The sequence below is a fragment of the Cupriavidus oxalaticus genome (genome assembly GCF_038900635.1).
Classification (GTDB): domain Bacteria; phylum Pseudomonadota; class Gammaproteobacteria; order Burkholderiales; family Burkholderiaceae; genus Cupriavidus; species Cupriavidus oxalaticus_B.
The window spans coordinates 57,672-112,216 of the sequence record NZ_JAYMRX010000012.1; the positions used below are offsets into that span (position 1 = coordinate 57,672).

At 68.5% G+C, this 54,545-nt stretch carries 57 protein-coding genes (2 of these 57 cut by a window edge); 30 read left to right on the forward strand and 27 right to left on the reverse strand.

From position 1 onward, the window contains the following. On the reverse strand, positions 1-201 hold the start of the coding sequence (locus VSR71_RS19405) for an MFS transporter (protein WP_342915478.1). The gene continues 1,098 nt to the left of window position 1, outside the view; only the first 201 of its 1,299 coding nucleotides appear in the window; it begins with the start codon at positions 199-201; its stop codon lies off the left edge, out of view. A 187-nt stretch (positions 202-388) separates the two neighbouring features. On the opposite strand from VSR71_RS19405, the gene VSR71_RS19410 reads away from it, so the two are divergent. The 3 genes from VSR71_RS19410 (at position 389) to VSR71_RS19420 (ending at position 3,512) form a co-directional block, all read left to right on the forward strand. Then, positions 389-1,108 (forward strand): GntR family transcriptional regulator, encoded by a 720-nt coding sequence (locus VSR71_RS19410; RefSeq protein ID WP_342915479.1) that lies wholly within the window; start codon positions 389-391, stop codon positions 1,106-1,108. Between the two features lie 37 nt (positions 1,109-1,145). After that, positions 1,146-1,994, forward strand: a complete 849-nt coding sequence (locus tag VSR71_RS19415; RefSeq protein ID WP_342915480.1) for a fumarylacetoacetate hydrolase family protein — start codon at positions 1,146-1,148, stop codon at positions 1,992-1,994. 294 nt (positions 1,995-2,288) lie between these two features. Further along, a complete protein-coding gene (locus VSR71_RS19420; protein ID WP_342915481.1) occupies positions 2,289-3,512 on the forward strand; it encodes a M20 aminoacylase family protein in 1,224 nt (407 codons plus the stop codon). 66 nt (positions 3,513-3,578) lie between these two features. On the opposite strand, the gene VSR71_RS19425 is transcribed toward VSR71_RS19420, so the two are convergent. After that, positions 3,579-4,304, reverse strand: coding sequence for an AraC family transcriptional regulator (locus VSR71_RS19425; protein WP_428979436.1), 726 nt, complete (start codon positions 4,302-4,304; stop codon positions 3,579-3,581). 278 nt (positions 4,305-4,582) lie between these two features. On the opposite strand from VSR71_RS19425, the gene VSR71_RS19430 reads away from it, so the two are divergent. Beyond that, positions 4,583-5,824: an MFS transporter gene (locus VSR71_RS19430; protein WP_342915483.1), complete on the forward strand. Its 1,242-nt coding sequence runs from the start codon at positions 4,583-4,585 to the stop codon at positions 5,822-5,824. 36 nt (positions 5,825-5,860) lie between these two features. On the opposite strand, the gene VSR71_RS19435 is transcribed toward VSR71_RS19430, so the two are convergent. Continuing rightward, positions 5,861-6,421: a MarR family winged helix-turn-helix transcriptional regulator gene (locus VSR71_RS19435; protein WP_342915484.1), complete on the reverse strand. Its 561-nt coding sequence runs from the start codon at positions 6,419-6,421 to the stop codon at positions 5,861-5,863. An 87-nt stretch (positions 6,422-6,508) separates the two neighbouring features. On the opposite strand from VSR71_RS19435, the gene VSR71_RS19440 reads away from it, so the two are divergent. From VSR71_RS19440 to VSR71_RS19450, 3 genes are all read left to right on the forward strand, one after another. After that, positions 6,509-7,450, forward strand: coding sequence for an EamA family transporter (locus tag VSR71_RS19440; protein ID WP_342915485.1), 942 nt, complete (start codon positions 6,509-6,511; stop codon positions 7,448-7,450). 58 nt (positions 7,451-7,508) lie between these two features. Further along, positions 7,509-7,832: a hypothetical protein gene (locus tag VSR71_RS19445; protein ID WP_342915596.1), complete on the forward strand. Its 324-nt coding sequence runs from the start codon at positions 7,509-7,511 to the stop codon at positions 7,830-7,832. Between the two features lie 109 nt (positions 7,833-7,941). Beyond that, a complete protein-coding gene (locus VSR71_RS19450; protein ID WP_342915486.1) occupies positions 7,942-8,928 on the forward strand; it encodes a tripartite tricarboxylate transporter substrate binding protein in 987 nt (328 codons plus the stop codon). A 16-nt stretch (positions 8,929-8,944) separates the two neighbouring features. Here the strand turns inward: VSR71_RS19450 and VSR71_RS19455 are convergent, their stop codons facing one another. Continuing rightward, the gene (locus VSR71_RS19455; RefSeq protein ID WP_342915597.1) at positions 8,945-9,625 is read right to left on the reverse strand and encodes a response regulator transcription factor; all 681 of its coding nucleotides are present in this window, start codon (positions 9,623-9,625) and stop codon (positions 8,945-8,947) included. A gap of 286 nt (positions 9,626-9,911) precedes the next feature. On the opposite strand from VSR71_RS19455, the gene VSR71_RS19460 reads away from it, so the two are divergent. Continuing rightward, positions 9,912-10,619, forward strand: coding sequence for a response regulator transcription factor (locus tag VSR71_RS19460; protein WP_342915487.1), 708 nt, complete (start codon positions 9,912-9,914; stop codon positions 10,617-10,619). A gap of 70 nt (positions 10,620-10,689) precedes the next feature. Here the strand turns inward: VSR71_RS19460 and VSR71_RS19465 are convergent, their stop codons facing one another. The 4 genes from VSR71_RS19465 to minC all read right to left on the reverse strand — a co-directional run bounded on the left by VSR71_RS19465 (position 10,690) and on the right by minC (position 14,132). Beyond that, positions 10,690-11,769 carry a porin gene (locus VSR71_RS19465; RefSeq protein ID WP_342915488.1) on the reverse strand — a complete coding sequence of 360 codons (1,080 nt, stop codon included), beginning with the start codon at positions 11,767-11,769 and terminating at the stop codon, positions 10,690-10,692. A 355-nt stretch (positions 11,770-12,124) separates the two neighbouring features. Further along, positions 12,125-12,379 carry a cell division topological specificity factor MinE gene (gene minE, locus VSR71_RS19470; RefSeq protein WP_006164360.1) on the reverse strand — a complete coding sequence of 85 codons (255 nt, stop codon included), beginning with the start codon at positions 12,377-12,379 and terminating at the stop codon, positions 12,125-12,127. A gap of 21 nt (positions 12,380-12,400) precedes the next feature. Further along, complete coding sequence (minD, locus tag VSR71_RS19475) at positions 12,401-13,216, reverse strand: septum site-determining protein MinD (protein ID WP_342915489.1); 816 nt, start codon at positions 13,214-13,216, stop codon at positions 12,401-12,403. A gap of 67 nt (positions 13,217-13,283) precedes the next feature. Continuing rightward, positions 13,284-14,132, reverse strand: coding sequence for a septum site-determining protein MinC (gene minC, locus VSR71_RS19480; protein WP_342915490.1), 849 nt, complete (start codon positions 14,130-14,132; stop codon positions 13,284-13,286). A 242-nt stretch (positions 14,133-14,374) separates the two neighbouring features. On the opposite strand from minC, the gene VSR71_RS19485 reads away from it, so the two are divergent. Continuing rightward, positions 14,375-15,346, forward strand: coding sequence for a magnesium and cobalt transport protein CorA (locus VSR71_RS19485; protein ID WP_342915491.1), 972 nt, complete (start codon positions 14,375-14,377; stop codon positions 15,344-15,346). 145 nt (positions 15,347-15,491) lie between these two features. Continuing rightward, positions 15,492-16,193, forward strand: a complete 702-nt coding sequence (locus VSR71_RS19490; protein ID WP_342915492.1) for a tetratricopeptide repeat protein — start codon at positions 15,492-15,494, stop codon at positions 16,191-16,193. 263 nt (positions 16,194-16,456) lie between these two features. Here VSR71_RS19490 and gatB read toward each other — a convergent pair whose 3' ends face one another. From gatB to gatC, 5 genes are all read right to left on the reverse strand, one after another. Then, complete coding sequence (gene gatB / locus VSR71_RS19495) at positions 16,457-17,914, reverse strand: Asp-tRNA(Asn)/Glu-tRNA(Gln) amidotransferase subunit GatB (RefSeq protein ID WP_342915493.1); 1,458 nt, start codon at positions 17,912-17,914, stop codon at positions 16,457-16,459. A gap of 107 nt (positions 17,915-18,021) precedes the next feature. Continuing rightward, positions 18,022-19,140, reverse strand: coding sequence for a dienelactone hydrolase family protein (locus tag VSR71_RS19500; protein WP_342915494.1), 1,119 nt, complete (start codon positions 19,138-19,140; stop codon positions 18,022-18,024). 13 nt (positions 19,141-19,153) lie between these two features. After that, the gene (locus tag VSR71_RS19505) at positions 19,154-19,612 is read right to left on the reverse strand and encodes a hypothetical protein (protein ID WP_342915495.1); all 459 of its coding nucleotides are present in this window, start codon (positions 19,610-19,612) and stop codon (positions 19,154-19,156) included. Between the two features lie 2 nt (positions 19,613-19,614). Next, positions 19,615-21,120: an Asp-tRNA(Asn)/Glu-tRNA(Gln) amidotransferase subunit GatA gene (gene gatA / locus VSR71_RS19510; protein WP_342915496.1), complete on the reverse strand. Its 1,506-nt coding sequence runs from the start codon at positions 21,118-21,120 to the stop codon at positions 19,615-19,617. 99 nt (positions 21,121-21,219) lie between these two features. Beyond that, entirely contained in the window at positions 21,220-21,519 is a 300-nt protein-coding gene (gatC, locus tag VSR71_RS19515; protein ID WP_029047793.1) for an Asp-tRNA(Asn)/Glu-tRNA(Gln) amidotransferase subunit GatC, read from the reverse strand. 624 nt (positions 21,520-22,143) lie between these two features. Here gatC and VSR71_RS19520 point away from each other — a divergent pair. The 7 genes from VSR71_RS19520 (at position 22,144) to VSR71_RS19550 (ending at position 30,243) form a co-directional block, all read left to right on the forward strand. Then, positions 22,144-23,187: a rod shape-determining protein gene (locus VSR71_RS19520; protein WP_008648066.1), complete on the forward strand. Its 1,044-nt coding sequence runs from the start codon at positions 22,144-22,146 to the stop codon at positions 23,185-23,187. Between the two features lie 196 nt (positions 23,188-23,383). Continuing rightward, positions 23,384-24,367, forward strand: coding sequence for a rod shape-determining protein MreC (mreC, locus tag VSR71_RS19525; RefSeq protein WP_342915497.1), 984 nt, complete (start codon positions 23,384-23,386; stop codon positions 24,365-24,367). Then, entirely contained in the window at positions 24,364-24,876 is a 513-nt protein-coding gene (gene mreD / locus VSR71_RS19530) for a rod shape-determining protein MreD (protein WP_342915498.1), read from the forward strand. The genes mreC and mreD overlap by 4 nt, the downstream gene beginning before the upstream one ends. A 46-nt stretch (positions 24,877-24,922) precedes the next feature. Further along, positions 24,923-27,229, forward strand: coding sequence for a penicillin-binding protein 2 (mrdA, locus tag VSR71_RS19535; protein ID WP_342915499.1), 2,307 nt, complete (start codon positions 24,923-24,925; stop codon positions 27,227-27,229). An 11-nt stretch (positions 27,230-27,240) separates the two neighbouring features. Further along, positions 27,241-28,383 carry a rod shape-determining protein RodA gene (gene rodA, locus VSR71_RS19540; protein ID WP_342915500.1) on the forward strand — a complete coding sequence of 381 codons (1,143 nt, stop codon included), beginning with the start codon at positions 27,241-27,243 and terminating at the stop codon, positions 28,381-28,383. A gap of 80 nt (positions 28,384-28,463) precedes the next feature. Next, the gene (locus tag VSR71_RS19545) at positions 28,464-29,144 is read left to right on the forward strand and encodes a DUF484 family protein (protein WP_342915501.1); all 681 of its coding nucleotides are present in this window, start codon (positions 28,464-28,466) and stop codon (positions 29,142-29,144) included. A gap of 10 nt (positions 29,145-29,154) precedes the next feature. Continuing rightward, complete coding sequence (locus tag VSR71_RS19550) at positions 29,155-30,243, forward strand: tyrosine recombinase XerC (protein ID WP_428979432.1); 1,089 nt, start codon at positions 29,155-29,157, stop codon at positions 30,241-30,243. A 1-nt stretch (position 30,244) separates the two neighbouring features. On the opposite strand, the gene VSR71_RS19555 is transcribed toward VSR71_RS19550, so the two are convergent. Beyond that, a complete protein-coding gene (locus VSR71_RS19555) occupies positions 30,245-31,201 on the reverse strand; it encodes a transcriptional regulator GcvA (RefSeq protein ID WP_342915502.1) in 957 nt (318 codons plus the stop codon). Positions 31,202-31,451: 250 nt separating this feature from the next. Between VSR71_RS19555 and VSR71_RS19560 the strand changes: the two genes are divergently transcribed. The 6 genes from VSR71_RS19560 (at position 31,452) to pxpA (ending at position 36,392) form a co-directional block, all read left to right on the forward strand. Continuing rightward, complete coding sequence (locus VSR71_RS19560) at positions 31,452-31,820, forward strand: DUF2917 domain-containing protein (protein WP_342915503.1); 369 nt, start codon at positions 31,452-31,454, stop codon at positions 31,818-31,820. A gap of 165 nt (positions 31,821-31,985) precedes the next feature. Beyond that, positions 31,986-32,723 (forward strand): lipoyl(octanoyl) transferase LipB, encoded by a 738-nt coding sequence (lipB, locus tag VSR71_RS19565; RefSeq protein WP_342915504.1) that lies wholly within the window; start codon positions 31,986-31,988, stop codon positions 32,721-32,723. Positions 32,724-32,763: 40 nt separating this feature from the next. Further along, positions 32,764-33,768: a lipoyl synthase gene (lipA, locus tag VSR71_RS19570; RefSeq protein WP_342915505.1), complete on the forward strand. Its 1,005-nt coding sequence runs from the start codon at positions 32,764-32,766 to the stop codon at positions 33,766-33,768. 132 nt (positions 33,769-33,900) lie between these two features. After that, the gene (pxpB, locus tag VSR71_RS19575) at positions 33,901-34,551 is read left to right on the forward strand and encodes a 5-oxoprolinase subunit PxpB (protein WP_342915506.1); all 651 of its coding nucleotides are present in this window, start codon (positions 33,901-33,903) and stop codon (positions 34,549-34,551) included. After that, positions 34,548-35,567: a biotin-dependent carboxyltransferase family protein gene (locus tag VSR71_RS19580; protein WP_342915507.1), complete on the forward strand. Its 1,020-nt coding sequence runs from the start codon at positions 34,548-34,550 to the stop codon at positions 35,565-35,567. Before pxpB ends, VSR71_RS19580 begins: the two co-directional genes overlap by 4 nt. Positions 35,568-35,651: 84 nt before the next feature. Beyond that, positions 35,652-36,392: a 5-oxoprolinase subunit PxpA gene (pxpA, locus tag VSR71_RS19585; protein WP_342915508.1), complete on the forward strand. Its 741-nt coding sequence runs from the start codon at positions 35,652-35,654 to the stop codon at positions 36,390-36,392. Between the two features lie 15 nt (positions 36,393-36,407). Here the strand turns inward: pxpA and VSR71_RS19590 are convergent, their stop codons facing one another. The 5 genes from VSR71_RS19590 to VSR71_RS19610 are packed head-to-tail and all read right to left on the reverse strand — an operon-like array spanning position 36,408 to position 41,383. Continuing rightward, complete coding sequence (locus VSR71_RS19590; RefSeq protein ID WP_342915509.1) at positions 36,408-37,706, reverse strand: VanZ family protein; 1,299 nt, start codon at positions 37,704-37,706, stop codon at positions 36,408-36,410. 20 nt (positions 37,707-37,726) lie between these two features. Continuing rightward, positions 37,727-38,419 carry an ABC-type transport auxiliary lipoprotein family protein gene (locus tag VSR71_RS19595; RefSeq protein ID WP_342915510.1) on the reverse strand — a complete coding sequence of 231 codons (693 nt, stop codon included), beginning with the start codon at positions 38,417-38,419 and terminating at the stop codon, positions 37,727-37,729. A gap of 53 nt (positions 38,420-38,472) precedes the next feature. Next, the gene (locus VSR71_RS19600; RefSeq protein WP_342915511.1) at positions 38,473-39,414 is read right to left on the reverse strand and encodes an MlaD family protein; all 942 of its coding nucleotides are present in this window, start codon (positions 39,412-39,414) and stop codon (positions 38,473-38,475) included. Then, complete coding sequence (locus VSR71_RS19605; RefSeq protein WP_342915512.1) at positions 39,411-40,256, reverse strand: ABC transporter ATP-binding protein; 846 nt, start codon at positions 40,254-40,256, stop codon at positions 39,411-39,413. The genes VSR71_RS19600 and VSR71_RS19605 overlap by 4 nt, the downstream gene beginning before the upstream one ends. Further along, entirely contained in the window at positions 40,253-41,383 is a 1,131-nt protein-coding gene (locus VSR71_RS19610) for an ABC transporter permease (protein ID WP_342915513.1), read from the reverse strand. The genes VSR71_RS19605 and VSR71_RS19610 overlap by 4 nt, the downstream gene beginning before the upstream one ends. A 248-nt stretch (positions 41,384-41,631) precedes the next feature. On the opposite strand from VSR71_RS19610, the gene VSR71_RS19615 reads away from it, so the two are divergent. From VSR71_RS19615 to VSR71_RS19625, 3 genes are read left to right on the forward strand one after another with little or no spacing between them, the layout of a single operon-like run. Next, a complete protein-coding gene (locus VSR71_RS19615) occupies positions 41,632-42,513 on the forward strand; it encodes a biotin--[acetyl-CoA-carboxylase] ligase (protein WP_342915514.1) in 882 nt (293 codons plus the stop codon). Continuing rightward, complete coding sequence (locus tag VSR71_RS19620) at positions 42,510-43,349, forward strand: type III pantothenate kinase (protein ID WP_342915515.1); 840 nt, start codon at positions 42,510-42,512, stop codon at positions 43,347-43,349. The genes VSR71_RS19615 and VSR71_RS19620 overlap by 4 nt, the downstream gene beginning before the upstream one ends. Positions 43,350-43,408: 59 nt before the next feature. Further along, the gene (locus VSR71_RS19625) at positions 43,409-43,651 is read left to right on the forward strand and encodes a hypothetical protein (RefSeq protein ID WP_342915516.1); all 243 of its coding nucleotides are present in this window, start codon (positions 43,409-43,411) and stop codon (positions 43,649-43,651) included. 2 nt (positions 43,652-43,653) lie between these two features. On the opposite strand, the gene rfaE2 is transcribed toward VSR71_RS19625, so the two are convergent. Together rfaE2 and VSR71_RS19635 are read right to left on the reverse strand one after the other, a co-directional pair. Then, positions 43,654-44,148: a D-glycero-beta-D-manno-heptose 1-phosphate adenylyltransferase gene (gene rfaE2 / locus VSR71_RS19630; protein ID WP_342915517.1), complete on the reverse strand. Its 495-nt coding sequence runs from the start codon at positions 44,146-44,148 to the stop codon at positions 43,654-43,656. Positions 44,149-44,247: 99 nt separating this feature from the next. Next, positions 44,248-45,216, reverse strand: a complete 969-nt coding sequence (locus VSR71_RS19635; protein WP_342915518.1) for a LysR family transcriptional regulator — start codon at positions 45,214-45,216, stop codon at positions 44,248-44,250. A 177-nt stretch (positions 45,217-45,393) separates the two neighbouring features. Between VSR71_RS19635 and VSR71_RS19640 the strand changes: the two genes are divergently transcribed. Further along, complete coding sequence (locus VSR71_RS19640; protein WP_342915519.1) at positions 45,394-45,666, forward strand: hypothetical protein; 273 nt, start codon at positions 45,394-45,396, stop codon at positions 45,664-45,666. A 71-nt stretch (positions 45,667-45,737) separates the two neighbouring features. On the opposite strand, the gene VSR71_RS19645 is transcribed toward VSR71_RS19640, so the two are convergent. The 6 genes from VSR71_RS19645 to VSR71_RS19670 form a co-directional block, all read right to left on the reverse strand. Continuing rightward, entirely contained in the window at positions 45,738-46,601 is an 864-nt protein-coding gene (locus tag VSR71_RS19645; RefSeq protein ID WP_342915520.1) for a ferritin-like domain-containing protein, read from the reverse strand. Between the two features lie 186 nt (positions 46,602-46,787). Then, positions 46,788-47,972, reverse strand: coding sequence for a patatin-like phospholipase family protein (locus VSR71_RS19650; protein WP_342915599.1), 1,185 nt, complete (start codon positions 47,970-47,972; stop codon positions 46,788-46,790). A 144-nt stretch (positions 47,973-48,116) separates the two neighbouring features. Beyond that, positions 48,117-48,980 (reverse strand): PhaM family polyhydroxyalkanoate granule multifunctional regulatory protein, encoded by an 864-nt coding sequence (locus VSR71_RS19655; protein ID WP_342915521.1) that lies wholly within the window; start codon positions 48,978-48,980, stop codon positions 48,117-48,119. A gap of 65 nt (positions 48,981-49,045) precedes the next feature. Beyond that, positions 49,046-49,882: an enoyl-CoA hydratase/isomerase family protein gene (locus tag VSR71_RS19660; protein ID WP_063239898.1), complete on the reverse strand. Its 837-nt coding sequence runs from the start codon at positions 49,880-49,882 to the stop codon at positions 49,046-49,048. Positions 49,883-50,000: 118 nt separating this feature from the next. Further along, on the reverse strand, positions 50,001-50,981 hold the full coding sequence (locus VSR71_RS19665; RefSeq protein WP_342915522.1) for a fumarylacetoacetate hydrolase family protein: 981 nt from the start codon (positions 50,979-50,981) through the stop codon (positions 50,001-50,003). Between the two features lie 93 nt (positions 50,982-51,074). Beyond that, positions 51,075-52,082: a Bug family tripartite tricarboxylate transporter substrate binding protein gene (locus tag VSR71_RS19670; RefSeq protein WP_428979433.1), complete on the reverse strand. Its 1,008-nt coding sequence runs from the start codon at positions 52,080-52,082 to the stop codon at positions 51,075-51,077. A gap of 185 nt (positions 52,083-52,267) precedes the next feature. Between VSR71_RS19670 and VSR71_RS19675 the strand changes: the two genes are divergently transcribed. The 3 genes from VSR71_RS19675 to VSR71_RS19685 all read left to right on the forward strand — a co-directional run. Beyond that, a complete protein-coding gene (locus VSR71_RS19675; protein WP_342915601.1) occupies positions 52,268-53,101 on the forward strand; it encodes an IclR family transcriptional regulator in 834 nt (277 codons plus the stop codon). A 58-nt stretch (positions 53,102-53,159) separates the two neighbouring features. Then, the gene (locus VSR71_RS19680; RefSeq protein WP_342915602.1) at positions 53,160-54,155 is read left to right on the forward strand and encodes a DUF3108 domain-containing protein; all 996 of its coding nucleotides are present in this window, start codon (positions 53,160-53,162) and stop codon (positions 54,153-54,155) included. Positions 54,156-54,282: 127 nt separating this feature from the next. Further along, a protein-coding gene (locus VSR71_RS19685; RefSeq protein ID WP_342915523.1) for an alpha/beta fold hydrolase crosses the window boundary here: on the forward strand, positions 54,283-54,545 show its start. Its footprint extends 580 nt past the window's final position; the window shows 263 of its 843 coding nt (coding positions 1-263); it begins with the start codon at positions 54,283-54,285; the stop codon falls past the right edge of the window.

The window sequence follows — 54,545 nt, forward strand, 5'->3', positions numbered from 1 at the left end:
GGTCCAGAAGAACGAACTGAGGATCAGGCCCTGCATGGTGGGACTGAGGTCGAACTCCTTCGCGATCAGTGGCATGGCCACCGAAAGCGAGGCGCGATCGATGTAGTTGATCGCGATGAGGAACAGCATCATCAAAAAAATCTTCCAGCGCACGGAGGTCTTGGCCTCCGTCAACACCGTCGCCTGGCTTGTCGTTTGCATGGCGGCGTCTCCTTGTCTCGGTCCTTGGGTGGGCGGTTTTAATGGGTGTCGCGCAACAGGCCGGAGTATAAGATACGTAATCTGTAATTACAACGCTCGTAAGTTATTGATTTTACGATGTTGCGCATGCACAATTTTGGGATGTGATAGCCTTCTCGTGGTGCATTTCCCCATTCTGGTGACGTCCTTGACACAAACGCTTCCCCAAACCACGCGCCTGCGCACGCTCGGCATGTCGGCCGAGATTGCCGTCCGGCTGCGCACCATGATCGAAGAGGGCGAGTTGCCGCCCGGCGCGCGCATCGACGAACGCGCCTTCTGCGAAACCTTCGACGTCTCCAAGACGCCGCTGCGCGAGGCGCTCAAGGTGCTGGTCTCCGAGGGACTGGTGCTGCACCGGCAGTACATCGGCTACCGCGTCGCGCCGCTGGACCTGGAGGAGTTGCGCGCCACCTTCGAGACCCTGCACGGGCTCGAGGCGCTGGCCGGCGAACTGGCGGCGCAGCGGCTGGGCGACGCCGTCATGGCGAAGCTGGAGCGGCGCCACCAGGCCATGATCGACGCGCATGCCGCGGGGCGACGCACCGACTATTTCCGCATCAACCAGGAAATCCACCAGCTCATTATCGATGGCGCCGCCAACCCGGTGCTGGCCGGCGTCTACGCCACGCTGATGAGCAAGGTCCACCGCGCGCGCGGCGCCGCCAATGCCGACATCCTGCGCTGGCAGGAGTCGCATGAGGAACATGAAGAAATCATGGCCGCGCTGCGCGAGCCCGGCAGGCCGCGCCTGGCGCAGGTGCTGCGCCGGCATTCCGAAAACACCGCGACCGAGGTACTCGCCGTGGTGGCGGCTTCGCTGGCCGAAGCCGGGGCGCGCGACGCCGGCCTGAAGCAGAGCGCATGAATCATCCCTGACCCAATCCCTGACGAAAGCAACGACGATGAAACTGGTTCGAGTAGGCAATCCCGGCGCCGAGCGCCCGGGCGTGATCGATGCGGAAGGCCGCGTGCGCGACCTGAGCGGCGTGGTGGCCGAGATCGGCCCGGGCGAACTGGCGCCCGCGGCGCTGGCGCGGCTGGCGCAGGTGGACGTGGCGACGCTGCCCGTGGTCGAGGGCGCGCGCTTCGGCGTGCCCTGGACGGGTATCGGCAAGATCGTCGCGATTGGCCTGAACTATGCCGATCACGCCGCCGAGGCCGGCATGCCGCTGCCGGCCGAGCCGATCGTGTTCCTGAAGGCCAACAGCTCGCTGAATGGCCCGCACGACGACGTGATGCTGCCGTTCGGCTCGGAGAAGTCCGACTGGGAAGTCGAGCTCGGCGTGGTCATCGGCACGGTCGCGCGCAATGTTTCGCGCGAGGAGGCGCTGAACCACGTGGCCGGCTACTGCGTGGTCAACGACGTGTCCGAGCGCGAGTTCCAGATCGAGCGCGGCGGCACCTGGGACAAGGGCAAGGGCTGCGACACCTTCTGCCCGGCCGGCCCGTGGCTGGTGACGCGCGATGAAGTGGCCGACCCGCAGGCGCTGGGCCTGTGGCTGGAGGTCAACGGCGAGCGCGTGCAGCGGGGCAGCACCGCGACCATGGTCTTCGACGTGGCGACGGTGGTCAGCTATGTCAGCCGCTTCATGACACTGCTGCCAGGCGACCTGATCGCGACCGGCACGCCGCCGGGCGTGGGCATGGGCTTCAAGCCGCCGCGCTTCCTGAAGGCAGGCGACACCATGCGCCTGGGCGTGGAAGGGCTCGGTGTGCAGAGTCAGCGCGTGGTCGCATACGGCGAGCGCTGATCAAAAAATCCCGGCGCAATCCGGGGCAGGGCGCGGCGTCACCCGGCAAGGTGACGCCGCCGCGCGTTGCGCAATGCTGCAACGCAGGTAAAAAGCGCCCGTTTCAATGGTTCCCCGTCGAAACGCTTTCACACAAAGCGTTGGGTTTCCATACAAAGCGTGCCGTGCGCGCAACGGTTCCGGTGGCGAAAACGCCCGGATCGCCTCGATTTACACGAATTCACACACTTGGCATTTCGCTTGCGTTTTCTGCGTGAAATACTGGTTATACAGTTTCGCCAGAGAGCAAACGTCATGTCAGAGCACGCCCCCGAGATCGAGTCCTACCTCGGCACCACACTCAAGCGCCGCTACTGCGGGCTGGCCGATACCCTGGACAGCCGCGCCGAACTCGAAGCGATCCGGCGCAACATCCACCAGAATCCCGAACTTGCCTTTGACGAGGTCCGCACTTCCGGCCTGGTCGCCAGCCTGCTGGAGGCATGGGGCTTCACGGTCACGCGTGGCGTGGGCGGGACCGGCTTGGTCGGGACGCTGCAATGTGGCGAAGGCACGCGCAGCATCGGCATTCGCGCCGACATGGACGCGCTGCCGATCCACGAGCGCACGGGGCTGCCTTACGCGAGCGTCAATGAGGGGCGCATGCATGCCTGCGGCCACGACGGCCACACCGCGATCCTGCTCGGCGCGGCACGGCAGCTGGCGCGTACGCGCAACTTCGACGGCACTGTCCACCTGATCTTCCAGCCGGCCGAGGAAATCGGCGCGGGCGGCGGCGCAGAGCGCATGCTGGCCGACGGGCTGTTCGAGCGCTTCCCGTGCGACGCAATCTTCGGCCTGCACAACCATCCGGGCGTGGAGCAGGGCACCTTCCTGTTCCGCTCGGGCCCGTTCATGGCGGCGTGCGACACCGTCACCATCACCATTCGCGGCAAGGGCGGCCACGCGGCGCGTCCGCACCAGTCGGTCGATCCGATCCTGGTGGCCGGCAGCCTGGTGATGGCGCTGCAATCCGTGGTGTCGCGCTTCGTTGACCCGAACGAGGCCGCAGTGGTGAGCATCGGCACGCTGCACGCCGGCCACGCACCCAATGTGATCCCCGACAGCGCGCGCATGGAGATCAGCGTGCGTTCCTTCAGCCCCGATGTGCGCGCGTCGCTGGAAAACCGCATCCGCCAGCTGGCGATCTCGCAGGCCGAGGGCTATGGCGCCGTGGCGGAAGTCGACTACGTGCGCGGCTATCCGGTGCTGGTGAACAGCGAGCGAGAGACTGAGTTCGCGCGGCAGGTGGCCGAGGAACTGGTCGGCGCCGACAAGGTGGTAGCGCAGGCCGCGCGCATTACCGGCAGCGAGGACTTTGCGTATTACCTGCAGCAGCGTCCGGGCTGCTTTGTGCGGATGGGCAACGGGGCCAACCAGCCACTGCTGCACAACGCGGGCTACGACTTCAACGACGAGAACCTGACGGTGGGGGCGGCGTACTGGACGCGGCTGGTGGAGCGGTACCTGGGGCGTTGAGAGGGGATTTTCCCCCCTCTCCCCCAACCCCTTTCCCGCGCGCGGGAGAGGGGAGAAAGCAAACGCCTACCGGAAGAACGCGCTCGGCGGCACGCCGAATTGCCGCCTGAACATCGTCGCAAACGCGCTGGGGCTGTCGTAGCCCAGGTCCAGCGCTACGTCGACCACCTTGCTGCCCGCGGCCAGCTTTTCCAGTGCCGCCAGCAGCCGCGCCTGCTGGCGCCATTGCCCGAAGGTCATGCCGGTCTCGCGCGCAAAGCGGCGCTGGATGGTCTTGGGATCCACACCCAGCTTTTCGCCCCAGTCCGCCAGTGTCAGCCCGGTATCGGGCGTTTGCACGATCGCGTCGCAGATCTGCCGCAGGCCCGCGTCCGCCGGGCGCGGCAGGTGCAGCGGCAGCGATGGCACCAGCAGGACTTCATCGAGCAGCAGCCGCATCAGCCGCGCATCGCGCGTATCCGGTTCATAGGGCAGGGGGATGTCGATCGCGGCCAGGATCAGCTCGCGCAGCAGCGGCGAGATGCCGAGCACGGTGCAGCGCTGCGGCAGGCCCGGCGCGGCATCCGGGCGGATATAAGCGGTGCGCATCTGCACGTGGCCGACCATGCGGATCCAGTGCATGGTGCCGCCCGGCATCCACATGCCTCGCGTGGGCGGCACGATCCACTGGCCTTCGTCGGTGGCCACCACCATGACGCCGTGCACCGCGTGGATCAGCTGCGCATGCGGGTGCTGGTGCGGCCTGGTCGTTTCGCCGGGCAGGTAGTCGGCGGCCATCGCGGCGACCGGCATCGGGCTGCGGTCGTAGCGGACGTAGCGCGGGGGATTGCTGTAGGTGTCGCCAGGCGTGGCGACGGGAGGTACCGGCAGATCGCGGACCCGCCGCCGGGAGGTGGCTCCGGGCGAGGCGGTGTCGACGGGAGCACGGGGCGCGCGCGGCATGTCCTTTTCTCCAAGGTTGCGGACCCATTCTCGCAGGACAGGCGCGTGTGCGCCAGCTAGCATCCAGGCTCACAGTCCTGACTGGCCAGCGCCCCCGCTGGCCGCGTTCCGTTTGTCGAGAGCCGCCAATGAGCACAACCATCGACTCCGCGCCGTCCGGCGCCTCCGCTTCCAGCACCTCCACCACGCCGGCGCAGGCCGAACGCACCGGTTTCCGCGTGCTGTCGGCGATCAGCTTCGCCCACTTCCTCAACGACATGATCCAGTCGTTGATCCTGGCGATCTACCCGATGCTCAAGGGCGGCTTCAACCTGAGCTTCACCCAGATCGGATTGTTGACCATGACCTACCAGGTCACCGCCTCGCTGCTGCAGCCAGTGGTGGGCCTGTACACCGACAAGCATCCCAAGCCGCATTCGCTGGCGGTCGCGATGGCCTTTACGCTGGGCGGCCTGCTGCTGCTGTCGGTGGCGCCGACCTACGGCGTGCTGCTGGTGGCGGCGGCGCTGGTCGGCACCGGCTCGTCGATTTTCCATCCCGAGTCGTCGCGCGTGGCGCGCATGGCGTCGGGCGGCCAGCACGGGCTGGCGCAATCGATCTTCCAGGTCGGCGGCAACGGCGGCAGCGCCATGGGACCGCTGCTGGCGGCGCTGATCGTGCACCAGCAGGCCAGCCTGGCGTGGTTCTCGCTGGCGGCGCTGGTGGGCATCGTGGTGCTGTGGCGCATCGGCGGCTGGTATGCGCGCCAGCTGGCGCAGGGCGCGCGCAAGCGCAAGGCCGCGGGCGCCGCGGCCAGCCCGGTGCCGACGCGCGTGGTGATGCGGGCGATGCTGGTGCTGATGGTGCTGGTGTTCTCGAAGTACTTCTACATGGCCAGCCTGACCTCGTACTACACCTTCTACCTGATGGAGCGCTTCGGGCTGGCGCAGCAGAACGCCCAGCTGCACCTGTTCCTGTTCCTGTTCGCGGTGGCGGCCGGCACCATCCTCGGCGGCCCGATCGGCGACCGCATCGGGCGCAAGCGCGTGATCTGGGCATCGATCCTGGGCGTGGCGCCGTTCACGCTGCTGTTGCCGCACGTGGGCCTGGCCTGGACCACGGTGCTGACCTTCATCATCGGCTTTATCCTGGCGTCGGCGTTCTCGGCGATCCTGGTGTTCGCGCAGGAGCTGATCCCCGGCAAGGTCGGCATGGTGTCGGGGCTGTTCTTCGGCTTTGCCTTCGGCATGGGCGGCATCGGCGCCGCGGTGCTGGGCGGGATGGCGGATACCCACGGCATCCGCGCGGTGTACGAGTATTGCGCCTACCTGCCGCTGCTGGGGCTGCTGACGGTGTTCCTGCCGGACCTGCGCGAGCGCGCGCACGCCTGACGCGGCTGGCTTCCCGGGCGCCGGGGCGGGCAAACCTCAGGCGTCGCTGGTCTCGCCGTCGCCAGGCGGCGGTTCGAACTGGCGCAGCCAGCGCCGCAGCAGCGTGGCCAGCTGGGCCCGCTCCGTGGCGCTGAGCGCCTCCACCAGGCGGTGCTCGTTGTCGACGTGCACTGCCACGGCATGGTCGATGCGCTCGCGCCCGGCGTCGGTCAGCTCCACCAGCAGGCCGCGCCGGTCGTCCGGGTTGGGGCGGCGCCGCACCAGGCCCGCGCGCTCCAGGTGATCGAGCCGGTTGGTCATGGTGCCGGACGTGATCATCAGCGAGCCGATCAGCGCGCCCGGCGACAGCGCAAACGGCGGGCCGGAGCGCCGCAGGGTCGCCAGGACATCGAATTCCCACGGCTGCAGCCCCGTTTCCGCCAGCGCGGACTCGATCGACTTGCCGGTATGCCGGTTTAGCCGGGCCACGCGGCCGATCAGGCCCATCGGCGAGGCATCCAGGTCAGGACGTTCGCGCGCCCATTGGGCGAGGATGGTGTCGACGTGGTCTGGGGCGTCATCGGGGATGGCGGGCTGGGGTTTGCGGCGGGCGGGCATCGGCACATTCTGGCAGGGAGGGAAGTATCTTGACATCAAACGATCTGCTTCGTAAAGTGGATTTATCTTGATATCAAGAAACTTGAAATGAAGACGAATAGTTCGGCCACAGTTTCTGCTCCCGCATCTGCTCCCGCTGCTGCCCGCGTAACGTCTGCGGCTCCGGCGTCCTCCCCACCCCGCCGGCTGCCGCTGCGGGACATCCTGCTCACCGGCCTGGCCCCCGCGATCTGGGGCAGCACTTACCTCGTCACCAGCCAATGGTTGCCTCCGGGCCAGCCGTTGCTGTCCGGCGTGATCCGCGCGCTGCCGGCCGGGCTGCTGATGCTGGCCTGGGGCCGCACCTTGCCCAAGGGCGGTTGGTGGTGGCGCGCGGCAGTGCTGGGCGTGCTCAATATCGGCTTCTTCCAGGCGATGCTGTTTATCGCCGCGTACCGGTTGCCCGGCGGCGTGGCCGCCACGGTCGGCGCGATCCAGCCGCTGATCGTGGTGGTGCTGGCGTGGGCCTGGCTGGGCGCGCGCCCGCGCACCGCGGCCTGGCTGGCCGGCGTGGGCGGCCTGCTGGGAGTGGCGCTGCTGGTGCTGGGGCCGGCGGCGCGGCTCGACGCCATCGGCGTGGCCGCGGCGGCCGCAGGCGCGGCATCGATGGCGGTGGGCACGGTGCTGACGCGGCGCTGGCAGCCGCCGGTGTCGCCGCTGGTGCTGACCGCGTGGCAGCTGTGCGCGGGCGGCCTGTTCCTGCTGCCGATCGCGCTGGCGCTGGAGCCGCTGCCCGGCCATTTCACGCTGGCCAACTGGCTGGGCTACGCCTGGCTGAGCATCGTCGGCGCGGGCGTGACCTATGCGCTGTGGTTCCGCGGGGTAGGGCGCATGCCGTCGTCGGCGGTGTCGGCGCTGGGCCTGCTGAGCCCGGTCAGCGCCACCGTGCTTGGCTTTCTGGTGCTGGGGCAGGCGCTGACCGCGGTGCAGGCGGTCGGGGCGTTGCTGGTGCTGGCGAGTGTCTGGCTGGGGCAGCGCACCGCAAACTGACTGCATGGGCAGCGCCGCGGCCGCGGCGGACTGCTGCCGGCCGCCGTTTTGCGGCATCATGGCGGGCATGAAGTCCGCCGTGCCCACGATGCCCCCGCAGCCCCCGCTTACTCCGGTCGCCTCCCAGCCTGTCCCGACGCCGTCCAACGCCGCGCCGGCCTGCGAGCGCTGCCTGGAACTGGCCGCCGACCCGCGCCGGCGCGAGCCGCCTGCCTGCCTGGCGCTGCGCAATACCGCGCCGCTCGTCAGCCAGAGCGCCGCGGGCGTCCCGTTCAGCATGCTGACCTTTGCCTGCCGCGACTGCGGCACGGTCTGGCGCCTCTATGACCGCGCCAACGAGCTTTTTGTCTCCTGGGTACCGGAGCGCCCGCTGGTGCGCTGAGCACTGTTGAGCGCGCAACCGATCGGCTAAGATTGCGGCTGTCGCGCGCCGGCTGGCAGATCTGCCCGGCGAAGGCGCGCTCCAGACTCTCTCCCGTATTCCCGACACCATGGCCTTCCCGTTCCGCCCGACCCTGCTGGCAGCCACCGTTGCTGCCGGCCTGCTGGCCGCCGCGCTGCCTGCCGCCGCCGCAGACAACTACCCCAGCCGCCCGATCCGGCTGATCGTCGCCTATCCCACCGGCGGTATCAGCGACACCGTGGCGCGCGCGCTCGGCGAGCGCCTGTCGGCGCAGATGGGCACCTCGGTGGTGGTCGAGAACAAGGCCGGCGCCGGCGGCAGCATCGGCATCGACGCGGTCGCCAAGGCGGCGCCGGACGGCTATACGCTCGGCTTCGCCTCAACCAGTCCGCTGACGCTGAACCCGCACGTCGGCCACGTCAACTACGATCCGCAGAAGGACGTGGCGCCGGTGATGAGCGTGATGTACTCGCCGGTGCTGGTGATCGCCACCAATGGCTTCAGCGGCAAGGGCTTCGCCGACGTGGTCGGCCAGGCCCGTGCCAGGCCGGGTTCGGTGCGCTGGGCGACTTCGGGCCTGGGCACGGTCGGCCATGTGGTGCTGGAACAGATCAGGCAGAAGTCGAAGGCCGACATCACGCTGATCCCGTACAAGGGCGCTGGCCAGCAGATGAACGATGCGCTCGGTGGCCAGTTCGAGGTGATGAGCACCAATGCCAGCCCGGCGCTGACCCAGCATATGCAGGCCGGCCGCCTGCGCGCGCTGGCGGTCGGCGCGCCCAGGCGCCTGGAAAGCCTGCCGCAGGTGCCGACGCTGGCGGAGCTTGGCTATCCCAAGGCCAACCTGACTTCGACCTTCGGCGTCTTCGCGCCGGGCAAGACTCCCACGGCGATCATCGAGCGCCTGAATGCCGAACTGAACAAGGCATTGGCCGAACCGGAAGTCCACGAACGCCTGCTCAAGGGCGGCGAGGTGCCGACCGGCGGCACTGCGGCCCAATTCGCCAAGGCGATCCGCGAGGAGTACGCGGAGAACGCGCGCATCGTCAGGGAAGCCGGCATCAAGGCGGACTGATCCGGCGACCGCCGGCTCAGGCGGTATCGAGCCGGCACCCCAGCCCATAGACCGACGACAGCCGCACGCCGTTGTGCGGCCACAGCGACAGCTTGGTGCGCACGCGCGACAGATGGCTGTCCACCGTGCGCGAGGCCGGCTCGACGTGGTAGCGCCACACCTGGTCGACCATGGTCTGGCGCGGCACCACGCTGCCGAGATTCCGGAACAGCAACACGGCCAGGTCGAACTCCTTCGGCGCCAGCGGCACCGGCCTGCCATGCACCCAGGCACGCCGCTCGGCCGGGGCGAAGCGGAACGCGCCATGCGCCACGTCGCAGGCTTGCGTGGACGGCCGCGCGCGCCGCAGCAGCGCCTGCACGCGCGCAGCCAGCTCGCCCGGCCGCAGCGGCCCCGGCAGGTAGCTGTCGGCGCCCTGCGCAAAGCAGGCCGCGACAAAGTCCTCGTCATTCGAGCCGCCGGTCAGCATCACCGGCAGGTCATGGCCCAGCGAACGCCGTACCCACGCCAGCACATCCAGCGCCGGAATCCCGGGCGTTTCGCTATCGAGGATCAGCAGGTCGAACGGCTCGGCGTGCAGCGCGCCCAGCAGCGTGCGGCCGCTGAGGTAGCGCCGGCACTGGTGGCCGTCCAGGCGCAGCGTCTGTTCGATGCGGATCGCGAGGGTCGGATCGGCCTGCAGCGAGGCAATCTTCACGGTCATGGCTCCTGTCCGGGGCGGTGCCACCGGCAAAGAATGCGGGCAGGGAACGGGAATGCGGAAACGCTGATGCAGAACATGGCTGTTCCCCACGGCACCGGCTGCCCGGCACCGCGGCGAAGCCATGTTATGGGCACGGTGCTGAGGCAAGAAGTAAAAGATTGTTGAAAGCCTGAATTGAGGTCTTTCCTATTCGCCCCGCCGGTCGCGCGGTCTTAAATGACCCGCTACGGCCGGCAGCCACGGTGCGCTGCATGGCCGGCAACGTCGCCGGAGACCACACATGGGAAAGAAGATTGCATCGCTAGAGGACGCGCCCGCCGATGCGGCACTGATCCGCCGGATCATCGCCGGCGGCGGGCATGAATGCGTGACCTTCACCGAAAGCCGCAAGCTGCTGCTGGCGCTGCGCAACGCGTGCTTCGACCTGCTGCTGCTCGACTGGTCGATGCCGGACCTGTCCGGGCGCGAGGTGCTGGCGTGGGTACGCACGCATCTCGACCGGCGCGTGCCGGTGATGTTTCTCAGCGGGCGCGATGCCGAGCAGGACATCATCAGCGCGCTCGCCGCCGGCGCCGACGACTACATGGTCAAGCCGGTGCGTCCCGCCGAACTGTCAGCCCGCGTGGAATGCCTGCTGCGGCGCGCCTACCCCCCGGTGCATTCGCCGCATGCCCCGCTGCGGCTGGGCGAATACGCCTTCGACTGCGCCATGCGCAGGGCCACCTGCAACGGGCATCCCGTCTGCCTGACGCCCAAGGAGTTCGACCTCGCCGTGCTGTTGTTCCGCAACGAGGGCCGCATCGTCACGCGCGACCATATCACCGCCGCGGTCTGGGGGCGCGAGATCTCTTCGCTATCGCGCACCATCGATACCCATGTGTCGCGCGTGCGCAGCAAGCTCGGCCTGCAGGCGTCGCAGGCGCTGCGCCTGACGCCGGTCTACACGCATGGCTACCGGCTGGAACGGATCGAGCGCGCTGCCGCATGAGGGCAGCGCGCGCCCATGAAAAAAGGCACCCGAAGGTGCCTTTCGCCAGGGACTGCTGATCGGGTAACGATCAGAAGATGTGGCGGATACCGACGGCAGCGCCGGTCTGGTTGTTGCGGCCCGGCATTTCGGTGATGGTGCCGCCCGAGACCTTGTTGAAGTCCACGGTGCCATAGACCTGGGTGCGCTTGGACAGCGAGTACTCGGCCAGCAGCACGCCGGTGTAGCGGCGGCCGTTGTTGTCGTTCACGCCGTTGACGTTCTCGACGTAGTCGCCGTAGAACACGCCGGTCAGGGCCAGGGCCGGGGTGGCCTGGTAGGTCATGCCGATGTAGCCGATGGTGTCCTTGCGCGGGTTAGCCGCGAAGTTGCCGCCAGCCGGGATCGGGTTCTGCGTCGCGCCGCCGGTGAAGTTCAGCGAAGCGTCGACCGAACCGGTGCGGTCCTGGCCGCCGATGTAGCCCAGGAAGATCTTTGCCGGGCCGATCGAGTACTTACCGGCAGCGCCCCACATCTGCTGCTTCTGGCCGGTGGTGTTGCGGACTTCCTGGTACACGCCGCCGACGCCGAACGGACCGTACGTGTAAGCAGCGCGCGCGCCCCAGTACTGGTTCTGGCTCATGCTGCCCGGCTGCTCGCCGAAGCCGTAGCTGGCGCCAACGTCCAGGCCGCCGAACTTGCCGCCGTAGCTGACGACGTTGTCGTTACGGAAGTTGGTCAGGAAGAACGGCCAGGCGTTGTTGGTGTAGTTGCCGATGGTCAGCGGATCGTAGTCGCCGAAGAAAGTAAAGCCTTCGGTGTACTGGCGGCCCAGCTTGATCGTGCCGAAGTCGCCCGACAGGCCCACATAGGCTTGACGGCCGAACAGGCGGCCACCCTGGTTGGCACGGCCGGTGTCCGGATCGAAGCCGTTTTCCAGCTGGAAGATCGCCTTCAGGTTGTTGCCCAGGGCTTCGCTGCCCTTGATGCCCCAGCGGCTGTTGGTCACTGCGCCGTTGGTCAGTTCCCACAGGTTGTCGTTGTTGGCGCTCGAGTTCGTCTGGAAGCGAATGCTCTGGTCAACAATACCGTACAGGGTGACGGACGACTGGGCGAATGCCGAACCTGCCAACAGGCTGCCGGCTGCGAGGACGATGGCCGATTTCTTCATGGTGCTCCTTTTCTGTCTTGTACTGTTCTCTGCCGGATCACAGCAGGGACGAGGTCTACGTTTCGTGTAAACGCCGGCGAAAATTTAACAAAACGTAAGCAGTAAGGACACAAATGTCCGGCAGGCCCGGCTTTCAAGCAGGATTTTGGTGCGAATCCGTTGTCGCGCCGCTACAAATTCCAGTTTTGGTGCGATGCGCAATTGGCGCCACGCGGCTTGGGCTCTGGGCTGGCGCATTTCGGCGGGGCGCAAAAAGACGACAGGCCAGGGCGCAGACACTGCGCCCTGGCCTGTAGCGGGACGGATGGAGACCGGGCGATGGCGACCGGCGCGACCGGTCGCGGGCCGGCCGCGATCAGCCTTGCGGGATCTCGATCTTGACTTCGAGCACTTCCAGGTTGTCCTGGCGCTCGAGACTGACGCGCAGGTCCTGGTCGCTGATCTTGACGTACTTGGAAATCACCGCCACCAGCTCGCGCTGCAGCGCGGGCAGGTAGTCAGCGGGGGCGGAATGGCCGGTGCGCTCGTGGGCGAGGATGATCTGCAGCCGCTCCTTGGCGACCGACGCGGACTTTTTCTTCTCCCCCAGCAGGAAGGAAAGGATCGACATTGGGATGTGCCTCCGGACCGTTTATTTGTTGCCGAAGATGCGGGAGAGCAGCCCCGGCTTCTGGTAGTCGGTGAAGCGCATCGGCTTGTCCTTGCCGAGGAAGCGGTCCACCACGTCGCCATAGGCGTCGGCCACGTCGCTGCCTTCCAGATGGATGGCGGGCGTGCCCTGGTTGGATGCATGCAGCACGGCTTCCGATTCCGGCACCACGCCGATCAGCTTGATGCGCAGGATTTCCTGGATGTCGGTCAGCGACAGCATCTCGCCGCCGTGCACGCGCTTGGGGTTGTAGCGGGTGATCAGCAGGTGTTCCTTGATCGGGTCGCCGCCCTCGCTGGCGCGCTTGGTCTTGGACGAGAGGATGCCGAGGATGCGGTCCGAATCTCGCACCGAAGACACTTCTGGGTTGGTGACGATCAGTGCCTCATCGGCAAAGTACATCGCCATCAGCGCACCCGACTCGATGCCCGCGGGCGAATCGCACACGATGTACTCGAAGTCCATCTCGATCAGGCCGTTGATGACCTTCTCCACGCCTTCCTTGGTCAGCGCGTCCTTGTCGCGCGTCTGCGAGGCCGGCAGGATGAACAGGTTCTCGCACTTCTTGTCCTTGATCAGCGCCTGACGCAGGTTGGCTTCGCCCTGCACCACGTTGATCAGGTCGTACACCACGCGGCGCTCGCAACCCATGATCAGGTCGAGGTTGCGCAGGCCGACGTCGAAGTCGATCACGGCAGTCTTGTGGCCGCGCAGGGCCAGGCCGGTGGCAAAGCTGGCGCTGGTGGTGGTCTTGCCGACGCCTCCCTTGCCGGAGGTCACAACGATGATTTTTGCCATGGCTCTTTGGTCCAGTAATTAGGTTGAAGCTTGCGCTGCTTGATTGGGGTCCCCGATGCCGGTGCGGTTACTTGAGCCGCAGCGCCTCGAGGATCAGTTTTTCTTCGGCCAGGCGCACCTGGGCCGTCTTGCCGAGCACATCGGCCGGGAGCGTCTGCTCCGCGGTGCGGTAGATGCCGGCGATGGAAATGAGTTCGGGCTCCATGCACGTGCTGAAGATGCGCGCGCCGGTGTTGCCCTTGACGCCCGCCAGCGCGCGGCCGCGCAGCGGGGCATAGATATGGATGTTGCCTTCGGCGATGACCTCGGCGCCATAGCTGACCACGTCGAGGATCACCACGTCGCCGTGCGCGTAGACCTGCTGGCCCGAGCGCAGCGGCTTGTCGATCAGCAGGGTCTGGTGCTGGCGCACCGCGGCGGCGACCGCGGCGTCGGTGGCGGCCTGCGCGGCGGCGCGGATGGCGTCCTCGCGCGCGGCCTGCTCGGCAGCGGCTTGCGCGGCGGCTTGTTCCGCGGCTTGTGCGGCTGCCTGCTCCGCCTCGGCGGCGGCCCTGGCCTCGGCCGCACGATCGGCCCCGCTGCCGGCCCCGCTACCGCGGCGGCTCTGGCTGTCGAGCAGCGGCAGGCCGAAGCGCTCGGCCCAATCACGCTGGCCCGCACGGGCCACCACGCCGATGGCGCGTGCCTTGAGCGTGGCCAGGGTCTCGATCACCGTGCCGAGCGCGACTTCGCTATCGTCCTTGAGCGCGCGCAGGTCCAGTGCGATCACGTCGTTGGAGAAGAAATCGGGAGTGGCTTCGAAGCGGGTGAGGAGGTCATCCCGCAGCGCTGCCATGTCGGCGGTCTGGAGGGCGAGAAGGAGGGCGTCGACGTTGCCACTGCGCAGCTCGAAGCGTGGCGATTTCTTCTGGGACATAGCCGGGTGACCGTGGAAATGCCACATTCTAACGTTCTCTTACTCAGTAACTGTAACAATTGGCGCGATCCGTGAGATCGAGCCGCAATAGGTGTCCTGCGCGTTCCATCTGCAGCGGCGTTGTGCATCACGCGGCTCGCGATGCAGGCGCCGAGTGACGGGCGACGCGCAGCGCCGGCACGCGCCGCGGTAGCAATTGGCAAAGCCTTGTTACGATTGCGCCATCTGACAGCGGAGGTTCCATGGGCGCCATCGTCAATTGCGTGGCCTACCGGCAGGGCAAGCGGCTCGGCACGGTCGGCATGGAAGAGATCCCCTCGGTGCTGGGCGTACCCGGCACCTTTGTCTGGCTCGGGCTGCATGAGCCAGACCTGACACTGCTGCGCCAGGTGCAACTGGCCTTCGGCCTGCACGACCTTGCGGTGGAAGACGCGCTCGATGCGCACCAGCGGCCCAAGCTCGAGGCCTACGGCGATTCCGTCTTCGTCGTGCTCAACACGGCGCAGCTGGCCGAAGACGAAGTGGTGGTCGGAGAGACGCACCTGTTCGTCGGTCCCAACTACGTGGTCTCGGTGCGCCACGGCGCGAGCAGCGCCTACACCCCGGTGCGCGAGCGCTGCGAAAGCGATCCGCAAGGCCTGTCCAACGGACCCGGCTACGTGCTGTACGCGCTGATGGACTTCGTGGTCGACCACTACATGCCGATCGTCACGCGGCTGGAAGACACGCTGGAGGATTTGGAGCAGGGCATCTTCCGCGACGAGTTCGACCGCGGGGCGATCGAGAACCTGTACCGGGTCAAGCGCCAGGTGCTGCGCCTGCGCAATGCGGTCAGCCCGGTGGAGGACATGTGCAGCCAGCTGATCAGGCTGCACGAGCAACTGGTGCCAAAGGAACTGCGCGCCTACTTCCGCGACATCGAGGACCACGCCAGCCGGCTGGTGCGCACGCTCGACGTGGTCCGCGAAATGCTGACCACTGCGGTGCAGGTCAACCTGGCGCTGGTGACGGTGGGCCAGAACGAGGTGGTCAAGCGGCTTGCCGGGTGGGGCGCAATCCTGGCGATCCCGACGGTGGTGTTCAGCCTCTACGGGATGAATTTCAATTTCATGCCGGAGCTGAAATTCCACTATGCCTATCCGGCGGTGATCGGCGTGACGGCGGTGGCATGCGGACTGCTATGGCGGCGGCTGCACCGCGCGGGATGGATATGACCTTCCGTTGATTTATCGATGCGACGAATGATTGCTAATTATTTTGTCTGCTGTTGATTATTCGCGCCGATAAATTTGCCGCCTACCGGGCGCCCTCGCTGACTCCTACACTGGAACGAAGAAGGCGCCGCGCCCGGAGTCCGCCATGTCGAAAGCCCGTTCCCCGCATGCCGCCGTGCTGGCCGGCATCCTCTGCGCATGGCTGTGCCTGCCGCCCGCTGCCGCCGCACCCCAGCCGCCCGCTCCAGCGCAGGCGCAGACCCGCGACGCGGTTGCCGCCTATGAGTCGGGCCGCTTCGACCAGGCCTTGCAGGGTTTCTCCAGCGCCGCGCGCCAGGGCAACCGCCTCGCGCAATTCAATTACGCCATGATGCTGCTGCGCGGCGAAGGCACCGCCGCGCGGCCGCAAGAGGCCCTGGTGTGGCTGCGCAAGGCGGCCGACAACGGCATGACGCATGCGCAGTACACCTGGGGCGATCTCTACGAGCGCGGCCAGCTGGTGCCGAAATCGCTGGAAGAGGCGAACCGCTGGTATGAGCGCGCCGCGCAAGGCGGCCACGTGCAGGCGCAGATGGAGCTGGCGACGAATTACTTCACGGGGCGTGGCGTGCCGCGCGACTATGCGCAGGCGTTCGCGTGGTACCGCCGTGCGGCGAGTGCGGGGGATGGCGGCGCGCAGTACATCGTCGGCAGCTTCTATGAGCACGGCGAGCCGGGCGTGGTCGACAGGGATATCGAGCAGGCGAAGATCTGGTACGCGCGCTCGGCGGCACGCGGAGATCCGGGAGCGCTGGCGAAGCTGAGGTCGCTGCTGGAGGAGACGGTGAAGGGAAGGGCGGGGATGTAGGCAAAAACGGCCAAATCCTCACAAAGAGGAGGGCGGTTTTGGGTGCTCCGGAGTTGCCCGGGCTAGCCTAAGCAAGGTGTTCTCCCTCTCTCCTCATGGGGAGAGGGTTGGGGTGAGGGGTGGGCCAGCTAGGTACCACAACAAGCGGGGCCTACGGTTTTAACCCGCGGGCATCAGCCTTTGACACGCCGGCCCTCACCCCCGGCCCCTCTCCCGCAAGCGGGAGAGGGGAGCAAACCGGGAGCGCTTGCAAGCGTCTGGCCTCAGCCCAGCTTCTTCCTCAGCAGCTCGTTGACCTGTGCCGGATTGGCCTTGCCCTTGGTCGCCTTCATCGCCTGGCCGACCAGCGCGTTGAACGCCTTTTCCTTGCCCGAGCGGAATTCCTCCACCGACTTGGCATTGGCCGCCAGCACGTCGTCGATGATCTTTTCCAGTTCGCCGCTGTCCGACATCTGCTTCAGGCCCTTGGCGGCGATGATGGCGTCGGCATCGCCGTCGTGCTCGCCCGCCCACATGGCCGGGAACACGTCCTTCTTGGCAGTGTTGTTCGATACCGTGCCGTCGGCGATGCGCGCCAGCAGCCTGGCCAGCTGCGCCGGCTTGACCGGTGCGTCGTCGATGGCGATGCCTTCGCGGTTCAGCTGCGACGACACGTCGCCCATCAGCCAGTTGGCGGCGGGCTTGGCGTTGGCGGCGCCGGCATCGGTGACCACGGCCTCGTAGTAGGCGGCAAATGCCTTGGTCGCGGTCAGCGTGGTCGCGTCGTACGCGGACAGGCCGTATTGCGACACGAAGCGCGCCTGCATCGCGGCCGGCAGCTCGGGCAGGCCATTGCGCACGCGCTCGATCCAGGCCGGCTCGATCTCCAGCGGCATCAGGTCCGGATCGGGGAAGTAGCGGTAGTCGTGTGCGTCTTCCTTGGTGCGCATCGCGCGGGTTTCGCCGGTGTCCGGATCGAACAGCACGGTGGCCTGCTGGATCTTGCGGCCGTCCTCGATCTCGGCGATCTGCCACTGCACTTCGTATTCGATGGCCTGCTGCAGGAAGCGGAACGAGTTCAGGTTCTTGATCTCGCGGCGCGTGCCGAATTCCTTCTGTCCGACCGGGCGCACCGACACGTTGGCGTCGCAGCGGAAGCTGCCTTCCTGCATGTTGCCGTCGCAGATGCCCAGCCACACCACCAGTGAATGCAGCGCCTTGGCGTAGGCCACCGCTTCGGCGGCGCTGCGCATATCGGGCTCGGTGACGATCTCGAGCAGCGGCGTGCCGGCGCGATTCAGGTCGATGCCGGTCATGCCGGCAAAGTCCTCGTGCAGCGACTTGCCCGCGTCTTCTTCCAGGTGCGCGCGCGTCAGGTTGACGGTCTTCTCGTAGACCTCGCCCTTCTTGCCTTCGACCTGGATGGTGATGGTGCCGCCCTGGACCACCGGGATCTCATACTGGCTGATCTGGTAGCCCTTGGGCAGGTCGGGGTAGAAGTAGTTCTTGCGCGCGAAGATGCTGCGCGGCGCAATGGTGGCGCCGATCGCCAGGCCGAACTGGATGGCGCGCTCGACCGCGCCCTTGTTGAGCACCGGCAGCACGCCGGGCAGCGCCAGGTCCACAGGCGAGGCCTGCGTGTTGGCCTCGGCCCCGAAGGCGGTCGAGGTGCCGGAAAAAATCTTGGAGGCCGTCGAAAGCTGCGCGTGCGTTTCGAGGCCGATCACCACTTCCCATTGCATGGCGGTATTCCTGTTCGGTTCTTTCGTTCTGTCTGTTGCGGCGGGGCGGCGGGCCGCCCCGGGTTCGGTCTGTCTGGCTGCGGGCCCCGGTGCGCCTCAGTGCGGTTTCAAGGGTCGGGGCTGGCAAGCCAGGAATCGAGTTGCGCGAGCGCCGCGGCGCGCGCCACCGCGTCGCCGCCGACGGTGACCGCGCGTGCCTTGCGCACGCCGCCGCCGCTGCCGGCAGCGGGCACGTCGTGGCGGACGTGCAGCTCGCTGGTGCCGTCAAAGCCGTGATGGGCGCCGGGGTAGATCTCGAGCCGGAAGCGCGCGTTGGGCTGGCGCGCCAGCACGGCGGACTGCAGCATGGCGCAGCGCGTCGCGGGCGTCCAGTCGTCGGCGCCGCCGATCATCAGCAGCATGGGCGTGCGCAGCCGGTAATCGTGCTGGCGCACCGCGCGCTTGCAGCCGGGATAGAACGCAACGGCGCGCTCCACCTGCGGCGTGCCGGCCGGCCACGGGCGGCTGGCGTCGACGGTGGCCAGCACCGCCTGCGCGCCGTTGGACCAGCCCAGCAGCACGATGCGGGCGGGGTCGACGCCCGGCTGGCTGCCGAGCCAGCGCAAGGCGGCCAGCGCATCGGCGCGGCGCGTGCGGTCGTCGATGCCGCGGTTGTCGATCGGCTCGGTGCAGATGCCATGCGGCTTGCCGCGAGCGCTGAAGCTGTCCGGCATCAGCACCGCGTAGCCGCGCGCGGTCAGCCACTGGGCGTATTCGCGGTAGCGCTGCTGCAGCAGCGCCGAGGCGTCGACGCCGTAATCCGCGGCCCCGGTGGCCATGGGGTCGTGCGGGGACAGCAGGCCGCCGCAGCCATGCAGCGCCACCACCACCGGCAGCGCGCGCGGCGTGGCGCCTTCGCGCGGCACGAACCAGTAGGCGGTCAGCGCCGGCGTGGCGGCGTCGCCGCGCAGCAGCACGCGCTGCGCGGGCATCGGAGCCGAACTGGGGGCTGCCGTTGCCGGCGCGGCTCCCTGGCGCGTCACCGTGCCGGGTGCGAGCGCGCCGGCCGGCGACAGCAGCGGCGGCTGCACCAGCGCCGGCGCCGGCAGCTCGGGTGTATGCGCCGCGGCGCCGCCCGACCATGCAACCAGGCCGAACGCCAGCACCGCTGCCGCAGCGCGGCGCGCGGCGCGGATGGCGCTGTCGGTGCTATGGGGTTGAGGCCGGAAGGCGGGCGTGCGCGGCATGGCGGTCGCGGTATCAGCGCGTGGCGGCGCAGCCGCCGCTGCCGGGCTCGAACATCACGGGCCAGGCCTGTTCATAGATGCCGGCCGTGCAGCGCTGCTGGCAGTTGGCATGCGCCAGCGTGACGCGGCGCGGGTCCTGCCAGACCATCAGCTTGCAGCCGCTGCCGTCGTTGGCGCGCAGTTCGATATGCGGTTTCTTCTGGACCTGGCGGAAGTCGGCCAGGTTGAAGGTGCACGAGCCGCGCCGGCCTACCCACAGCTTCCACGACAGCTGCTGCACGGTGTTGTCGGAGACGCGCAGCTGGGCATCCTCGCGGAACCCGTCTTCCTCGGTGCGGCGGCAGTCGCCGGCCAGGTCGATGTCGCGGCTGGCGATAGGCGTGGGCTTGCCGATGATCGGCAGCTGGATACAGCCCGCCACCAGCGTGGCGAATACCAGTGCGGCAAGCAGCCGGAGGAAGGTCGGGTTCATGGTCAGGCCTTGGCGGGGCGGCGCAGGTGCCAGTCGGTCGCCTGCTGGAACGCGTGCGCGGCCTGCAGCAGGCGCGCTTCGTCGAAGTAGTTGCCGATCAGCTGCAGGCCTACCGGCATATTGCCATCGCCGAAGCCGCACGGCACGCTCATGCCGGGCAGGCCGGCCAGGCTGGTCGACAGCGTGAAGATATCGGCCAGGTACATCTGTACCGGGTCCGAGGTCTTCTCGCCCAGCTTCCAGGCCACCGTCGGCGCCACCGGGCCCATGATCACGTCGCACTGGGCGAAGGCGCGCTGGAAGTCGTCGGCGATGATGCGGCGGATCTTCTGCGCTTGCAGGTAGTAGGCGTCGTAGTAGCCATGCGACAGCACGTAGGTGCCGACCATGATGCGGCGCTTGACCTCGGCGCCGAAGCCTTCGGCGCGGGACTTCTTGTACATGTCGAGCAGGTCGCGGTACTCGGCGGCGCGGTGGCCGTAGCGCACGCCGTCGAAGCGCGACAGGTTCGACGAAGCCTCGGCCGGCGCGATCACGTAGTACACCGGGATCGACAGCTCGGTCTTGGGCAGCGTCACCTCGACCAGCGTGGCGCCCAGCTTTTCATATTCGGCGAGCGCGGCGCGCACGGCCTGCTCGACGTCGGCCGACAGGCCCTTGCCGAAGTACTCCTTCGGCAGGCCGATGCGCAGGCCCGCCAGCGGGCGCTCGGCACTGGCGCCGGCGCGCGGCTGGCCCAGCAGGCGGGTGTAGTCCTCGTCCACGCCGCCTTGCTCCGGCGGGATGCTGGTCGAGTCCTTCGGGTCGAAGCCGGCCATGGCGTTGAGCAGCAGCGCGCAGTCCTCGGCCGAGTGCGCCATCGGGCCGCCCTGGTCCAGCGACGAGGCGAACGCGATCATGCCGTAGCGCGACACGCGGCCGTAGGTCGGCTTGATGCCGGTGATGCCGGAGAACGACGCCGGCTGGCGGATCGAGCCGCCGGTGTCGGTGCCGGTGGCGGCGGGCGCCAGGCCGGCGGCGACGGCAGCGGCCGAGCCGCCCGACGAGCCGCCGGGCACGCGGCTGGTGTCCCACGGGTTCTGCACCGGGCCGAAATGCGAGTTCTCGTTGGACGAGCCCATCGCGAATTCGTCCATGTTGGTCTTGCCCAGCGTGACCATGCCGGCGGCGGCCATGCGCTCGACCACGGTGGCGTCGAACGGGCTTTCATAGTTGCCCAGCATCTTCGAGCCGGCGGTGGCGCGCCAGCCGCGGGTGACGAACACGTCCTTGTGCGCGACCGGTACGCCGGTCAGCGGCGCGGCCTCGCCGCGCGCGCGGCGCTCGTCGGCGGCGCGCGCCTGCGCCAGGGTGCGCTCGGGGTCGACGTGGATAAAGGCGTTGAGCGCGGCGGCCTGCTCGATGCGGGACAGGTACTCGCGCGCGAGTTCCTCGGCAGAGACGGTGCGCGCGGCCAGGGCGTCGGCGAGCTGGCGCAGGGAGGTCACGGAATCAGCGGAAAAGGGCATGACAGTCGGGTTGGCATTCGGGGTGGCGTACTGGCTGGGGCGGCCGGCGCGGCGAGGTCCTGCAAGATTCGCTATGGCATCGCACGCGGCCGGCGCAGGTCACTCGATGACCTTGGGCACCAGGTACAGCCCGTTCTCGGTGGCCGGGGCGGGACGCTGGTAATCGTCGCGGCGGTCGTTCTCGGTGACCGCGTCGTCGCGCAGGCGCTGCACCATGTCGCGTACGGCCGACAGCGGGTGCGCCAGCGGTTCGATGCCGGTGGTGTCGACCGCCTGCATCTGCTCGACCAGCGAGAAAAAGTTGTTCAGCTGCGCAAGCGTCTGTTCGGCCTCGGCATCGCTGGTTTCGATGCGGGCCAGGTGGGCGATGCGCTTGACGTCGGATAGGTCGAGGGCCATGGCGTGGTGGTTCGGATGCTCGGATGCGGAAGGTGCCGGCAGCGGCCGGCGGCCGGCCGTGCGGCGGTGACGTCGCGCGGTCGGACAGGGCGTCTCCGGAGCGCTGCAACGGCGCAACGGAGTCGTCGGAATTACAGGGTTTTTCAGGCCGTAAACGCCCGAAGCAGCAGGAATTATAAGGTATCATTGCGTGCTCCCGACCTTTGGCAACGCCTTCGTCACTTTGCCGCAAGCCGGTCCCCGGCTGGCCCGCCGTGCCTGGCGGCCGAAGGTGCCCGAAGGGCAAACCTGGGTCCTCTGATTAGGCCTTTGCCGCCGGCCACGACATGCCCGAATTCCACGGGTTCTGACGCGCCGGTGCCTGCACTTTTCGTGCGCATTCTCGCGAACTTTTTTGCGAGGCCTAATCAAAGGTTCCCGTAGGGCTGGCCCGCGCGGCATGCCGGCGGCGGTGCCGACCCCGACTCCAATCCAGCACCCCGGCCGGGCACCCCGCGCCGGAGCGTGGGCGGGCCGGGAAGCCGAGAACCGTTCCGTATTCAACACCCAAGTACTTCGTGGCCGGGCCCCCGCGGCGCCGGCCGCTTCGCCTACCCGCGAACACCATCACAGACAGGATTCCTGATGTTCGGATTTCTCCGCAGCTACTTCTCCAACGACCTGGCGATCGACCTCGGCACCGCCAACACGCTGATCTACATGCGCGACAAGGGCATCGTGCTGGACGAGCCCTCGGTCGTCGCGATCCGCCAGGAAGGCGGTCCCAACGCCAAGAAGACGATCACGGCGGTGGGCAAGGAAGCCAAGCAGATGCTGGGCAAGGTGCCGGGCAACATCGAAGCGATCCGCCCGATGAAGGACGGCGTGATCGCCGACTTCACCGTCACCGAGCAGATGCTCAAGCAGTTCATCAAAATGGTGCACGACAGCAAGCTGCTGCGTCCGAGCCCGCGCATCATCATCTGCGTGCCGTGCGGCTCGACCCAGGTCGAGCGCCGCGCCATCCGTGAATCCGCCCTGGGCGCCGGCGCCAGCCAGGTGTACCTGATCGAGGAGCCGATGTCGGCCGCGATCGGCGCCGGCCTGCCGGTGTCGGAGCCGTCGGGCTCGATGGTGGTGGACATCGGCGGCGGCACCACCGAGGTGGGCATCATCTCGCTGGGCGGCATGGTCTACAAGGGTTCGGTGCGCGTCGGCGGCGACAAGTTCGACGAGGCCATCGTCAACTACATCCGCCGCAACTACGGCATGCTGATCGGCGAGCAGACCGCCGAAGCGATCAAGAAGGAAATCGGCTCGGCCTTCCCGGGCTCCGAAGTCCGCGAGATGGAAGTCAAGGGCCGCAACCTGTCCGAGGGCATCCCGCGCGCCTTTACCGTTTCGTCCAACGAAATCCTGGAAGCCCTGACCGATCCGCTGAACCAGATCGTGTCGGCGGTGAAGATCGCGCTGGAACAGACCCCGCCGGAACTGGGCGCCGACATCGCCGAGCGCGGCATGATGCTGACCGGCGGCGGCGCGCTGCTGCGCGACCTGGACCGCCTGCTGGCCGAGGAAACCGGCCTGCCGGTGCTGGTCGCCGAAGACCCGCTGACCTGCGTGGTGCGCGGCTCCGGCATGGCGCTGGAACGCATGGACAAGCTGGGCAGCATCTTCTCCTACGAGTAAGCACCAGGAACTGCACGTGGCGATGCGTGGCCTGCCGGATCGTTGGATCAGGGCGGTGTCGCGGCGCCGCATCGGCCGGGGGATTGCCCCGGCAACGCCCGCCGCCCTGCGGCGCCGTGCCCCCGCCGGGCGCGGCACCGCGGGCGGCGCGGTGTTTGCGGCATTCGCATGCGTGCACCGGCCTGCGTTCGGGTAAATGGATTACTCTCCTCCGCCGCTCTTCAAGCAAGGTTCCTCGGCTGTCGCCAGGCTGGTGCTCTACGTGGGCATCGCGCTGGCGCTGCTGGTGGTCGACGCCCGTTTCAACGCGCTCAGCGTGGGCCGGCAGGTGGCCGCCACCGTGCTGATGCCGGTCGAGCGCCTGGTGCTGGTGCCGCGCGACGCGCTGCGCACCGTGTTCGACTACGCGCAGTCTTCGGCCATCCTCGCCTCCGAGAACCGCGAGCTGCGCCAGAACGCCGTGCAGCAGGCCGAGGCCTCGGTGCGGCAGGCGCAGCTCGAGGCCGAGAACAACCAGTTGCGCAAGCTGCTGGGGCTGGCCCATCAATCGGCCACGCCGGTAACGGCGGCCGAGATCCTCTATGACGCGCGCGACCCCTACAGCCAGCGCATCGTGATCGACAAGGGCAGCCAGCAAGGCCTGCGCGCCGGCTACCCGGTGATCGACGAACGCGGCGTGGTGGGCCAGGTCACGCGCGTGTCGCCGTTCCAGTCCGAGGTGACGCTGCTGACCGACAAGGACCAGGCGATCCCCGTGCAGGTGGTGCGCAACGGCCTGCGCAGCGTGGCCTTCGGTGGCGCGCGCGCGGGCCAGCTGGACCTGCGCTTCATGGCCGCCGCCGCCGACCTGCAGCAGGGCGACCTGCTGGTGACGTCGGGGCTGGACGGCACCTACCCGCCGGGGTTGCCGGTGGCGAAGATCGTCCATATCGAGCGCAAGGCCGACACCGCCTTCTCGCGCATCTACTGTGAGCCGGTGGCCGGCGTGCGCGCGCACCGACAGCTGCTGGTGGTGCGTTACGACTCCGCCATCCCGGCGCGCGAGACCGTCGAGTCCAAGCCCGAGGCGCCGGTCAAGGGCGCCAAGTCCGCCGCCGCGCGCGCGGCCGCGGCCAGCGCCGCGGCGGCCAAGGCGCCTTCCGCCAAAGAGGCCAGGGACGCCAAGGAGGGCCAACGGTGACCAACTCCCAATACCTGCTGCGACCGGTCAATCCCGCGTTCATCGCGCTCAGCTTCGTGCTGGCGTTCCTGTTCAACCTGATGCCGTGGGGCGACACGCTGTGGATCCCCGACATGGTGGCGCTGGTGCTGGTGTTCTGGAACATCCACCAGCCGCGCAAGGTGGGCATGGGCGTGGCTTTTGCGCTCGGCCTGCTGATGGACGTGCATGACGCGCGCCTGCTGGGCGAGCATGCGCTGGCCTATACGCTGCTGGCCTACTTTGCCATCACCATCCACCGCCGCGTGCTGTGGTTCACGGTCTACACCCAGGCGCTGCACGTGCTGCCGCTGCTGTTCATCGTGCACGCGGTGCCGGTGCTGATCCGCCTGGCGATGGGCGCGCCGCTGCCCGGCTGGCCGCTGCTGCTGGCGCCGGCGATCGAGGCGCTACTGTGGCCGCTGGCGACCAGCCTGCTGCTGGCGCCGCAGCGCCGTTCGAGCGATGTCGACGAGACGCGTCCGATCTGACGACCGATCTGACGCCACTCATCCCTAACAGGCCCCGCGCAGTACCATGACCGAAATCCGCAACGTCGAACTGGAAATCGGCCGCTTCCGCATCCGCGTGGCGGCCGCGGCCCTGTTCACGGTGATCTGCTTTGGCCTGCTGTTCGCGCGCTTTTTGTGGCTGCAGTGGTACAAGCATGACCAGTACTCGGCCAAGGCCGAGGACAACCGCATCTCGGTGGCGCCGATCGAGCCCAACCGCGGCATCATCATGGACCGCAACGGGATCGTGCTGGCGCGCAACTATTCGGCGTACACGCTGGAGATCACGCCGTCCAAGCTGACCGATACGCTGGACAACACCATCGAGGGCCTGTCGGGGCTGGTCGAGATCCAGCCGCGCGACCGGCGCCGCTTCAAGCGGCTGATGGAAGAGTCGCGCAGCTTTGAAAGCCTGCCGATCCGCAGCCAGCTGACCGATGCGGAAGTGGCGCGCTTCTCCGCGCAGCGCTTCCGTTTCCCCGGCGTGGACGTGCGCGCGCGGCTGTTCCGCCAGTACCCGCTGGGCGAGTCGGCCTCGCATGTGGTCGGATACCTGGGGCGCATCTCGCAGCGCGACCAGGAGCGGATCGAGGCGATGGACGAGGCCAATGATGCCGACAGCGCCAAGTACGATCCGCGCAAGGATGCCGACAACTACAAGGGCACCAACTACATCGGCAAGATCGGCCTGGAGCAGAGCTACGAGACCGAGCTGCACGGCCTGACCGGCTTCGAGGAAGTGGAAGTCAGCGCCGGCGGGCGCCCGATCCGCACGCTGTCGACCTCGCCCGCCACGCCGGGCAACAACCTGATCCTGTCGCTCGATATCCGCCTGCAGCAGCTGGCCGAGGCGCTCTACGGCGACCGCCGCGGCGCGCTGGTGGCGATCGAGCCGACCACCGGCGACATCCTGGCGTTCGTTTCCAAGCCGACCTTCGATCCCAACCTGTTCGTCGAGGGCATCGATACCAATACCTGGAACGAGCTCAACGGCTCGCCCGACAAGCCGCTGCTGAACCGCCCGCTGCGCGGCACGTATCCGCCGGGCTCGACCTACAAGCCGTTCATGGCACTGGCGGCGCTCACCACCGGCAAGCGCACCGCGGCCTGGGGCATGTCGGACCCGGGCTTCTTCACGCTGGGCAACCACACCTTCCGCGACGACAAGCCGGGCGGGCACGGCTGGGTCGACATGCAGGCGTCGATCGTGCACTCGTGCGACACCTACTACTACGCGCTGGCGCGCGACATGGGCGTCAACGGCATCCATGACTTCATGAAGCCGCTGGGCTTCGGCCAGATCACCGGCATCGACATCGAGGGCGAAAGCCGCGGCATCCTGCCGTCGACCGACTGGAAGCGCAAGGCCTACCGCAAGCCCGAGCAGCAGAAGTGGTATGACGGCGAGACCATCTCGCTGGGCATCGGACAGGGCTACAACAGCTTCACCATCCTGCAGCTGGCGCAGGCGACTTCGGTGATCGTCAACAACGGCAAGGTGATGAAGCCGCACCTGGTCAAGGCGGTCGAGGACGCGGTCACGCGCAAGCGCACGCTGACGGTGCCCAAGGAAAGCTACACGATCCCGCTCAAGCAGGCCGACATCGACGTGATCAAGCGCGCCATGGTCGCGGTGACGCATTCGGGCACGGCGGCGCGCGTATTCGCCGGTGCCTCGTACGAGTCGGCCGGCAAGACCGGCACGGCGCAGACCTACAGCCTGTCCAAGGGCGAGAAGTACAACCACCATGCGCTGGCCGAGCACAAGCGCGACCACTCGCTGTACACCGCGTTCGCGCCGGCTGACCAGCCGAAGATCGCGATCGCGCTGATCGTCGAGAACGCCGGCTTCGGCGCGGCGGTGGCCGCGCCCATCGCGCGCAAGCTGATGGACTACTACCTGACCGGCAAGTGGCCGGCCGACCTGGAAGCAATGGCGCCGCCGGCCGGCGAGCGCGTGGCCGGCCGCCCGCCCGTGGAGACGCCGAGCGTGTTCACCACCGGCCAGACCGCCAGCATCGCCAGTGCCACGGTGATGTCCACCGGGGCCGCGCCCGCGAGCGGCGCCGCCGCCAGCGCCGTGGCCGCGGCCTCCGGCGCGCAGCCGGTGACGCCGGAGGCGATTGCCGCCGCGCTGAACGCCGAGGCGATCGCGCCGGCTTCGGCCGTCGAGACGCTGGACCAGCGCATGCTGCAGGCCCTTGGCCACAGCAAGCCCGTGCCGCAGCCGGCCTCCGCCCCCGCCGTGCAGCCCGCCACGGCACCCGCGCCCAAACCTCGCGTCAAGCCCGTGTCCGCCAAGGCGGCCAGCGGTGCCGACGCCACCCGCTGAAGGAGACGCGCATGGATCGCCGCCGCGTCATGTCCCTGGTCAAGACCGCGCTGACCGGTTTTGACAAGCCGCTTTCGCTGATCGTCTTCCTGCTGTTCGCCACCGGCGTTGTCGCGCTGTACTCGGCCGCCATCGACATGCCGGGCCGCGTCGAAGACCAGTTGCGCAACATCCTGCTGTCGTACGTGGTGATGTTCGTGATTGCCTACCTGCCCACGCAGACGCTGATGCGGGTGGCGGTGCCGATCTACACGGTCGGCGTGGCGCTGCTGATCGCGGTGGCCATGTTCGGCCTGATCCGCAAGGGCGCGCGCCGCTGGCTCTATGTCGGCATGGTGATCCAGCCGTCGGAGATCATGAAGATCTCGATGCCGCTGATGCTGGCGTGGTACTTCCAGAAGCGCGAGGGCGTGATCAGGTGGTTCGACTTCATCGTCGCGCTGGGGCTGCTGCTGATCCCGGTCGGCCTGATCGCCAAGCAACCCGACCTGGGCACCGCGCTGCTGGTGATGGCGGCCGGCCTGTACGTGATCTACTTCGCCGGGCTGTCGTGGAGGCTGATCCTGCCGCTGCTGGGGCTGCTGGTGGTGGCGATCACGCTGCTGATCACGTTCCAGAACGACATTTGCGCGCCGGGCGTGAACTGGCCGGTGCTGCACGACTACCAGCAGCACCGCGTGTGCACGCTGCTCGACCCGACCAGCGACCCGCTCGGCAAGGGCTTCCACACCATCCAGTCGATCATCGCGATCGGCTCGGGCGGAGTCGAGGGCAAGGGCTTCCTGAAGGGCACGCAGACCCATCTCGAATTCATTCCCGAGAAGCACACCGACTTCATCTTCGCGGTCTACTCCGAGGAGTTCGGCCTGATCGGCAATGCGCTGCTGCTGGTGCTGTACCTGCTGCTGATCTTCCGCGGCCTGTTCATTGCAGCCAACGCGCCGACGCTGTTTTCGCGGCTGCTGGCGGGGTCGATCACACTGATCTTCTTTACCTATGCGTTCGTCAACATGGGCATGGTCAGCGGGATCCTGCCGGTGGTGGGCGTGCCGCTGCCGCTGATGAGCTATGGCGGGACGGCGCTGGTGACGCTGGGGGCGGGCATCGGCATCTTGCTGAGCATTTCGCGCCAGAAGCGGTTGATCCAGACGTAGCGCGGGCGGCACAGGAAAAGGGGGGCGACGCCCCCCTTTGCTAAACTGCCACCCAATTTTCCTCTACCGGTCCAAGCCCCATGAACGCCCAAGACGTTGCCGCCTACCTGCAGAGCCATCCCGAATTCTTCGAAGAGCACGCCGAGCTGCTGGCCGCGGTGCAGCTGACCAGCCCGCACAGCCACCGCGCCGTGTCGCTGCAGGAACGCCAGATGGAAATCCTGCGCGAGAAGAACAAGGGCCTGGAGCTGCGCCTGGCCGACCTGGTGCGCCATGGCCACGACAACGACCGCACCCAGCAGCGCCTGCACGACTGGCAGCTGCGGCTGCTGGCCGAGGCCGATTCGCACGCGCTGCCGTACGCCGTGCAGGACGGCCTGCAGCAGGTGTTCGACGTACCTGCCGTGGCGCTCAAGCTGTGGAACGTGGCCGAACAGTACGCCCACATGGAAGTCGCGCAGGGCGCCAGCGAAGATATGCGCCTGTTTGCCGACGGCCTGCGCGCGCCGTACTGCGGCGCCAACGGCGGCTTCGAGGCGGCGGCGCTGCTGGAGCGCGACGATATCGTCTCGCTGGCGATGGTGGCGCTGCGCGTGCCCGTGCGCGCGGACGATGCCGCCGCCGATGTGCAGGGCGCCGCGTTCGGCCTGCTGGTGCTGGGATCGCCGGACCCGCGCCGTTTCCACGAAGGCATGGGCACCGCCTACCTGGCGCAGATCGGCGAAGTCGCCGGCGCCGCGCTGAACCGCCTGCGCGACTGAGGCCGATGCCGTGAGCGCACGCCGGCCGCCGCGCCAGCCCGCTCCCGCGCCGGCGGATGACGGCGCGGGAGCGCCGGCCGATCCGCTGGTCGTACGCTATCTCGACTGGCTGCGCGGCAGCCGCAAGCTGGCCGACCATACGCTTGCCAGCTATAGCCGCGACCTGCGCGTGCTGCAGGCGCATGCCGTGCGCTACGCGCCCGGCGTCGCGTTGCTGGCGTTGCAGACCCCCCATATCCGCAACTTTGCCGCCCGGCTGCACGGCAGCGGGCTGGTCGGCACCAGCATCGCCCGCACGCTGTCGGCGTGGCGCGGCTTCTATCAGTGGGCGGCGCGGCATGGCCATGGCGTGACGGTCAATCCGGTAGAAGGCGTGCGCGCGCCGCGCTCCGGCCATGCGCTGCCCAAGGCGCTGTCGGTCGAGCATGCGGTGGCGCTGGTTGCCCACACCGCTGGCACCGATGCCCAGGCCGTGCGCGACCATGCGGTGTATGAACTGTTCTATTCCAGCGGGCTGCGGCTGTCGGAACTGGTGCAGCTGGACCTGCGCTATGCCGCTGTCGACGGCTACCGGTCCAGCGGCTGGCTCGACCTGGCCGGCGCCGAAGTGACGGTGACCGGCAAGGGCGCGCGCCGGCGCACCGTGCCGGTCGGCAGCAAGGCTATCGAGGCGCTGCGCGCCTGGATCGCGGTGCGCGACACGCTGTTGCGTCCCGGCGCGGCGCCCGAAGATGCGCACGCGCTGTTCCTGGGGCCGCGCGGGCGGCGGCTGTCGATGCGCGCGGTGCAGCTGCGGCTCAAGCAGCAGGCGCTGGGCGCCGGCGTGCCGGCCGATGTGCATCCGCATATGCTGCGGCATTCGTTCGCCACGCACTTGCTGCAGTCGTCGGGCGACCTGCGCGCGGTGCAGGAGATGCTGGGCCACGCCAGCATCTCGACCACGCAGATCTATACCGCGCTGGATTTCCAGCACCTGGCGCGGGTCTATGACAAGGCGCACCCGCGCGCGGGACGGCGCCCGGCGCCTGCGCCGGAAGCGCCGGCCGACGAGGCCGGCGCTTCCGGCGAGACCGGCGAGACCGACGAAGCCGCAGACTAGCTCACTCCCACTGCGCCAGCACCTCACGGAAGCCCTCGATCTCAGGCATCAGCCAGCTGCGGAAGGCCTGCACCTTGGGCAGGTTCAGCGAGCCCGGCGCACAGACGAAGTACAGCAGCCACGGACACGGTATGCTGACATCGAACAGCCGCACCACGCGCCCCGCCAGCAGGTCGTTGTAGGCCAGCGACGAGCGGATCAGCGCGATGCCCTGGCCCGCCGACGCGGCCTGCAGCAGCAGCGACGAATCCTCCATCAGCAGGCCCTTGCGCGGCTCGGGCCAGTCCAGCCCGGCGGCCTCGAACCACGGCTTCCACGGATCGCCCTCGCCGCGCAGCAGCGGCAGGCCGGCCATCTCCTCCGGCTTCTGCGGCAGCCGGCCGCCATTGAAGCTGGGGCTGCACATCGGGAAGAAGACGTCGTCGAGCAGCTTTTCCACATACAGGCCGGGATAGTCGCCGCTGCCCATGCGCAGCGCGATATCGACTTCCTCATGGGCAAAGTTGACCAGCGTGTTCGATGACAGCAGCTCGACGTCCAGCTCCGGATGGCGCTCGATAAAGCTGCCGATGCGCGGTGTGAGCCAGCGCGCGGCGAACGAAGGCATGGTGCTGATCGTCAGGCGCTTGTCACGGTTGCCGGCCTGCAGCACGCGCGTGGCATCGGCGATCTGCAGCAGCGCGTCGCGTACGCGCTCGGCGTAGATGCGGCCGGCCGGGGTCAGCGCCACGCGCTTGCCGTGGCGCTCGAACAGCGGCAGGCCCAGCTCGTCTTCGAGTGCGCGGATCTGGTGGCTGACCGCGCCGTGGGTGACGAACAGCTCCGTCGCCGCGCGCGAAAAACTCTCATGACGCGCCGCCGCCTCGAACGCGCGCAGGGCGGTCAGCGCCGGCAGGCGCGGCAGCTCGCGGTGCCAGCCGCGCGGCAGGTCCTTTTCCCAGGCGCTTTTCCAGGCCATGGCAGGCTCCGATGAAGTCGGGTTTATGTGAGTTTGGCTAACAAGAACAAAGAAAATATATCGTTTTGATAGTGTCCGGGCAATCACTAATATTCCTTCACCGGCCCCCCGCTGTAGCGATTCACTTAACGGCGAATTCCACAAGACTTAACTGGCATGGTCCCTTTACCGGGCCAATTGCCGTGGATTCGTTCCCCATAAGCGACAGCGTGGCGCAACTGCCTCCGGGCCGGCTGAACGGAGAACCTCCATGAAAATCGTGCTCACAACGACCGTGTTCACCCTGAATCCTGGCGAAGTCACCGCGCTGTCGGTGCACGCCGCCCAGCGCCTGCATGTCGAGAAAGCCAATGGCATGGACGTGTGGCTGACGCGCGAAGGCGATTCGGAGGACTACTGGCTGCGTTGTGGCGGCAGCCTGTTGCTCCGCTCCGGCGACGAGGTGGTGGTCAGCATCGACCCGCGCGCGCAGGAACCGGTACGCCTGGCGCTGATCGCCGAGGCGCGCCGTCCGGCGCTGGCGCTGGCGGATGTGCCGCACCTGGTGTACCGCAGCCTGCGCCGGCTGGTTCGAGGCACGGAATGGACGCCTGGCCAGGACCAGGCCGCCGCATCCTGAAGCCGACACGGAAACGGACGGGGCATCGTCCGCGTCACACCCGCGCCGCGCGCACTTGCGCCTGGCCTGGTCGCGTGACGCAACCGACGAGTCCCCGGCACCGCAAGGCTGACAGTGACAATGGCAGGGCCGGCACAAGCCGGCCCTTTTCGTTACACTCTCGCCATGCATCCGATTCAGATCATCGAACGCGGCCGCGAGGACTATCAGCCGTGTTTCGACGCGATGCGCGCCTTCACCGCCGCACGCACGCCCGAGACGCCCGACCAGGTCTGGCTGGTCGAGCATCCGCCGGTCTACACCCTGGGCCAGGCGGGCGACCCCGCACACCTGCTGTCGCCTGACGACAACATCCCCGTGGTGCAGATCGATCGTGGCGGCCAGATCACTTATCACGGTCCAGGCCAGGTAGTGGCTTACCTGCTGCTCGATTTGCGCCGCCGCCACCTGATGGTGCGCGAGCTGGTTCACGCCATCGAGCAGGCAGTGCTGGACACGCTCGCGGCGTATAATCTCGCAGCCGAACGCAAGCCCGGCGCCCCCGGCATCTACCTGTCCGACGGGCCGCACCAGGGCGCCAAGATTGCCGCGCTCGGCCTGAAGATCCGCAACGGCTGCAGCTACCACGGCGTCAGCCTCAACGTGCAGATGGACCTGTCGCCGTTCCTGCGCATCAATCCCTGCGGCTATGCCGGACTGGAAACGGTCGACATGGCCACCGCGGGCGCCACCTGCCCGGTGGCAGATGCCGATGGCGCACCCTTGCCCGTGAGCGCGGCACGACAACCCGACATCGCACAGCGCCTGGCGGCTGCATTGTGCGAGGTGCTGGCAGCGCACGAATCCCGCGTGCTGGCGGCTGAAGCCGCCGACGTGAATGCCGACCCGGCCCTGGCCTCCTAGTCAAAAGCGAAATGCACGCTGAGCGCGTGCGGAGAAATGTATGAGCGACGCCCTGATCGCCCCGATCGCATCTTCCAGCGAAGCCCCGCAGTCCCCCGCGGAGGCGTACGACCCGACCCGCAAGCAAAAGTCGGCCGACAAGACCGCACGCATCCCCATCAAGATCGTGCCGGCCGAAAAGCTCAAGAAGCCGGACTGGATCCGCGTGAAGGCCGCCACCGGCAATTCGCGTTTCTATGAGATCAAGGACATCCTGCGCGCCAACAACCTGGTGACGGTGTGCGAGGAAGCCAGCTGCCCCAATATCGGCGAATGCTTCGGCAAGGGCACGGCGACCTTCATGATCATGGGCGACAAGTGCACGCGCCGCTGCCCGTTTTGCGACGTCGGCCATGGCCGCCCGGATCCGCTGGACGTGAACGAGCCCGGCAACCTCGCACGCACCATCTCCCAGCTCAAGCTGAACTACGTGGTGATCACCAGCGTCGACCGCGACGACCTGCGCGACGGCGGTGCCCAGCACTATGTCGATTGCATCTCGCAGACGCGCGAGCTGTCGCCCGACACCCGCATCGAAGTGCTGGTGCCCGACTTCCGTGGCCGCCTCGACAAGGCTCTGGACATCCTGCAGGCCTGCCCGCCTGACGTGATGAACCACAACATGGAAACCGTGCCGCGCCTGTACAAGCAGGCCCGTCCGGGCGCGGACTACGCGCACTCGCTCAAGCTGCTGCAGGAATTCAAGCGCCGCAACCCCAACGTGCCGACCAAGTCCGGACTGATGGTGGGCCTGGGCGAGACCGACGAGGAAATCCTGGAAGTCATGCGCGACATGCGCGCGCACGACATCGACATGCTGACCATCGGCCAGTACCTGGCGCCGTCGAACCACCACCTTCCGGTGCTGCGCTACGTGCACCCGGACACGTTCAAGATGTTCGAGGACGAGGCTTACAAGATGGGCTTCACCCACGCTGCCGTGGGCGCGATGGTGCGCAGTTCGTACCACGCTGACCAGCAGGCGCATCAGGCGGGGTTTGCCTGATCCGCATCGGGTTCATGCGTATTCAAGGCGGCCGGGATGAATCCCGGCCGTTTTGCTTTGGAGCCTGCTTTGCGCATCGCATTCCCCCGGCCGCCAGCCTACACTGGTAAAAAGTGCGCTACCAGGAATCCCATGAGCCCCTGCACCATCCATCGCCTCGCCGAACAAGCGCTGCTCTACAGCGTGGCGCCCCCCGCATCGCTCGAGGTCCAGCGCCGCATCTGGGCGATGGCGGCGCGGGCCGAAGAATGGCGCGGCGTGGTCGACGTGGTGCCGGGCATGAACAACCTGACAGTGATCTTCGACGGCAGTGCCGACGTCGAAGTGCTGGAGCGCAGCCTGAAGCAGGCCTGGGCCTCGAACGAGGCGCGCAACACCACCGGCAAGGTGGTCGAGATCCCGGTGCGCTACGGCGGCGGGCATGGGCCGGACCTGGCCGATGTGGCCGCGCATACCGGGCTATCGCCGCGCGAAGTTGCGCACCGCCATGCCGCCGGCGAGTACGTTGTCTATTTCCTGGGTTTCCAGCCTGGCTTTGCCTATCTGGGCGGGCTCGCGCCCGAGCTGGCCACGCCGCGCCGGCGCGAGCCGCGGGTGGCGGTGCCGGCGGGATCGGTCGGCATCGGCGGCGAGCAGACCGGCATCTATCCGGCGGTGCTGCCGGGCGGCTGGCAGCTGATCGGCCACACCGATATCGCACTCTTCGTCGCGGATCGCAATCCGCCGTCCCTGTTGGCGCCCGGCGATACCGTGCGCTTTGTCGCCGAGGAAATCATAGCGTGATCGAAATCATCCGACCTGGCGCGCTCGCCTCGGTGCAGGACCTGGGCCGTACCGGCTTCCGCCGTATTGGCGTGGGCAGTTGCGGGGCGATGGATACGCTGGCGGTGGCGGTCGGCAACCGGCTGCTGGGCAATGCGCCCGGGTGCGCCGCCATTGAATTCACGCTGGGACGCGCCGCGGTTCGCTTCCATGCGGACATGCGCGTCGCTCTGGCTGGCGCGGAGTGTGGCGCGACGCTGGATGGAACGCCAGTCTGGTCCTGGCACGCCTTCGACGTGCACGCCGGTGAGATCCTGGTGCTGCCGCCGGCGCGCGGCGGCACGCATGCCTATTTGTGCGTGGCGGGCGGCATCGATGTCGAGCCGGTGATGGGCTCGCGCAGTACCGACCTGAAGGCCGCCTTTGGCGGGCTGGACGGGCGCGCGCTGCAGGAGGGCGACCGGTTACCGGTGGGACGCGCGGGGTTGCCGGCCGAAGGCGACTGGATCGGCGTGCAGGCGCCGGCGTGGGCGCTGCCGGCCGACCTCGACGGCAAGGCCACGCCGGTGCGCATGCTGCCCGGGCCGGAGTATGAAGACTTCGAGACGGCATCGCAGCAGGCGCTGTGGCAGTCCGACTGGATCGTCACGCCCAACAGCAACCGCATGGGCCTGCGCCTGAACGGCCCCGCGCTGGCGCGCCGCGCCGATCGCAGCGCTGACCTGCTTTCGCACGGCGTGGTGCCGGGCGTGATGCAGGTGCCGCCGGCCGGGCAGCCGATCGCGCTGATGGCCGATGCGCAGACCACCGGCGGCTACCCGAAGATCGGCGTGGTGATCGGCGCCGACCTGTGGCGGCTGGCGCAGGTGCCGCTGGGCGCGGCCGTGCGCTTCGTGCCGGTGACGCTGGCACAGGCCGCCGCGGCGCAGGCTGAGCTGGACCGCTACCTGCGCCAGATCGACCAGGCGCTGCAATGGCAGGGCGACGGCATGGCCATCGCCGCGCGCCGGCGCACGCTGACCCGCGCGGCGGCCTGAGCCGGCCGCGCGTACTTGTACCTTGTACACCTCGACAGCAGGCGGCAGCGCGGACCCCTCACCGCACCGCCCGGGAGAATGGCAATGCAGATCGACCTGAACGCGGACCTCGGCGAAGGCTGCGGCAATGACGAGGCGCTGCTGGCGCTGATCAGTTCCGCCAACGTGGCGTGCGGCTGGCACGCGGGCGACGCCGCCACCATGGTGCAAACGGTCAAGTGGGCGCTCGAGCATGGGGTCGCCATCGGCGCGCACCCCAGCTATCCGGACCGCGAGAATTTCGGCCGCACCGAGATGCAGCGCGACCCCGAGGACGTCTATGCCGACATGCTGTACCAGATCGGCGCGCTCGACGCGATCGTGCGCGCGCAGGGCGGCGCGCTGCACCACGTCAAGCCGCACGGCGCGCTGTACAACCAGGCCGTGCGCGACCCGGCGCTGGCCAGCGCCATCGTGCGCGCGGTGCGGGATTTCGATGCCGACCTGGTGTTCTTCGGCCTGGCCGGCAGCCAGATGATCGACATCGCCAGGGAGGCCGGATTGCGCGTCAAGCAGGAGGTGTTTGCCGACCGCGGCTACAACCCCGACGGCACGCTGGTCAGGCGCGGAACCCCAGGCGCGCTGCACGAGGACGAGGAAGTCGCGCTGAACCAGACGCTGACCATGGTGCGCGAGAAGCGCGTGCGCGCCATCGACGGCACCTGGGTGCCGATCCAGGCCGAGACCGTCTGCCTGCACGGCGACGGGGCCCATGCGCTGGCCTTTGCGCGCCGCATCCGGGAACGGCTCACCGCCGAGGGCATCGCCATCTGCGCCGACAACTGACGGCGCCGCGCTTCGTCACGGTTTTTGCGTACCGGCCGCCGCCGACTCGCGGCGCGCCGCAGCCTTCTTCATGGCGTGGCGGCGCAGGCTGACCTGCTCGAAGCGCCAGATCACGTAGCAGAACGCCAGGAACGGCCATAGCCACCCCAGCCATTGGGCCAGGCTGTTGAAGTGGATGAAGCGGCCCATGCGCCAGCCCTGCTCGGAAATCCATGCATAGGGATTCGACGGCAGCACGTTGGTCAGCACCACCAGCCCGAGCAGCGCCACCATTGCCAGCACCGCGCGCAGCCAGCGCGGCAGGTACAGCAGCAGCGCCAGCACCAGCGAGCTGGTCAGCAGCGCGAAGCGGCCGCCTTCGGACAGCCAGTTGAAGGCGCTGTCGGCGGGGAACTGCAGTTCGGCCGCGGTGGCCTTGATCAGCAGCGCGGCGGCCAGCAGGCCAGCCAGGATGCGCAGCATCGGCGCATTGCGGCGCATGGCGATCGAGGCGAACAAGCCGGTGCCGATCCAGCTGCTGGCGGTCACCAGCGATTCCAGCAATTGCTGGCTCTGCATGTCCTCGGGCCGCAGGCCGATGTGGACCTGCCATGCCTCCAGCTGCGGGAACAGCATTTCCAGCACCTGCATCGGCCAGGATTCCGGATCGGTCAGCCATTCGCGCACGATGCCGCCCATGCCGAACAGGTGCTCCTGCGGGAAGATCTGCGCGAACGGCCACAGCATCAGCAGGATGATGGCAAAGCTGGCATGCGGCTCGAACCAGGCATGGCGCAGCCGCGTCAGCCGGCCGTCGTCGATCAGCGCATGCGTGAACGGCGCCACCACCGCGCCGCCCAGCAGCGCCCCCAGCGCGTTGGTGATCAGGTCGATATTGGACGAGATCCGGTTCGGCAGCCAGGTCTGGAAGGCTTCCATGCAGGCCGACAGCAGCGCGCCGGCGCACAGCGCCACCAGCGTCGCGCGCCCGCCCGACATGCGCGGATGCAGCGACAGCACGACCAGCGCCCCGAAGGGGACATAGCCGATGACATTGGTCAGCAGGTCGAAGTCGGTGATATAGCGCGGCTTGGGCGCGGTGACGAAGGCGAACGGCGAGATGCCGTTGTCGACCCAGCCGGAGAACGGGTAGAGGCTGGCATACACCACCAGCAGCGTGAAGCAAAGCAGCCCCACGCGGGCCAGCGGCGAATACTGCGGGCCGGAGGGTTCGGTCACGGTCGCAATTGCCGCGGGTGGCGCCACCGGAGGCGCCACCGGTTGCGCGGCTGGCGCCGGGGGCGGTGCGGAGGGCGGCGGGGCAGCCGGCTCCATGGCAAATCTCCTTGTCTGTCTTACTTTAGCGGCAACGTGGCGGTCCAGTCGAGCAGCGCGGCGATGGCGGCGTCGCTGGCTTCGGCCAGTGCCTTGACCCCGCCGGCGCCGTCGGCGCTGGGCGCGGGCCGGCGCACTTCGAAGGTCTGCTGGCCGAGCTGGCCGCGATGGAATACGGTGGCGCGCAGCCGTACCACGCCCTGGCTGGTTGTGGCGCTGTCGAACACCTGCTCGAATGCCAGCAGGTCGACCTTCAGCCCCGGCACGCTGGCGTCGCCGGACCAGGCCAGCCCGCCGCGCGCCGACACCGACTCGCGCAGGCGCTCGTCGAACAGGCGCGTCGGCGACATCACCCAGCGCTGCGTGGCATAGGGTTGCAGCCGCTGCGCCTGCGCGTACAGCAGGCGGTAGTAGAGCGCATTGCCTTCGAGCCAGTCGGGGCCGTCGGTCTGCGATACGCGCAGCCTGGGCAGCGGCGCGGGGGCGGCGCTGGCAGCGCTGGCACTGTTCCCTGCCGTGCCGGCCAGGGCGGCGGACGGCCCCAGGTCATACGTGACGGTTGGCGCGCCGCGCGACAGCGCGCAGCCGGACAGCACCAGCGCGGCGCCGGCCAACGCAAGCAGCGTGGCGGCGGTGCGGGAGCGGCGGGTCCGGCGTGAATTCTCGGTGGCAGGGATCACGGCGAGGCCTCGGCGGTTGTCGTTCTCTGGCATGGCGATGGGTCGTCGTTATGTCGTCGTCACGTCGTTGCGCGTCGTCGGTGACGTCAGGGCGTGCTGAAGCCCGGCTCGCCCGGCCCCGGCGCGGGCGCCGGCGCGCCGAACAGCACGCTGGTCGGGCTGTCGTTGAACTGGCCGGCGGCACGCTCGAAGCTGCGCGCGGTCTGGCGCGCATCGCGCGCCAGACCGTTAAGCTGCGGCAAGGTTTCCTGGTTGAAGTTGCCGGCCGCGGTCTGCACCGACGCCGCCGCACCCTGCAGGTCGTGCCCGACACTGTCGACCGTGCGCAGCACCGTGCCGTTGGGGCTGGCCAGCTCCTGCGTCAGGCGCCGCGTCGATTCCAGCGTGGCGTTGAGATTCTCGGCCACGCGCGGTAGGCGGTTGGCCGCCGGCGTCACCGAGTCCGACAGCTTCGAGTAGTCCTCGGCGGTCTTGCGCACCGAGCGGATCGCGGCCATCAGCTCATTACGGTTGGCGGTCTGGAACATGTCGTTGAGCGAGGCCATCAGCGTTTCGGCCTGCGTCAGCAGCGTATCGCCGCGCTTTTCCAGCTCTTCGAAGAAGCCCGGGCGCATGGCGATGCGTGCCACCGCCTTGGGCGAGGTGCGCAGCGGCGGCGAGGACTCGGCGCCGGCATGCGCGGCAGTGTCGTCCAGCTGCACGTAGGCGATGCCGGTCACGCCCTGGAAGCCCAGCGTGGCGTAGGTGGTGCGCGTGATCGGCGTGTCCTGGTTGACGCTGATGCGCACGATGATCTGGCCCGGTACCTGCGGATCGAACTTGATCGACTCCACCTTGCCCACCGCCAGCCCGCGGTACTTGACGTCCGCCTGCGGCCCGAGCCCGTTGACGGTGGAGCGCGTGATCAGGTCGTACGGCACGCGCACGGCGTGGTCGCTGCTGAACCAGAACAGCGCGAACAGCACCAGCACGGCCAGGCCGATGGTGAACACGCCGGCAAGGAACGCGTATGACTTGTTTTCCATCATGCTTCTCCGGGGGGCGCCGCGGGTTGCCCCGCCTGCGGCAGCGCCTGCAAGGCGCGCTGGGCGCGTTCGCCCAGGAAATATTCGCGGACGAAGGGGTGGTCCACCTTTACCACTTCGGGGATCGGCGCGGCGGCAATGACCTTGTGGTCGGCCAGCACCGCGACACGGTCGGACAGCGCCACCAGCGTGTCGAGGTCGTGCGTGATCATCACTACCGTGAGGCCCAGCTCGCGCCTAAGTTCCCGGATCAGCGCGACGTAGTCGTCCGACGCCATCGGATCGAGGCCGGCGGTGGGCTCGTCGAGGAACAGCAGTTCCGGCTCCAGTGACAGCGCGCGTGCCAGTGCCACGCGCTTGATCATGCCGCCGGACAGGTCCGACGGCATCTTGTCCGCATCGCGCGCGGACAGGCCCACGAGCTGCAGCTTGAGCAGCGCTGCCCGGCAGATCAGATTGTCCGGCAGCGCGCGCAACTCGCGCAGCGGCAGCGCGATGTTGTCGATCACCGACAGCGCCGAGAACAGCGCACCGCGCTGGAACTGCAGTCCCCAGCGGTTGCGCAGCGCCTGCAGCTGAGCCGGGCGCAATTTGGTCGGGTCTTCGCCGAACACCTTGATGCAGCCCGAAGTCGGCCGCTCCAGCCCCACGATCTGGCGCAGCAGCACGGTCTTGCCGCTGCCCGAGCCGCCCACGATCGACAGCAACTCGCCGCGCCACACGTCCAGGTTGACGTGGTCGTGCACCACGGCCTTGCCGAAGCGCTTGACCAGGTCGCGCACCTCGATCACCGCAGTACGCTGCGCCGGCGCGGGCGGCGCTGCCGCTTCCGTTGGCGCGCTCATATCCCCACGTCCTTGAACAGGATGGCAAACACCGCGTCGGCCAGGATCACGATGGTGATGGAGGTCACCACCGAAGCGGTGGTGCCTTCGCCCAGGCTTTGCGTATTGGGCTTGATGCGCAGCCCGAAGTGGCACGCCGTCAGCGCGATCAGGATGCCGAACGCCACGCCCTTGCCCAGCCCCAGCCACAGGTTGGCCACCGGCACCGCGTCGGGCAGCTCGCGCAGGAAGAACGCGGCGCTGATGCCGAGCTGCATGCGCGCTGCCACCATGCCGCCGGCCAGCGCCATCACGTCGGTCCACGCCACCAGCAGCGGCATCGAAACGGCCAGAGCGATCACGCGCGGCATGATCAGCCGGAAGCCGTGCGAGATCCCCATCACGCGCATGGCATCGAGTTCCTCGGTGACGCGCATCACGCCGATCTGCGCGGTGATGGCCGAGCCGGACCGGCCCGCGATCAGGATCGCCGCCAGCACCGGCCCCAGCTCGCGGATCACCGCCATGCCGAGGATATTGACGATAAACGTGCTGGCGCCGAACACGCGCAGCTGGTTCGCTGACAGGTACGACAGCACGATGCCGATCAGGAACCCCACCAGCGCGGTGATGCCGAGCGCCTTGTAGCCGACGTTGTAGATATTGGCCGAGACCTCGCGCCAGGGGCCGCGCTGCGGCATGCGCGCGAAGCGCAGCAGGTCGAACGCCAGTTGCCCGAGCATGGTGATGCCGATGGACAGCTGCACGCCGAACGACAGCACGTTGGCGCCGAACAGCGTAACCGGGTTGAAGCGGTCCACCATGTGCTTCTTCCAGCCTTCGTCCTGCACCGCTGCGATGCGCTCGAACACACGGCGCTGGCCCTCGCTGGCCTCGATCTGCTGCGGCATCTTGCCGTCCCACGCCTGCCACAGCAGCTGTCCGCCGATGTGGTCCAGCCGCTGCACCTCGGCTAGCGACCATTGCGCGTGCTCCGGCTCCTGCGCCAGTTCGTGCAACTGGGCGCGCAGATGGCGCGCCTGGTGGCAGCCGGCCAGCGCCAGCGCGGTCCAGTCGCCACGCAGCGCTACGCTGACGGTCCCGTCCCCGCGCGTGATATGGAAGTCTGGCGTCGTCTGGCGTTCCAAGGGCTAGCGATGTGATGGCCGAGTCCCGATTCTAAGCCACCCGCCCGGCTGGCGCGACCGCGGCCATGTCCGGGCAGGGGGCAGGCAGGGGATGGGCAGGCACGGTCAGGGAGACGGGCCCGGTGAAAACGTGCTGCGCGGCTACAATGCGGCAGTCGGGCAGGCGCCATGCCTGCCGGTTTTTGCAGCACCCTTGCACTACGTACGCACCACCACCGCATCGCCGATTGCCACCAGCGCAGCTTCCCATGCCAGACGCCCCTGACACCTCCCTTACGCCCGCATCGGGCCCGTCCGACTCCTGGCGCATCGACCCCGCCGCGCTGCGTGCCGCGCTGTCGCCGGCGCTGCGCGACTGGACGCTGGAGCTGGTCGAAGAAACCGGCTCGACCAATGCCGACCTGACCGCCGGGTGCCGCCACGCACCCTGGTCGGATGCCGGCTGGCTGCGCCTGGCCTACCGCCAGACCGCCGGGCGCGGGCGCATGGGACGGCCGTGGCAGGGCCAGGCGGGCATGACCTTCTCGGTGGCGCTGCCGCTCGCGCTGGCGCCGGCACAGCTCACCGGCCTCAGCCTGGCGGTGGGGCTGGCGTTGACCGAGGCCCTTGGCGATGTCGACCCGCGCCTGGGTGCGCGCGTCGGCCTGAAATGGCCGAACGACCTGCAGATCGACGGCCGCAAGCTGGCCGGCATCCTGATCGAATCGGTGCGCGCCGGGCAGAACCGAATCTGGGCCGTGATCGGCATCGGCCTGAACCTGGTGCGCGATGCGCAGATGGAAGCCGCGCTGGGCCGCGAGCTGGCCGGCGTGGCCGAGGCTGTGCCGGGCTTCGACGCCAGCCGCGACGCCACGCGCCTGCTGGCCGCGGTGCTGGAGCGGCTGGCGTCGATGCGCACCGCGTTCCTGGCCCATGGCTTCGGGCCGATGGCGCGGCGCTGGTCCGCCGCCGATGCCTACCGCGACCAGCCGGTGCGGCTGCTGCACGACGGCAAGGTGATCGCGGAGGGCATCGCGCGCGGCGTCGACGAGACCGGCCAGCTGATGCTGGAAACGCCGGCAGGACTGGAGCGGATCGCCAGCGGCGAGCTGTCGCTGCGCCCCGCGCCGGGCCAGGAGGATGGCGCATGAGCGTGCCGCAGCTGCTGATCGACATCGGCAACACGCGCCTGAAATGGGCGTGGTGCGAGGCCGGCGCGCCGCTGCCGGCCGGGACGGGTTTGCCCACGCCGTGGCAGCATGGCGGCGCGGTCGCGCATGCCGATGAACATGCGCTGAAGACCCTGGCCGCCGACCTGCGCGCGCTGCGCGGCAGCGGCCCGATGCCGGCGGTCTGGATCACCAACGTCGCCGGCCCGGTGATCGCCGCCGCCGTGGATGCGGCGCTGGCCGACGCCTTCGGCGGCTGCGCGACGGTGCAGTGGGTGCGCAGCAGCGCGGCGCACGGCAACCTGGCCAACGGCTACCGCGAGCCCACGCAGCTGGGTGTCGACCGCTGGGTCGGCGCCATCGGCGCGCACCGCTGGCTGCCGCACGACTCGCTGCTGGTCGTGACCGCGGGCACCGCGACCACAATCGATATCGTCACCGTCGGCGCGGACGGCCGCGCACGCTTCGAGGGCGGTCTGATCCTGCCGGGGCTGGCGCTGATGCTGGGCACGCTGGCGCGCAATACCGCGCAGCTGCCGGCGCTGGAGGTGGAGCAGGTGGAGGAGGCCGGCACCGTGGCCGGCGCGCACCTGGGCTGGGCCGACAACACCCACGACGCCATTGCCGCCGGCTGCCTGGCCGCGCAGGCGGGCGCGATCGAACGCACCTGGCGCGCGCTGGGCGAACGCGGGCCGACGCGCTGCCTGCTGTCTGGCGGCGCACGCGGCGCGCTGGCCGGCGCGCTCGCGGTGCCCTTCGAGATGCACGATAATCTGGTGCTGCTCGGCCTGCATGCGATGGCGTCGGCCGAGGCCTAGCGGCCATCGCCCTCACCACGCCCTCCTCACGCCGTCACGCACGCTCCCCCAGCCCTTCCATGTCCGCCCCACTGCGCATCGCCCTGCTGTCGCTGTTGCTCGCCAACGTCCTGATGGTGGCCGCGCTGGCGGGCCTGTTTGGCACGAATCCGTTGGGCGGGTGGTTTGGCACGCCGCGCGAGCCGAACCGGCTCGGGCAGCAGGTGCGCGCCGAGCGCATGCAGCTGCTGCCGCCGGCCGCGCCGTCTGCGGGCGACGCCGCGCCGCGCGGCACCTTGCCGGTGGCCCGGCGCCAGGGCTGAGCTCAGCCGGCCTGGCGCACCTTGGTCAGCAGCTTGGTGGTGGAGCGGTCGTGCAGGAACGGGATGGCATAGGCCTGGCCGCCCCAGCTTCGCACCAGCCGGGTTTCTTCCAGCGTATCGATGTCATAGTCGCCGCCCTTGACGTAGATGTCGGGGCGCACCAGCCGGATCAGCTCGACCGGCGTCTGCTCGCGGAACATCGCCACCAGGTCGACCGACGCCAGCGCGGCCAGCAGCGCCATGCGGTCCGATTCATGGTTGAGCGGGCGGTCGTCGCCCTTGCCGAGCATCTTGACCGAGGCATCGCTGTTGACGCCCACCACCAGGCTCGCACCCAGCGCGCGTGCCTGCGCCAGGTAGGTGGCATGGCCGCGGTGCAGGATATCGAAGACGCCGTTGGTGAACACCAGCGGGCGCGGCAGCGCGGCGATGCGCGCGGCCAGTTCGGCGGAGTTGTCGGCGGGAGTCAGCTTGGATTCGAAGGCGGGTACGGACATGGGTCAGGGATCGGATGGTGGAGGCCGGCGCTGGCGGCGCCGGCACGCTTGTCCGAATGGTACCCCGTCCGGTAGGTTTCGCCGCTCGTTCAGCGCTGCTTACCCGACCAGCGCCACCGCGGCGTCATTGGCGGGCAGCGGCACCGTGGCGGCGGCAATGCCGCGCATCACCGAGACCAGTGCCTCGCGCACCGCGTCGACATGGGCCGCCCCGGCGCGTCCGCCCAGGTACAGCAGGCTGACGTCGGCCCAGGCCGGAAAGCCATCGGGCACCTGCGCCACGTAGGCGCTGCTGGCCCCATCGATCCACGGCACGTTGAACTTCAGCACCGGCGTGACGCCGCCGCGCGAGCGCCACAGCGCGACCTGGCCGTTCCATGACGGCGCCACGGTCAGGCGTACCTGGTCGGACCTGTCGGCCAGGTAGCGCCGCACCGGGCTTTCTACGTCGGCATCGTCGCTGAGCAGGGTCCAGTGCTCGCGCACGGTGACGTCGTTGCCCGCGGGCTCCGCCTCCACGGATGGCGGGGGCGGCAGCCGGATCAGGCTGCGCTGCGCCATCGTCACGTGCTCGGCCAGCACACCGCCCGTGCCCGGCGGCGCGTCCACGGTGACGGCGCAGTCGATCTGTCCCTTTGCCATGGCCTGTCCGGCCAGGCGGCCGCTGCCGATCACGCTGGAGGCGATATGGACATCCGGCAGCGCCGCCGACAGCCGCGCCAGCACCTGCGTCAGCGCGGGGTCGCCCAGCGCCATCGAGACGCCGATGCGCAGGGTCTGGCGCGGCCCGCCGCCGCGCGGCGAGCGTTCGCTTGAATTTGCAACCAGCCCGTTCCAGCGTTCCAGCATGCCGGCAGCGGCGCGTTCCAGTTTCAGCCCGTATGCGGTTGGAACCAGGCCGCCGCGCCGCTCGAAGAACAGCTCGTCACCGGTCACGTCGCGCAGCTTGCGGATGGCGTAGGCCACGGTGGGCTGGCGCACGCCGAGCGCCTGCGCGGCGCGGCCGATGCCGCCGTAATGCATGACCTGGACAAAGACGCCCAGGGCCTTGAAATCGATATGACGCAATCTTTACCCCTGCCAAGACGTTGCCGCGCGCTGTCGTCGCTGGCCCTGTGCCCGTACGTTGCGGGAGCGCGGCGAGGGGCGCGCCGGGAATCCCGGCGGCACCTTGCCGGCGAGACCGAGCAGCGCTGTGGATAATCGCCAGCCGCGACTGGCGGATTTTCAGGGGATGTTATCGGAATGACCGTCTATTACAAAATGAATTGCGCTAATATCAAAGTCCGATCAATAACACATGAGGCAAAAAAGATAATCGCGCCAGGTGATTTAAGTATTTTATTTTCAGAATTAAGAAGTTTAGGAATGGCGCGCCACGACTGGCATTGCGGCCAATGCGATTGTTTGGGTCCAGATAAACCGGTGATTTTCCTGCGCTGTAGTAACCGGATACCACCCGGCCCGCCGGAAAATCTGGCAAGTGCCGGTGCGGGCTGCCAGATTGCCGGAAATTGACGGCGCTGGCGCGCCAATGAAAAAACCCCGCCGCAGCGGGGTTTTTGTCGGGCCGGCAGCGAGCCGCCGGATCAGGCCTGTGCCGGCTGGGCGCCGCCGGCGCCGGGCAGGCGGGCGTTCAGCTCCTTGCGGTAGCGGTTCAGGTCCTGCACCGATTCAAAGGTGCGTTCGAACAGCAGCGACATATTGTGCAGAATCCGTTCGATGACCTTCTTCTCCCAGCCTTCGTCGAAGCGGATCTGCTCGTCCAGCCATTTCTCCAGCCAGTCCGGGTCCGGCAGGCGCGATTGCACGGTGTCGTTGGGGAACAGCGCCTTGTTGACGTGCAGATTGGTCGGGTGCAGCGGCTTTTCGGTGCGGCGCGCCGAAGCCATCAGCACGCCGATCTTGGCGAACGCTGCGCGCGCGTTGTCGCCGAATTGGGCCAGGTACTTCTTCATGTAGCGCAGGTACGCGCCGCCGTGGCGGGCTTCATCCTGCGACAGGGTGCGGTAGATATGCTTGATCACCGGTTCCGAGTGCCATTCGGCGGCGCGACGGTACCAGTGGTTCAGGCGGATCTCGCCGCAGAAATGCAGCATCAGCGTTTCCAGCGGCGGGGCCGGGTCGAACTCGAAGCGCACGGCGTGCAGTTCTTCCTCGGTCGGCACCAGGTCCGGGCGGAAGCGGCGCAGGTACTCCATCAGCACCAGCGAGTGCTTCTGTTCCTCGAAGAACCAGATGCTCATGAACGCCGAAAAGTCGGAATCGTGGCGGTTGTCGCGCAGGAACATCTCGGTCGCCGGCAGGGCGGACCATTCCGTGATCGCGTTCATGCGAATGGTCTTGGCCTGGTCGTCCGTCAGCAGGCTGGCGTCGAAGCTATCCCAGGGGATGTCCTTGTCCATGTGCCAGCGGACGGCTTCCAACGATTTGAACAGTTCGGGGTAGAGCATGGTAAGCCTTTGAAATTACGGGCAGATTCTACCAGATGCGAATTATTCTCTTCTCCTTTTTTAGGGCGCATGGGGACAAATGCAACGACTTTTGCGAAGGTCTGGCGCAGCCAACTGCATATTGCGGGCGATAAGCGGCGCGCCGGGCGGCCCAAGTGCCAGCCGCGGCGCCTGGCGAGCCGGCGCTCAGGGCGAGACCGCGCTCTCCGGCAATGCCGCGGGTGCGGTATCAGGCACTACGCCGTACAGGAACGCGGCCAGTTCGGCGGCCTGCGCTTCTGCGTCGCGCTCGCCTAGCGCCATCAGCGCCTGGGTGAACTCGGGCTCGAACAGCAGGTAGCTGGCGAAAGCGGCGCCGCGTGCCTCGGTACCGCCCAGCGGCGCCAGCAGCGCACGCACGGTGCGCGGCAGCTGCTTCTGGTGTTCGGCGGCGAGCGCCTCGATCGGCTCGCTGGGCGCGATCGTCATGACCTGCACCGGGCGCCAGCCTTCGCGGTCGCCGGCGAGCTCGGGCATGCGCGCCAGCAGCCGGTTGATATGCAGCAGCCGCTCCAGGTCGGCATTGAGGCCGTCCAGGAAGATGCTGGCCAGCGCCTGGCCGCCCACCTGCGCCAGCGACGGGTAGCCGCCGGCGGGCACGGTGTCGAACCAGCCCGATCGCTGGCGCGAGGCCGCACCGATCGCCAGGATGCGTGACGCGCCCAGGTGGATCGCCGGCGACAGCGGTGACATCTGCCGCATGGTGCCGTCGCCGAACCACTCGTGATGGCCGTCGATCTCGAGCGGAATCGACGGGAACAGGAACGGTATCGACGCGGAGGCCAGCAGGTGGTCCACCGTGATCGGCGCCGGCACCGCGATGCGCTGGCTGCGGTGCCACGGATGGATGCGGTGGTGCGACTGGTAGAAGGTGACGTGGCGGCCGGTGCTGTATGACAGCGCGGTGACCGCGAACGCCTGCAGCGCGCCGCTGTCCAGGCTGGCCTGCACCCGAGCGGGATCGAACAGCTCGCCCAGCATGCTGCCCAGCGGCGTGTTGTCGAACAGCGCACGCGGCGCCTTGCGCTGCGTGGCCCAGCCCAGCGCCAGCGTCGACAGCCAGCGCGCCCCCGACACGCCCACGCGCAGCACATCGGTGCGGTAGACATCGTCGGCATGGATGCTGTGCCACAGCGCGCCCAGGCTTTGCGTGGCGGCCTGGAAATCGCCGGCGTTGACGGCCAGCCCGGCGCCGTTGATCGCGCCCGCCGAGGTGCCGGCGATGATGCCGAACGGCAGCCCGCCATGCGCCTTGCCGTGGCGCGCCGCGATGCGCGCGAGCCCGCACAGCACGCCGGCCTGGTAGGCGGCGCGCGCGCCGCCACCCATCATGATCAGCGCGGTGGCGGCGGGGTTGGGGCCGCTGGCGCCAGGGATGCTGCGGCCGTTGTGCGGGGCGGGATGGTGTCCTGGCAGGAGATCGCGGTGCATGGCGGGGGCGCGGCGTAGCGACAGGTCAGGCAGTGCGGTGAGCCGTCATTCGTTGCCGTCGTTGCCGTCCTTGGCTGGGTTGTTGCCGGTGGGCGTGGCGCTGGCCGTCTTGCCGGCAGCGGGCTTCTTTGGCGCGGGCTTCTTCGCAGCGGGCTTGGCCGTGGACTTGGTCCCGGACTTGGCCGCGCTGGCGGCACCGCTCTTTGCCGTGGCGCTCGCCCTGGCGCCGTTGCCGTTGCCAGTGGTTTTGCGTGGCGTGGCCTCGGCGGCGGGCGTGGCACCGGCGTCCGGCGCGGCGCCCGGCTGTGCCGGCTTGCCACCGGCACCGAAGGCGCCCATATTGAACGGCGCGATGCTGGCCGCGGCGGCGCTGCTGGCGATCTGGCTGAACTGATGCTGCAGCAGGTCCCACCACAGCGCGGCCTTGGGTGCGGCCTCGGGTGCCGCGTCTGGCGCTGCCTCGGCCGACGGCTCGGGAGCCGGCTCCGGCTCGGCGCCGGGCTGCGCCGCATGCGCTTGTTCGTGCAGCCCTGTGGTGCCGGTGCCGGTGTCGGCGCCGGCGCGCTGCGGCGGCGCCGCGCTGGGCGCATTGGCGGCACGCGCCACGTTTTCCATTGCCGCCTGCATGGCGTCGGGCGAGAGCGCATTGCCGAAGGTCTGCAGCGCCACCAGCGTGGCGCGCTGCACCTCCAGGCCCTGGATCGTGGTGCGCAGCAGGTTGGTGTTCAACTGCAGCCAGCTCTCCACCGCCTTGAGGTCGGCGATGCGCTTGTCGAGGTCATCCAGGTCCATCGGCGGCGTCATCGCCTGTAGCCCGGGCATGAGGCTGCCGGGCATGCCGGCGCTGCCGCCCCACAGGCGGCGCATGAAGTCGAAGCCGTTGGAGAAATCGGGAATCTGTCCGAACATGGTCGCGTGCTCCGTGTGCGGCGCAGCCCTCGCGCCCGGATGCGGGCCGCGCGGCTGCGTCGTCGTTACCTGAATTGTGGCGGCCGCTTCTGGCGCAGGCTCGCCATGCCTTCGTGCACGTCGGGGCCGGCAAAGCCCATGAATTCGAGCGCCAGCGAGGTATCGAAAGCGGGACCGGCCATGCGCAGCCAGTTGTTGAGGGCGTACTTGGTCCAGCGGATCGCTGTCTGCGACCCCGCCGCCAGCCGGTTGGCAACCTCGAAGGCGCGCGCCACCAGTTCGTCCTCTTCCACCGCCAGCGAGACCAGGCCGATCCGCTCGGCCTCTTCGCCGCTGACCGACTCGCACAACATCAGATAGTACTTGGCCTTGGCCATTCCGCACAGCAGCGGCCACACGATCGCGGCATGGTCGCCCGCCGCCACGCCCAGCCGGGTGTGGCCGTCGACGATGCGCGCGGTCTTCGCCGCAATCGAGATATCGGCCAGCAGCCCCGCCACCAGCCCGGCGCCGACGGCCGGGCCGTGCATCGCGGAGACCACCGGCTTGTCGCAGTTGATGACGTTGTAGACCAGGTCGCGCGCTTCGTGCCACACGCGCGTGCGGGTTTCGAAATCGTTGGCCATGTCTTCCACCAGCGCCAGGTCGCCACCGGCGGAGAAGCCCTTGCCCTCGCCGCGGATCAGCGCCACGCGGATGTCCGGATCGGCGGAGACGTCGCGCCAGATCTCGGCCAGCTCGCGGTGCATGCTGGCGTCTGCGGTGGCCAGCTTCTGGTTGGCCGACTGTGCCGCACCCATGATGATCTCGAGGATCGGGCCGTGGCGGCGCAGCGTCAGCGCGCGGTAGCGCGCGTAGCGTTCGGAAAGTTCGGTGGAAGACGCGTCGTTGGGGGCAGTCATGGGTGGCCTGTCAGGTGAGTGGGGCGCAGCCGCGCCGGGTGCATCGTGGATTTACCAACCGGGCGGTCGGTCAATTATATGCACATCCGGCGGACCCTTGCCGACAGGCGCTGCCGGCTCAGGGCGCGGCCACCAGCTGGTCGATCGCACCGAACACCGAATGCCCCTGCGCGTCGAACATCTCGATCTTGACCGCGTCGCCGAACTTCATGAACTCGGTGGCGGGCTTGCCGTCGTCGATGGTCTCGAGCATGCGCTTCTCGGCGATGCAGCAGTAGCCCTTCTTGCGGTCGACGTTGGAGATCGTGCCCGAGCCGACGATGCTGCCGGCGCGCACATTGCGGGTCTTGCAGATATGCGCGACCAGCTGGCCGAAGTCGAACACCATGTCGGTGCCGCAGTCGGGCTGGCCGACCTTCTTGCTGTTCCAGTGCACCGTCATCGGCAGGTGCACCTTGCGCTCGCGCCAGGCCTCGCCCAGCTCGTCGGGCGTGACGGCGACCGGCGAGAAGGCGGTGGCCGGCTTGCTCTGGAAGAAGCCGAAGCCCTTGCCCAGTTCCGCCGGAATCAGGTTGCGCAGCGAGACGTCGTTGGCCAGCAGCACCAGGCGGATGGCTTCGCCGGCCTGCTCGGGCGTGGCGCCCATCCTCACGTCGCCGGTGATAACCGCGACCTCGGCCTCGAAGTCGATGCCGAAGGCTTCGCTGGCGCACACGATGTCGTCCTGCGGGCCGAGGAAGTCGTCCGAGCCGCCCTGGTACATCAGCGGGTCGGTCCAGAACTCGGGCGGCATTTCGGCGCCGCGCGCCTTGCGTACCAGCTCGACGTGGTTGACGTAGGCGGAGCCATCGGCCCACTGGTAGGCGCGCGGCAGCGGCGCCATGCAGTCCCTGGCGTTGAAAGCGAACGGATGGCGCGCGCGGCCGGCGTTGAGCGCCTCGTACAGGTCCTGCAGCTGCGGCGCGTAGAAGTGCCAGTCGTCCAGCACCGTCTGCAGCTTGCCGGCGATGTCGGTGGCGAAGTGGGCTTGCTTCAGGTCGCGCGACACGACTGCCAGCTGGCCGTCGCGCGAACCGTCCTTCAGGGTTGCGAGTTTCATGGAATGCGATGCGGTAGAGAGCGGGGCGCCCGCGCGGCGGACGCAGCGCCCGCTAGTCTACCGCGCCGCGCCGCGCGCCCCTGCGCGGTTGGCTTAGTCGACCGTGATGCCCTTGGCCTTGATCAGCTTGCCCCAGCGCTCGGCTTCGGCGCGTGCGTAGGCAGCGAATTCCTCTGGCGTGCTCGACACCGCCTCGACCCCGACGCCTTCCAGCTTCTTCTGCACCTCGGGCGTCTTCAGCGCCTTGACCAGCTCGGCGTTCAGCCGCGTGACCACCGCCTTGGGCGTGCCCGCCGGCGCCACCATGCCCTGCCAGGCGTAGGCCTCGAAGTTGCTCACGCCGCCTTCGGCCACGGTCGGCACGCCGGGCAGCACGGCCAGCCGCTTGGGCGTGGCCACGCCCAGCGCGCGCAGCTTGCCGGCGCTCACGTTCTGCTGGCCCGAGGCCAGGTCCAGGAACATCAGGTCGACCTGGCCGGCAAGCAGGTCCTGCACCGCCGGCGCCGCGCCCTTGTAGGGCACGTGCGTCATCTTGACCTTGGCCTGGTCCATGAACAGCTCCATGGCCAGGTGGTGCGGGCTGCCTGCGCCGGGCGAGGCGAAGTTGACCTTGCCGGGGTTCTTCTGCACGTACTCGATGGCTTCCTTCAGCGTGCGCGCCGGGAACTTGGGATTGGCCACCAGCACCAGCGGGAAACGCGCCAGCTGGCCGATGTAGACAAAATCCTTCTCGGGGTTGTACGGCAGCTTCTTGTACAGCGACGGATTGGCCGCGAGCGTGGCGGTGTCGGCGGTCAGCACGGTGTAGCCATCGGGCTTGGCGTGCGCGACGGCATCGGCGCCGACAATGGTGGCCGCGCCCGGGCGGTTGTCGATCACCACCTGCTTGCCCAGCCCGGGCGTGATGGCCTGGGCGACGGTGCGCGCCACCACGTCGGTGCCGCCGCCGGCCGGGTAGGGCACGACCCAGCGGATCGGCTGGGCGGGCCAGTCATCGGCGTGCGCGGGCGCGCTGGCGGTGAACAGGGCACCGGCGGCTGCCATGGCGGCGAACATGAAATGGGCATGGCGACGCCCAAGGAAGGGACGCAGGGGGCGCATCGGTAGTCTCCGTGTTAAAAAGGGGCCCGGCTCGGCAGGCATCGACACGTGCGCCGCCGGGTCTGTTGCGAATGAAGTCTACCGACGGCTTAAAAATTGGTAAATCGATTTCGCTATAGTAAATTTACTTACGAACTTGCCCGGGTCTCCGGGCGCCGATCCTCCTGCCGCCGGCCATGTCACGCATTGCAGAAAACGAAGAAGACGACGCCAAGCTGCGCTCCGGCATCCAGTCCATCGAAGTGGGCTTCAAGCTGCTCCAGGCCCTCGCGGCGTCGCCGCGCGCGATGATGCTGCGCGACCTCGCCGCAGCCGCCAGCATGAACCCGGCCAAGGCGCACCGCTACCTGGTCAGCTTCATGCGGCTGGGCGCGGTGGCGCAGGACCCGGTCAGCGGCCGCTACGACCTGGGCCCGTTTGCGCTGCAATTGGGGTTGGCCGGCCTTAACCGGCTCGATCCGGTGAAGAAGGCGCGGCCGATCCTGTCGCAACTGCGCGACGAGATGGACCTGACCGCCGGCATCGCCGTGTGGGGCAACCACGGCCCGACCATCGTGCACTGGGAGGAATCCAGCCACCCCGTCACCGTAAGCCTGCGCCTGGGCGACGTGATGCCGATGCTCAACTCTGCCACCGGCCGTCTCTACGGCGCGTACCTGCCGCGCAAGCAGACCCTGCCGCTGATCGAGCGCGAGCTGGGCGCGCGCGGCAACGGCGCCGTGCCGGACATGCCGGCTTCGCTGGCGGAATATGACGCGATCTGCGCCGAAGTCCGCGCACATGGCGCCGCGCGCACGCGCGGCGGCGTGCTGCCGGGCATCAATGCGTTCTCGATGCCGGTGTTCGATGCCAACGGCCACCTCGCCATGGGGTTAATCGTACTGGGCGCGCAGAGCCTGTTCGATGCAGAATGGGGCGGTACGATGGATCGTCGCATACGCGATATCGCCCAACAGCTCTCATCGGAACTCGGCTACCTTGGTGCCGCCCCCCCGGCCGGAGAAACCGGCCAGCCCTAGTCCTCGCGCCCGCCCGGGCGCGGATTCCACCGTCTGGCGCCGCCGGCGCTGGGTGATCGTGGTTGCCCTGGTGCTGCTGGTGCACGTGCTCGCCGTGGTGGGATTCCTGCGCATGCCGGGGCCGCTGATCCCGCTCGACGTCAGCAACACACCTTCGCTGGAGGCGGTCCTGCTGCCGCCGCCCAAGCCACCTGCCCCGCCGCGGCCGCGCCCCGCGCCGCAGCCGCGGCAGAAGCCCGCGGCGCCGGTCCCGGCGCCCCAGGCCGAAGCTGAAGCGCCGGCCCCGCCGTTGGCGACCAGCCCGCAGGGCCCGGCCGAGATGGCGACGGGTCCCGGCGGCACCGGAGCGGCGCCGGCGCCATCTGCCGCGCCCGCGCCGGCGCCTTCGGGCGGTCCGCAGGGCGGCGTAGACGGCGTCGTCTACAGCGCACCGCCCCCTGCCACGTACCACTACGCCAGCTTCGTCAACGGCGTGCAGAACCCCGATGGCCTGATCCGCTGGGAGCACGACGGGCGCCGCTACCGGCTCGCGGTGGAAACGCGCGTGCTGTGGTTCCGCTTTGCGTTCCAGAGCAGCGGGGCGCTGTCCGAGCAGGGACTGTTGCCGGAACGCTACGAAGAGCACCGGCGCAACAAGGCCGAGTCATCGCGCTTCGACACCGCCGCCGGCACCGCCACGCTGCGCAACGGCGCGCAGTCGCCGTTCCCGCCCGGGTCTCAGGATCGCTTCAGCGTGTTCCTGCAGCTGGTGGGCCTGGTGCGTGGCAATCCGCAACGCTATGTCACGCCCGGTGTGACGGAAACGTTCCAGGTTGCCGATACGCGTGATGTGGAACCGATGCAAGTGCAGTATGTTGGAGATGAGGATTTCGACACGGGCAATGGCGTGATACGTGCGAAGCACTTCGTGAGGCTGCCGCGCCGTGCCAATGACCGTCGCCGGGTCGAGCTATGGCTGGCGCAATCGCTGGGCTGGATGCCGGTGCGGCTGCGCCAGACCGAGCCCGACGGCACCCAGATCGAACTGGTGTACCGCGGTAACGGCGGGCAATAGCCACTGGCCGCGCCGCCCGCATCGAGCACCGGTAACCGGCCGGGCGAATGTTAACAATCGTTAAAAGATGTCTCGCCCGGGTCAACGCCGCCGCGTTTGGCGCATTCTTACTGACAGGAGCCCAGCCATGACTGTTGCCACGCCACCCGCCGAAACGCACCGCGTCCATGCCGACGGCGCCGAGCTTTACGTGCGCATCGACGGCAACGATGGACCGTGGGTGATCCTGGCCCACGCACTGGCCGCCAGCCATGCGCTGTGGGACCAGACCGCCGCCCACCTGGCGTCGCGCTACCGCGTGGTGCGGCCTGACCTGCGCGGGCATGGCGGCAGCGAGGCCCCGCTCGGGCCGTACACCATGACGCGGCTGGCCGACGACGTGATCGCGGT

Excerpts from the sequence above, each read along its gene's own strand:
- VSR71_RS19660 (WP_063239898.1), bottom strand. The coding sequence starts at position 49,882 with ATGACTGCCCCCAACGACGCGTCTTCCACCGAACTTTCCGAACGCTAC.
- VSR71_RS19520 (WP_008648066.1), top strand. The coding sequence starts at position 22,144 with ATGTTCGGATTTCTCCGCAGCTACTTCTCCAACGACCTGGCGATCGAC.
- VSR71_RS19460 (WP_342915487.1), top strand. The coding sequence starts at position 9,912 with ATGGGAAAGAAGATTGCATCGCTAGAGGACGCGCCCGCCGATGCGGCA.
- VSR71_RS19555 (WP_342915502.1), bottom strand. The coding sequence starts at position 31,201 with ATGGCCTGGAAAAGCGCCTGGGAAAAGGACCTGCCGCGCGGCTGGCAC.
- VSR71_RS19650 (WP_342915599.1), bottom strand. The coding sequence starts at position 47,972 with ATGATGGGTGGCGGCGCGCGCGCCGCCTACCAGGCCGGCGTGCTGTGC.
- gatC (WP_029047793.1), bottom strand. The coding sequence starts at position 21,519 with ATGGCCCTCGACCTATCCGACGTCAAGCGCATCGCCCACCTGGCCCGC.
- rfaE2 (WP_342915517.1), bottom strand. The coding sequence starts at position 44,148 with ATGTCCGTACCCGCCTTCGAATCCAAGCTGACTCCCGCCGACAACTCC.
- VSR71_RS19500 (WP_342915494.1), bottom strand. The coding sequence starts at position 19,140 with ATGCCGCGCACGCCCGCCTTCCGGCCTCAACCCCATAGCACCGACAGC.
- VSR71_RS19640 (WP_342915519.1), top strand. The coding sequence starts at position 45,394 with ATGACCGTCTATTACAAAATGAATTGCGCTAATATCAAAGTCCGATCA.
- minC (WP_342915490.1), bottom strand. The coding sequence starts at position 14,132 with ATGTCCCAGAAGAAATCGCCACGCTTCGAGCTGCGCAGTGGCAACGTC.
- VSR71_RS19505 (WP_342915495.1), bottom strand. The coding sequence starts at position 19,612 with ATGAACCCGACCTTCCTCCGGCTGCTTGCCGCACTGGTATTCGCCACG.
- VSR71_RS19620 (WP_342915515.1), top strand. The coding sequence starts at position 42,510 with ATGAGCGTGCCGCAGCTGCTGATCGACATCGGCAACACGCGCCTGAAA.
- VSR71_RS19420 (WP_342915481.1), top strand. The coding sequence starts at position 2,289 with ATGTCAGAGCACGCCCCCGAGATCGAGTCCTACCTCGGCACCACACTC.
- VSR71_RS19670 (WP_428979433.1), bottom strand. The coding sequence starts at position 52,082 with ATGCGCCCCCTGCGTCCCTTCCTTGGGCGTCGCCATGCCCATTTCATG.
- VSR71_RS19435 (WP_342915484.1), bottom strand. The coding sequence starts at position 6,421 with ATGCCCGCCCGCCGCAAACCCCAGCCCGCCATCCCCGATGACGCCCCA.
- VSR71_RS19600 (WP_342915511.1), bottom strand. The coding sequence starts at position 39,414 with ATGATGGAAAACAAGTCATACGCGTTCCTTGCCGGCGTGTTCACCATC.
- VSR71_RS19590 (WP_342915509.1), bottom strand. The coding sequence starts at position 37,706 with ATGGAGCCGGCTGCCCCGCCGCCCTCCGCACCGCCCCCGGCGCCAGCC.
- VSR71_RS19465 (WP_342915488.1), bottom strand. The coding sequence starts at position 11,769 with ATGAAGAAATCGGCCATCGTCCTCGCAGCCGGCAGCCTGTTGGCAGGT.
- VSR71_RS19445 (WP_342915596.1), top strand. The coding sequence starts at position 7,509 with ATGGCGGGCATGAAGTCCGCCGTGCCCACGATGCCCCCGCAGCCCCCG.
- minE (WP_006164360.1), bottom strand. The coding sequence starts at position 12,379 with ATGTCGATCCTTTCCTTCCTGCTGGGGGAGAAGAAAAAGTCCGCGTCG.
- mreC (WP_342915497.1), top strand. The coding sequence starts at position 23,384 with ATGGATTACTCTCCTCCGCCGCTCTTCAAGCAAGGTTCCTCGGCTGTC.
- VSR71_RS19485 (WP_342915491.1), top strand. The coding sequence starts at position 14,375 with ATGGGCGCCATCGTCAATTGCGTGGCCTACCGGCAGGGCAAGCGGCTC.
- lipB (WP_342915504.1), top strand. The coding sequence starts at position 31,986 with ATGCATCCGATTCAGATCATCGAACGCGGCCGCGAGGACTATCAGCCG.
- VSR71_RS19425 (WP_428979436.1), bottom strand. The coding sequence starts at position 4,304 with ATGCCGGTCGCCGCGATGGCCGCCGACTACCTGCCCGGCGAAACGACC.
- VSR71_RS19440 (WP_342915485.1), top strand. The coding sequence starts at position 6,509 with ATGAAGACGAATAGTTCGGCCACAGTTTCTGCTCCCGCATCTGCTCCC.
- VSR71_RS19605 (WP_342915512.1), bottom strand. The coding sequence starts at position 40,256 with ATGAGCGCGCCAACGGAAGCGGCAGCGCCGCCCGCGCCGGCGCAGCGT.
- VSR71_RS19560 (WP_342915503.1), top strand. The coding sequence starts at position 31,452 with ATGAAAATCGTGCTCACAACGACCGTGTTCACCCTGAATCCTGGCGAA.
- VSR71_RS19545 (WP_342915501.1), top strand. The coding sequence starts at position 28,464 with ATGAACGCCCAAGACGTTGCCGCCTACCTGCAGAGCCATCCCGAATTC.
- VSR71_RS19625 (WP_342915516.1), top strand. The coding sequence starts at position 43,409 with ATGTCCGCCCCACTGCGCATCGCCCTGCTGTCGCTGTTGCTCGCCAAC.
- mrdA (WP_342915499.1), top strand. The coding sequence starts at position 24,923 with ATGACCGAAATCCGCAACGTCGAACTGGAAATCGGCCGCTTCCGCATC.
- minD (WP_342915489.1), bottom strand. The coding sequence starts at position 13,216 with ATGGCAAAAATCATCGTTGTGACCTCCGGCAAGGGAGGCGTCGGCAAG.
- gatB (WP_342915493.1), bottom strand. The coding sequence starts at position 17,914 with ATGCAATGGGAAGTGGTGATCGGCCTCGAAACGCACGCGCAGCTTTCG.
- gatA (WP_342915496.1), bottom strand. The coding sequence starts at position 21,120 with ATGCCCTTTTCCGCTGATTCCGTGACCTCCCTGCGCCAGCTCGCCGAC.
- rodA (WP_342915500.1), top strand. The coding sequence starts at position 27,241 with ATGGATCGCCGCCGCGTCATGTCCCTGGTCAAGACCGCGCTGACCGGT.
- VSR71_RS19645 (WP_342915520.1), bottom strand. The coding sequence starts at position 46,601 with ATGCTCTACCCCGAACTGTTCAAATCGTTGGAAGCCGTCCGCTGGCAC.
- VSR71_RS19615 (WP_342915514.1), top strand. The coding sequence starts at position 41,632 with ATGCCAGACGCCCCTGACACCTCCCTTACGCCCGCATCGGGCCCGTCC.
- VSR71_RS19490 (WP_342915492.1), top strand. The coding sequence starts at position 15,492 with ATGTCGAAAGCCCGTTCCCCGCATGCCGCCGTGCTGGCCGGCATCCTC.
- VSR71_RS19415 (WP_342915480.1), top strand. The coding sequence starts at position 1,146 with ATGAAACTGGTTCGAGTAGGCAATCCCGGCGCCGAGCGCCCGGGCGTG.
- pxpB (WP_342915506.1), top strand. The coding sequence starts at position 33,901 with ATGAGCCCCTGCACCATCCATCGCCTCGCCGAACAAGCGCTGCTCTAC.
- VSR71_RS19595 (WP_342915510.1), bottom strand. The coding sequence starts at position 38,419 with ATGCCAGAGAACGACAACCGCCGAGGCCTCGCCGTGATCCCTGCCACC.
- VSR71_RS19450 (WP_342915486.1), top strand. The coding sequence starts at position 7,942 with ATGGCCTTCCCGTTCCGCCCGACCCTGCTGGCAGCCACCGTTGCTGCC.
- lipA (WP_342915505.1), top strand. The coding sequence starts at position 32,764 with ATGAGCGACGCCCTGATCGCCCCGATCGCATCTTCCAGCGAAGCCCCG.
- VSR71_RS19430 (WP_342915483.1), top strand. The coding sequence starts at position 4,583 with ATGAGCACAACCATCGACTCCGCGCCGTCCGGCGCCTCCGCTTCCAGC.
- VSR71_RS19665 (WP_342915522.1), bottom strand. The coding sequence starts at position 50,981 with ATGAAACTCGCAACCCTGAAGGACGGTTCGCGCGACGGCCAGCTGGCA.
- pxpA (WP_342915508.1), top strand. The coding sequence starts at position 35,652 with ATGCAGATCGACCTGAACGCGGACCTCGGCGAAGGCTGCGGCAATGAC.
- VSR71_RS19655 (WP_342915521.1), bottom strand. The coding sequence starts at position 48,980 with ATGTTCGGACAGATTCCCGATTTCTCCAACGGCTTCGACTTCATGCGC.